Genomic DNA, 57,671 nt, shown 5'->3' with positions numbered 1-57,671 from the left:
AGCTGAGGCGTAATGCCTCAGCTTTCAGACTGTAGACAAACTCGATGAAAATCGAGTTTGTCTATTTTTATGGCTTGTACAATTTGGACGTTGATTTCCACTCCAGGCACTCGCTTTCCGCGGGCGGTCGGGGAGCCTCCTCGGCTTTCGCCTGCGGGGTCTCCCCTAGACGCGCTTTTCCCGCAGGAGTCTCGTACCTTCCGTTCCAATCAACTTTGTCTTACCTTTTAGATAGAACACTTTTGCCTGGAGTCATTTTTGTTTTAAAATAGAAGTATTAAAACTTGAGGTGATTAGGATGCTTTCTAAACATGATTCTATTCAGCGAGATCAACTTGAAATGATTACTTTAGATCAACTGGTGCCACCGAACCATTTGGTTCGTAAAATGGAGGCTGCCATTGACATCACTTTCATTTATGACTTGGTGAAAGATATGTATTCAGAGGTAGGACGCCCAAGTATTGATCCAGTTATTTTAGTTAAACTGACTTTCATTCAATATACCTTCGGTATTCGTTCCATGCGTAAAACGATTGAAGAAGTTGAAACCAATATGGCTTACCGTTGGTTCTTAGGCTATGGTTTCCATGATAAAGTACCTCATTTCTCTACGTTCGGGAAAAATTATGAGCGACGCTTTAAAGATACAGACCTGTTTGAACAGATTTTCTATCGCATTTTAATGACAGCTGCTAATAAAAAGTTAATAAGTGCTGAACACGTTTTCGTGGATTCCACACATGTGAAAGCCAGTGCGAATAAACGGAAATTTGAAAAGAAAATCGTTCGTAAAGAAACACGAGCGTATCAAGGACGTCTTCAAGAAGAAATCAATCAAGATCGTGAAAACCATGGAAAAAAGCCTTTTCCCCAGATAAATTTGATAAAGAAGAGACCAAAGAGATTAAAGAAAGTACAACGGATTCTGAGAGTGGCTACTATGTGAAAGATGAACGAACAAAACAGTTTGCCTATTCATTCCACGCGGCCGCAGACCGCAACGGTTTTGTATTGGGAACGATTGTAACACCTGGAAATACACATGACAGTCAGATCTTAGAGCCACTAGTTGAACAAGTGATTGAGAAAGTTGGAAAACCGGAAGCCGTTGCCGCAGATGCAGCTTATAAAACACCAGCGATTACAAGCTACCTATTTAACAAAGAAATCATACCGGCGGCTTTACCTTATACACGTCCTCGCACCAAAGAAGGATTTTTCCGCAAACAGGACTATGTATACGATGAACATTTTGATTGTTACCTTTGCCCTTCGGGCGAAACTTTAAAGTACTCAACAACAAATAAAGAGGGCTATCGCGAGTACAAATCGCCAAAACAAATTTGTACAACATGCTCATTTTTATCTCGGTGTACAGAAAGCAAAGACTGTCAAAAAGTGGTGACACGGCATATCTGGCAAGCATATGTGGAAGAAGCAGATCATCTGCGTCACCATCAAGATGTAAAACCTATATATGCGAAACGCAAAGAAACGATTGAGCGTGTATTCGCAGATGCAAAAGAAAAGCATGGTATGCGTTGGACTACTTTAAGGGGACTTAAAAAATTGTCGATGCAGGCGATGCTTACTTTCGCTGCCATTAATTTAAAGAAGATGGCCAATTGGACATGGCGAGGTCCAAAAATGGCCTAACATAGTGGGCTCGTAGAGCCCCAATCTCTTAACTTTAGGCGAAAATTCAAAGGGAATTTCAAAAGGGGTTCAGAATTTTTTAATTCCGAACCCCTTTTGTCTACAAACTGAAAGCTGAGGCGTAATGCCTCAGCTTTTTTATATATCAGAAGTTGGATGAAATGGATTTTTGATTGGATAATCCTGATTTTTTAACGATTTCATCACTCTCTTTTTCCCCTTTATCATTATCGGATTTCAATGATTGTGATGGTGTTTCTTTCAGTTGTTTACCGGCAACAACCACTTTTGAACTGATGTCTTTCAATTCACTTGTTGCATCTTTAGCTGTACCAAGGGCATCAGTGGAGATATCCTTTACTTCGGATACTTTACCCACCACGTCTTCATTGACGGTTTCATATAGTGTTTCAACGTCATTGATTGCCTCTTTAATCGTCTCCGTTGCCCCTTTGACTCCTGACACCATCTGTTCCTTCATTTCGCCGGGATTTTCCTTGGCCTGTTCAATCATATTCATGGAGTTGTCTTTTAAAAGGACGGCTGAACGCTTTACTTTATTTCTTGTGTTGGAGTCAAGTAAGGTCAACGCACCACCAACAAGCCCCCCGATTAAAATCCCTTTTAAAAGTTTGCTATTCGTTTGAGTTTCGATAGTTGATTGAGTCATTTATATTGCCTCCTTTAGAATAGTAGATTGTTTGCTTACTTTGGGTTTTCCCTTATTTACCATAAGTTAAACTGGAAATAATAAACTGTCATGGGATTGACATAATAAATAAAACAATAGTAGTATACATATAGTTAAATGACTGAACTACTTTTCGGGAGGTACAACGATGACTAATGAAAAAGTTTCTGGATTGATTGATCGATATATGAGGGTTTCCTTCTATGTCAATAAGATGGGGGAGCTTTTAATAAAAGATCAGATTTGTGATGTGCTGACGAACGAACAATACTATACTTTACGGTTCATTCAACAACAGCGGTTGTGTACATCGACGGAAATCAGTGAAGCCTTTTATATTAATAAGAGTGCAGTCACGTCCAACATCAACAGGCTGGAAGGCAAAGGATTGATAGAACGGGAACAGGACCTGGTTGACCGAAGGGTGTTTCACTTGAAGCTTTCCAAAGAGGGGGAAGCATTGTTACAGGAAACGGAAAATAAGATTCATAAATTGGTAGAGAGCATCATGACGAAATTCGATTATGAAGAGATTGTTAAATTCCTTGATACATATGAGAAGCTTTCACAGATCTTCATTCAAATGAAGAATGAGGAATGGGAGAAAATATAAATGAGGGCGATCATAAAGGGAAGATGGCTGGTCATTATCGCTTGGGTTGCAATTACGGCAGGTTTATTGTTTGCGGCACCGAACATGGTGGACCTTGTCCGGAATAAGGGACAGCTGGATGTACCGGCAGAGTATTCCTCTGGGATGGCCAATAAGCTAATGAAAGAGATCCAGGATGAGGGTGAGTCACAAGTGGCTCTCGTATTTCATGGTGATAAGAAGTTGTCTTCCTCGGAATTGATAGAGATTGAGATAGCGATCCAAAAGCTTGAAAGCATGCTTAAATCGTGGCAAGAGGCTGCATCAAGCCTTTAGTTTCCATAAAGTTACAAAACAAGGAAGGCTTCTGTTATTGATCGTGTCATTGGTAAACGTTTAGATGGGTTTTGTGAAGATGAGAGGATTAATAAGTCTGATGTTGCATTTAGCATTAGTCGACTTTCTAGAAAAGTATGGAAAGTGATCAAAGAAACAAAAAAGGCTGGGCATCTAAATAAACTGTACCCTATGTAAAGGACATTTTTAAAAAAGGTCATGCCACTTGGAGAAGGTGATTTCTGTATTGAACAGGAGTCATCTTCTTTAAGTTCCATTGATATCTGAAATTGTTATAGTACGTCATATAACTTCTTATTTCCTTTTTTAGTTCTTCTATAGTATTACAAGGTTTAATATAGGCTTCATCTTTGAAATGACCAAAGAAGGACTCTAGTGGAGCGTTATCCCAACAGTTCCCTCTTCTTGACATGGATTGCCCAAGTCCTAGTTTTTTTACGTGTTTCTGAAAAGTGGGACTAGTATAGTGTACTCCTTGATCAGAGTGAATAAAGGCCCCTTCGGCAAACTTTACTCGTTTATTCGTTAACTTTACTAATGTATCTGTAGCTAAATCTAATGTCATTCGGCTAGACACATTATAGGCAAGTATTTCATTCGTTGAACTATCTTTAATCGTGGATAAATAAGCCTTTTGTCTATTGTCATAATATAAATATGTAATATCAGTAAGTAATACTTTTCCTGGAATTGCTTGTTTAAACTCTCGGTTTAATAAGTTCGGCAGAATGGTGTGTTCTTGAGTGGCTTTCAACATCTTCTGATAAGGGTTGGTTCTTCTAATAGGACAAACAATCTTGTATTTCCTCATAATCCTTCGGATTCGCTTCAAGTTATATGTAACTCGAAACTGTCCTTCTAACGTCATCTTAATCTGGCGTGCACCTTTTTTGCGGCGTTTAAAATGAAAAGCATTTAAAATATTTTCTTTAAGTATCAAGTCTTTTTCTTCTCTTCGCTCTCTTCTTTCCTGAGCTTGTGAAGAAAAGTAGTTATAAAAACCAGAGCGAGAAACTCCCGCAATTTCGCATAAGAAACTCACCATATTTTTAAGTAGATACTTTTCTATTACTGAACGTATTAAAAGAAACCTCTGTTCAGCAGAGACTTTTACTCGTTTTTCTTCATCCCCCTTTCCATCATGTCTAACTTTTTTAGTAACTCATTCTCAGCTCTCAACAATTGATTTTGTGCTTCTAATCTAGCATTCTTTTCTTCTAGAGAAAGCTCCTTCTGAGTTGGTCTCCCCGAATTATCACTACGCGTATCCCTAAGTCCCAATACTCCTGATTTTTTATAAGCAGTACGCCATCTGGAGGCTGCCCTTTGTACTCTGACAATACCTATGACTTCAATATTAAAACCATTCTCCTCGAAAATCTGCCTTGGCAACTTACCATTTTCATTTTCAGCTATAAAAATCCTCTTAAATTCGTCTGTATATGTAACACCCTTTGAACTAATAGATTTAACATATGGATTATTAGATAGTATTTCTATTTCTTTCTCAGTAAAGAGTTTTTTTGGCATTTAATTGTTCTCCGATTCTCCCATTTTTTTCATTATACATAAAAGTACCCTACAGAGCAGACCTTTTTTTAGTGTCTACTCTATAGGGTACAGTTTAAAAAGATCCCCAACCTTTTTTGTCGTTAATTGCGATTATATTAACTAAAAGTAAATACCGATCGTGTAATATTCTCGGTTATGCCGGCATCGGCTGGGCAGTTCCTTTCTTTGCTTTCGTCATCTTGATTGCTCTTGGCATAACTATAGCATTTTCTTGATAGATCGCTTTAACGAGTGGAAAGATAAACCGGTCAAGGAAGGGATGTTACTGTCCATGAGAAAAATGGGAACGGTAATCATCTCGGCGGAACCTTTGCTGCCATGATGCCAGCAGGAGTTTTATCGCTTTTGAAAATAGCCACTTTAATATTGGTGGGGCTTGCTTTATATGCGGTTGTCATATTGCCATTGTTTATTCCGGTGATGGTTGCGACGTTCGGAAACGCGAATTGATGGCCGTTTTTGAAAAATAAGGAATAAAAGGGAGTACCCTTAAACTAAAGAAGGCATCCGCATGGATGCCTTCTTTGGTATTTCATCGTGACTGCTTTAAGAAGAACATAAAATCTTATGTATTCCTAGTATTCCTTTTTGGCTAAACCGATTCATAATTGGGGGATTCTTGTTTTATATTTCGTGATGATCTTTTGATTGTGTTCATCTGCCCCTTCGATATTACTGCTTAGGAATACGGGAGGGGTCTCCCCTGATTCAATGATCGTTTGGATTACTTGCGTGAAAATCATATTGAGGAGTACGGCCCCGACCACGGTCGATCCAGAACCAAAAGAAATATTATTGGATTTCAGTAATGTGTCACCTTTACCAATATGATTGTCTATGACCAAATCAACGACATCATGGAGATAATGCTTCTGTTTATGCCGTGAATGACAACTTTTTGCATACTCCGGTGATGTCAGTCCAATGACGAAGGCACCTTTTTCTTTTGCGATAGCGGCGACATCTATGGGAACGGGATTTACGCCGGATGATGAAATGACGATACAGACATCACCAGGACGGATATCCTCATCATGCATGAATTTCTCTGATAGGTCATTTTGCCGTTCAAGTTGGGATGATCTTGAAGCTCCCTTAAAAAGCATCAAATCTTCAACGAAAATAGGACGAATTGCGGCTAACCCACCTGCCCGGTAGAATACTTCTTCCGTTAAAATATGAGAGTGTCCGCTTCCAAATAGATGGATGATTCCATCTGACATCACTGCTTTTGAGATATGTTCCACAGATTCCTTAATTGATTGCTTTTCCTGTTCTCCCACAATTGTGAGTAAAGCCTGCACTTCTTCAAAGTATGAGTTCATATATGTGACACCCTCCGATTACCTTTGGCAATTAAAAGACTAAAGTGATAGAAAATATTCAATTTTATCTGCTTATAGTGATAGTGAACTTATACCTGTCCGCACGATAAGCCGATTTAACATATTCAAGGGGAGTTCCATCTATTAGGAACGTATGCCTTTGAATGAATAATATGGGGGAGTGCTTTGGAATCGCTAAATGGGTGACTTCTAATTCAGAAGCAATCGATGATTCCAACGTTTGTGTAGCATAGTCTATTTTAAGTTTAATGTAATTCTCCACATATTGGTAAAGGGAAAGGTTAATGATTTCTTCCGTTAATCCTTTAATTAAATTGGCAGACATGTACACGGTCTCGAGCGCCATTGGAACATCATCAGCCAACCGAATGCGTTTTATTTCATAAACGGGAGCATAAAGGGAAATGTTCAATTCACTGGCAATTTTCTTATCAGCCGGAATGATTTCAAAGCTCAGCAGCTTACTGCTTGGATTTAGTCCCCTGGCTTTCATGTCCTCGGTAAAACTGGTCAATCCATTAAGCTGCTGCTCCAACTTCTTATCGGCAACAAAGGTTCCCCTACCTTTTTGACGGTATAGGTATCCGTCATTCACCAGATTATTTATGGCTTGCCGGACGGTCATCCGGCTAATCCCGAATTGTTCGGCATATTCACGTTCAGATGGAAGGGCATCGTGCGCTTGGAACTCACCGTTTTCTATTTGTCTTTTTATTTGTTCTTCGATTTGAAAATAAATCGGAAGAGGTGAGTTTTTATCAATCATCGACTTTCGCTCCTTTTAGGGTATTATCACTACGGATAACGCTTTTTGGTCTGCGATAATTGTAACATTATTATGTTTTTTTAGGATAGATGCAGGGAATTCCTCGGAAATGTCACCGTGTATCAATTTCTTCAAGGTTTCGGCTTTTTCTTCACCAGATATCAGCAGCAGAATTTCTTTGCTTTTCATGATTGTTGAAATGCCCATCGTAACGGCATGTGTAGGAACTTCGTCCATGGAATCGAAATAACGAGCATTCGCTTGGCGCGTTGAATCTTCAAGTGTCACGACATGTGTACCGGATGTGAAGGAAGTTCCAGGTTCATTAAAACCAATATGGCCATTTTGCCCAATACCAAGTATCTGAAGATCGATCCCTCCCACGGAATCAATCATTTCGTCATACCGTTTACATTCTCCGTTGGTGTCATCGGCTGTGCCATTAGGTAGGTGAGTGCGCTCTTTATTTATATTGATGTGAGTGAATAAGGAGTCTTCCATATAATAATGGTAACTGTTTGGATCATTTGGTTTTAATCCGATATACTCATCAAGATTAAAAGACGTTACATTTTCATAAGAAGTATGGTTAAGCACGTGATCTTCAATCAAAATATCGTACATTCCTTTAGGGGTACCGCCTGTTGCAAGGCCCAATTTGATATTTGGATTTCCTTTGACTTTTCCGATCACTATTTCTGCAGCTGTCCGGCTCATTTCCATGTAGTCCTGCACTTGTATGATATTCATTATACATTCTCCTTTTTAAAAGCTAAATTTCCTCTGCAGAACGTCATTTCAACGTCCAAACGGTCATTCAATATTACAAGATCGGCGTCTTTGCCGACTTGGATGCTTCCTTTTCTGTCAAAAATCCGAAGCTGTTTGGCAGGGTTTTCTGCCGTCATTTTTATAATGTCTGTCATGGAACAATCGGTATATTCCATTGTGTTCTTGATGGCATCATTCATTTTCAATATACTGCCTGCCAGTGTACCGTTTGAAAGCGTTGCTTTCGTTTCGTTAACATACACAGGCTGACCACCTAAATCATAGATTCCCTTATCAAGCCATTTGGCACGAAGCGAGTCCGTTATCAAGATCATGCGTTCACTGGTAATCTGGTTATATGCCAGCTTCACCATTTCCGGCCTGCAGTGAATGCCGTCAGCAATAAGTTCAACATATAGCTCGTCTCGAAGATAAGCAGCTCCCAAAACACCAGGTTCGCGGTGATGGAGTCCCCGCATCCCATTATAAAGATGTGTAACGTGGGTAGTCCCTGCCTGGATAGCTTCATCTATTTGGTCATATGTTGCATCTGAATGTCCAATGGAAGCAACGACGCCAGTTCCCCTTAAGTGAGCGGCAAGGTCTAATCCGTTTGGTTGTTCAGGAGCAAGCGTTACAAGCTTGATTTGATTTTTGGACATTTCCTGCCACTTTTTGAATAGAGTGACATCAGGATCAACGATATACTCCTCAGGCTGTGCTCCTTTACGGGCAGGTGAAATGAAAGGACCTTCTAAATGAATCCCAACTATTTCAGCGTGTTCTTGAGTTTGATTTTCGATATATTTACCAGCATTAAGAAGTGCTGATTCAATGGCATCGGTAGATTGAGTCATTGTAGTGGCCAGAAAGCTGGTGGTTCCTTCTTTGGGAAGAGTCTCCGCCATTGTGGATAATGCTTCCTGTGTGGCATCCATTGCATCGGAATTGGATGCTCCGTGAATATGAATGTCGATGGCACCGGGAAGTGCATGATAATCCGGTGAAAGAGTAATTACCTTGGCATCATCGTCCTGTTTGTATTGGCTGACTGGACCAACTTCGGCAATTTTTCCATCCACGACTTTAATATACCCATTTTTGTATGTTTCCTTTTCGCCATGAACTATTAGATTATTAATAATGAATGTTTTCATACATAATCTCCTTTATGAAAGTAAAACTTAATGAATGAGTCATGATTGTCTTATATATTTTGTCCTCATTTTATCGTTTTTATCAAAAGTTGTCTAGACCAGTTGGGGCGAATAAGGAATAAAAAAGCCATATTTGCTTTGTTTTCAATGAATATAGTATATTTTCAGGTAAATTGGTATAGACATCTATATAATTTCTGTGCTAGTATAAGCCAAAGAAAGTTAATATATTGATAAAATGAAAACGCTTTATACGTCTTTTCGTTCTGCTGAATTAAAAGAAGTTAGGAACAAGGGAGATGAGTTCGATGTTGAATTTTTTACAAAAGATTGGGAAAGCTTTAATGTTACCGATTGCCGTTTTGCCAGCAGCGGCTTTTATTGCTTCGTTTAGGGCAACCGGATTTACTTGATATTGCATTTATGGCTGCCTCGGGAAAAGCGATTTTTGATAATCTTGCCATATTGTTCGCTTTAGGTATAGCGATTGGTTTATCCAAAGATGGAAGCGGTGCTGCGGCATTAGCTGGTCTTGTTGGTTATTTTGTTTTAACGAATGGTACACAAGCAATTAATAAAGATATCGATATGGCAGTATTAGGCGGTATTATATCTGGTATAGTTGCCGCTCTTCTATATAATAGATACTCTGACATAAGACTCCCTGAATGGCTTGGATTCTTTTCAGGTAAACGATTCGTTCCGATCATCACATCACTTGCGATGATTATACTTGCGGGAATATTCGGTTTTGTTTGGCCGCCGATTCAAGATGTTATTAATAACATCGGAGACTGGATTACAGGTGCAGGGGCATTGGGTGCCGGCGTATTTGGCGTATTGAACCGCTTATTGCTTCCAGTAGGATTGCATCATGTCTTGAATAGTATGGTTTGGTTCGTTTTTGGTGAATACAATGGAGCGACAGGTGATATAAATCGTTTCTTCGCAGGGGACCCGACTGCTGGGCCCTTCATGACCGGCTTTTTCCCGATCATGATGTTCGGCCTTCCAGCTGCAGCATTAGCGATGATTGCAGCTGCTAAGAAAGAAAAACGTAAATTGGTGACGGGGATGCTTGTTGGGTTAGCTTTCACTTCTTTCCTTACAGGAATCACTGAACCGATTGAATTTCTGTTCATGTTCATCGCACCGGTGTTATATGTAATACATGCCCTTTTAACCGGGGTCTCTCTGGCACTTGCCGTTATATTGGATATCCATCATGGTTTTGGATTCTCCGCAGGAGCCATAGATTACTTCCTGAACTTTGGTATCGCGCAAAAACCGCTATGGTTAATACCGATTGGATTGGTATACGCGGCAGTTTACTTCGTGATTTTCTATTTTGTCATCAAGATCATGGATTTAAAAACTCCTGGCCGTGAAGACGATGAGGAAGATGCGGAAGAAGAAGCTATTGTGAAAACAGGGGATAAATATACCGATATGGGATCGCTTTTCATTCAAGACCTTGGCGGTAAAGAAAATATAAAGCTTATTGATAACTGTGCAACACGCTTGCGTTTACAAGTGGCCGATTCAGGAAATGTGAATGAAGCCGCCTTAAAACGGCATGGTGCGCGCGGTGTCATGAAGTTGAATAAATCGAGTGTGCAGGTCATTGTTGGAACGAATGTTGAATTCGTTGCAAATGCGATGAAACAACTTGTCAAGAATGGCGTCGACCCAAGCCAAGTGAAAACAAGTCCATCTGCACAAGTGGCAGAGGATAGAATGGAAGAAAACCAAGCTTTGGGTGCTAATGACTTTGTCCTTCCAATTGAAGGAAACGTTTTACCGATAGAACAAGTTCCCGATCAAGTGTTTGCTATGAAAATGATGGGGGATGGCTTTGCTATCGAGCCAGTCGACGGAAAACTAGTATCCCCAATCGATGGGGAAGTTCTAAGTATCTTCCCGACAAATCATGCACTGGGATTGAAAATGGATAATGGTCTGGAAATTCTGATCCATGTTGGCTTAGATACAGTTAAATTAAATGGAGAAGGGTTTACATCTCTTGTGCAAGAAGGACAAAGAATAACAAAAGGAACACCTCTTTTGGAAATTGATTTAGAGTTCATAAAACGGAATGCACCATCAACGGTCACTCCTATTATATTCACTAACTTACCTGAAGGAACGGCAGTGAAATTGCAAAAGTCAGGGATCCAGAAACAAAATACGCCAGATATCATCCAGTTGGAAAAACTATAAATTTGTAAAAAAAAGGGACGTCGACTAGTCGACATCCCTTCAGACTGTAGACAAACTCGAAGAAAAGCGAGTGTGCCTGCAGTTTTTTTCTTTGAAAGAAGTTCCAGTTGATTTTTGAAATCCGCGCCTTTTCCGCGGACTGTCTGCCACATTGTTCAATGTCCAAAACCGGATTGGCTCTGCCATTGGTGTAGCCATCCTAGCCAGCATTCTGGGGACAGTGGGCACTGGCCCGATGGGAACGAATGGGGAGAAGCATGTTAATTTAACATCCTATCAATTTGCTCTCCTCGGTTCTGTGGCTTTGCTCGTCATAGCCCTATTATTTGCGATGCGTTTGAAAAAGGATAATTTTAAGGCGGAGATACCGAAACAGCAAATGGCTAAATCCCTTAATGTAAAACAGGTCAGAAGCGGATAACCGTGATTTGTAAGTGACCTCCTTTTCATTTTCCAGCAGTAAAGGGCCTAAGTAAATTAAAGATTGGCTTTGCGGCTCACTACCATATATAAAAAAGAGCCTGTTCGATTGGAAACAGGCTCTGATATTAGGTCTTATGACTCAGAGAAAAAGAGTGTTATGCATTCGAGCATATGCCGGTTATTTCTGATGCATCGACGATACGCTGAACTTCCGTTCCCTCGAGTGTCTCTTTTTTCAATAACTCTTCAACGAGCTCTTCATACTGTATGCGATTCGAGTCAATCAACATTTCCGTTTCCTGAATCGCTTTCGTGAATAATTCCTGCATCTTTTGCTCCTTTTCACCTTTATTAAAGGTGAGGGTAAATCCATCTTGAAGCATTCCGGTATCGACCATTTGTTCAAGGAGATGTTTCGCCTGTTGTACATCTCCGCCTACACCGATGCTATGTTCTCCTAAATACATTCTTTCCGCCACGCCACCCGCTAAGATCATTTTGACTTGATCAAGCAATTCACTGGCTGTTGCCAGATGGAGTTCTTTTGGTATTGGAGCTACATATCCAAGGGCTTCCCCACGCGGAATGATGGTCGCCTTTCGAACGGAACCGGGCTTTGTCAAAGCTGCAATCAGGGCATGTCCACTTTCATGAATGGCCACACGCCGCTTCGTATCCGCATCATTCAAGGTACGCGATGTCGCTCCAAGTATCGTACGGTCAATGGCGTAATCAAGATCCTGTTTACGAATCATATCCTGTTCATTCCTCAGGGCATGCCGCGAGGCAGTATCGAACAGGGAGCTTAAGTCAGCGCCGGAGAAACCGGATGTACTTTCAGCCAACTCATCCAGGGAAGCCAGGACATCTGTCGCCAGACGCTTTCCCTTCGTATGGATATCGATGATTTCCTTTCTTCCCTGTGTATCTGGAAGTGGAACCTGGAAAGAAAAATCGATCCTGCCCGGACGTAGAAATGCCTCATCGAGCATATCTTTCCGGTTGGTCGCTGCTATGAATAAAATGCCTTCATTTGGATGGCCTCCATCCAATTGCACAAGCAGTTCAGTTAACGTTTTTTCGCCTTCTTCACCGCCATGAGCTTTCCTTTTACCAGCCAACGCGTCCACCTCATCGATGAAAATGACAGCTGGAGATTGCTTACGTGCATTTTGGAAAAGGCTGCGGACACGGGCTGCACCGACCCCAACAAACATTTCGTTGAAGGCTGAACCGCTCGTTGAGAAGAAGTTTGCACCAAGCTCTTTTGCGATTGCCTGTGCAAGCAGCGTTTTCCCCGTTCCAGGGGGGCCGTATAATAAAATGCCTTGAGGCGGCTTAATTCCAATTTTAGCTGAACGTTCAGGTTCCTTTAGTGTAGTGAGTGTCTGTAGGATTTCCTGTTTGATTTCGGATTGCAAACCGCCTACATCATCCAAAGTTATCTCTGGCAGAGGCTTTGGGGTGGAAAGGCTTTGCTTTTTACTGCCGATCCGCAATCCGCCCTTTGATTTTTTCTGTATAATGACACCGGTTGTGACGAGAGCCGCCATCAATCCGCCTAAAATCCATAATGCTGATTTATTAGTTGATGAAAAAGAATATTGAACGTTATAAGTTTCGACAAGTTTATTGATCATTTGACTGTTGGGAGGAATACTGGAAACGTATTCTCCATCTGGTGTGGAGATGTGAAGAGTGCCATTTCTTTTTTCTTCAATAGTGACAAGGGCTCCATTTTGGGCTTTAATCGTCTTTTCCACCGAAGAAAAAGGAATGACCATATCCTTTGACTGAGTAACAACATACCAACTGATTCCAGCAATTATCACAATGAGAACCGTCAGGAACGGCAGCAATTTCGAAACTAGTTTAGAGTTCGAGTTCAATTTTTCATCTCCTTTAACAATATATATTCAGTATAAAATTTTTAAACGTGTAATCATAGCCTAAAATAAAGTAAATAATGTTAAATACAAGAAAATGTCATTTAATTATGAAAATTTTAAGAATGGAGTCCGGATTTTTTAATCTAACCAGCATATTAGACTTTTTAAATGTGAAATGCTAAAGTGAAATGGTCTAAGTCATGAAAAAATAAAATGGTAGAAGAGTGTGAAGTTCTATGAGTAAATTTATAAAAGACTATATGATTACGATGAAGGATATCGTTAGAGAAGGGGATCCCATTCTGCGTCAGGTAACGGATGAAGTCAGCCTGCCGATTTCGGATGAAGATCGTGAAACGTTGGAATGCATGATGCAATACCTTAAAAACAGCCAAGACCCAAAACTCCAAAAGAAGTATAACTTACGCGAAGGAGTGGGGTTGTCTGCAAATCAGATAGGCTTGAATAAACGCATGTTCGTCATGTATTTTCCCGATGAAAAGGGGAAGCTGTTTGAATATGCCCTTGTGAATCCGAAAATCATCAGTCATTCGGCTACAATGATCTATTTACCGCAAAGTGAAGGTTGCCTTTCTGTCGATCGTGATATTAAAGGATATGTACCACGTTATGAACGGGTTAAAATCAAAGCGGTGGATGGTAATGGTGAAGAAATAGAGATGCGCCTGAAGGGCTTTGCCGCAATCGTGTTTCAACATGAGTTAGATCATTTAAACGGGATGATGTTTTATGACCGGATCAACACCGAAAACCCTTTCAAGCTTCCGGAAAACGTGGAAGTGAAAAGTCTGTAAGTCCAGAAAGGCAAAGCGCCATGCTTTGCCTTTCTACTGTTTTATGGCTGAGGAAGCACATCCTCCTCCATATGCTTCCGCAAATCACTGAATATGGCCAGGCTCATTTGCTGGTACCCTTCTGAAGTGAGGTGGATGCCATCATCGCTAATCAAGTGATCCAAGTCACCGGCTGATTTGATATAGGAACGGACATCGATCAATGGCACCTTCAGTTCCTCTGCAAGGTTTTTCAATTGGCGATTATACATCCCATGCCAATGTTCAATACCACCGACATGGGAAACGAAGTGCCCGATTGAATGACCGAACTTTTCAGCGATGGATCTGTAATACCTGGCAGGATCAAGTGGCGGGAGAGTTAAAAGGAAAGGTGTTACATGCTTGTCCTGAACCTGCTTGACAAGTTGTGTGATATTTTCCAGGTAGCGTTCGATTGGAACGATAGGCTCATGGTCACCTTCTGGATTCTTGGCTACTTCGTCCCAATGGAAGTTACAGTCGTTTCCACCGACCTCTATTAATACGATATCGGGGTTTTCCGACATGACGTCTTTCTCGATCCGGCTAACCAACAGGTCGGAGTTGTCATTGAAAACCCCTTTATTCAAAACCTCCACGAATGGCAAAGATTCTGTTAGCTTAGCTAAAGAGTTCGGATAATTTTCTTTAATGATGCGAAGGCGCCCCCTAACATAAGAAATGCCTCTGGTTAAACTGTCTCCAAAACATACGATCTTCAAACTTCTCACCTCCGTATTTGAATGTGTTACTTATATTTTAGTAGTGGAATGGTTTTTCGGCAATCTTCACCTCCTTTATAGAAGGGAGATGAAAATAACAAAAAGCGCTGGAAGTGCAGCGCCGCTTTTTATTTATTGTAATGATTCCTTTTTTGAAGGTGTTTCCACTCTTGTTTTTCCCATGAAGAACACAGTGATTGCTGCAAGACCGATCGGAATGAGAGCCAAGGTGAATATCAATGAAATCGAATCGGACATCGCATGAACGATTTTATCCAGGATAAAGTCCGGAATCTCCGCACGTGCGTCCGATTGGAAGAGCTGACGTGGGTCCTCCATCAATCCGGCTGTATCCGGACTTCCTTGCATTCCTTTAAATGCATCAGTCATTTTATTTGTGAATACATTGGTTTGAATCGCTCCATAAATCGTTACACCGAGTGTCATCCCAAAAGAACGGAGGAATGAGTTTGTTGAGTTGGCCGACCCCCGGAATCTAGGTTCCAAGTTGTGAATGGACGCAATAGGCAAAAGGGAGAAGGAAAAGCCCATGCCAAATCCAGTCAGGATCATGTACAAAGTTAATAAAGTCCTGCTGGTATCAGGGGTGATGGTCCCTAATAGAAGCATTCCTGCAAAATAACAGATGACGGAAATCGTCATTAAGTTGCGAAAGCTTGTCTTAGTATTGAATATCCCGCCAACTGCACTGCCGAATACAGAACCAAGCATCATGGGAGTGAGGATCAATCCGGCATTTGTTGCGGAACCACCGTAAACTGCCTGCACGAAAATCGGGATATAGACGGTTAAAATAATGAATGTACCGCCATAAAGAATGGCTAAGATCTGAGAAGTGGCAAATAATCGCCTTTTAAACAGCCATAATGAAATGATTGGATCTTTTGCTCTTTTTTCGAAAAAGAAAAATGAAACGAAGAAAACCACAAAACTGGCAAACAGACCTATGATAGGAGAGGAACTCCAACCATACTCGCCGCCCAGTTCGAGAGCGAACATTAAGCTGATGACGGCAATGACGAGAGTTGCTGCGCCACCCCAATCAATTTTTTGCTCTTGGGTGTTGGGTGACTCCTTGTAATAATTCCAGATGAAAAATAAAGAAATGATCCCAATCGGAACATTGACGTAGAAAATCCAGTGCCAGCTGGAGTATTCAGTAATATAAGCACCTAAAAGTGGTCCCAATACGCTTGATGCCCCAAATACAGCACCGAAAAGGCCAGTTAATTTTCCGCGTTTTTCAGGTGGGAAAATATCAAAAATGATTGTAAAGGCTATAGGCATCAAAGCGCCTCCGCCTATCCCTTGGATTGCACGGAAGATACTTAACTGCACTATGCTCTGAGCCATGCCACATAATGCTGAACCGATCAAAAAGACTATAAGTCCAAAAATAAAAAACCTCTTTCTTCCATACATATCGGAAAGCTTACCGAATATAGGCATACTTGCCATCGTGGCGACCATATAGGCAGATGTCACCCACACAAACTTATCAAATCCGCCTAAATCAGAAACGATCGTTCCCATTGCAGTCGCAACAATCGTATTATCCATTGCTGACATCAAGATACCCAGTAGTAAACCGGCAACAATGAATTTTTGTTTTTTTTGAACGTTCATTTATTTTCCTCCTTCGTATCAACCAACTCATGAATTTCCTTTACATGGTTGAAGGGTAAACGTTAAGATGAAACAAAACATTTATCTCGAAAATCAAGATAAATTTAAGTGTAAAAGGGGTGGCATTTTATGTCAAGCGATAATAGGGTGAATGCAGCTCTGTTAGAGAGTTTAACACGCAGTTTGCAGCGGTATGGAATGAGATCCGTTTTATTTCAACAAAATATGGCCCAAAAAATAGGGGTATCCCAAACAGACTTAAAGAGTGCTGAAATATTGAATGAAACAGGACCGATAACCGCTGGTGAATTATCCAAAATTACAGGATTGAGCACGGGCTCGGTTACTGCACTGATCAATCGCCTTGAGAAATCCGGTTATGTTAAAAGAGAACGAGATCAATTGGACGGAAGACGGGTAATGATCGCTCCGATACCCAAAAGACAGGAACAGATTAAGTCGCACTATAAATCGCTCTCTATGGCCACAAAAGATTTATGCTCCGCTTATAATGAGCAAGAACTAATATTGATCAATCAATTTGTTGAGGATATTACAAAAATCATGGACAAAGAAAATGACAAGTTAATGAGTGAGCGTGAAAGGTAGCCGATATGAAGGCCGCCTTTTTTATTTTTAGCCAGCTGGCAGCTCCTTATCCTACGAAAGCAAAAGGGATTGAGTCGTTTTTATTTAAAGAGAATGAATAATGTCACATTTCCATTAAAATATATATTGATAATGATTTTCATTATCTGATAATATGAATCTACAAATCATTTCAAAGGGAGAATACATTATGAAGAAAGCAAAGGCGTCGTTAGCGGTCTTACTATCAACCAGTCTATTATTTGGCTGTACGCAGGAAAAGGAAGGAACTAAGCCGGCAGATGATAATGCCAAAGAGGCAAGTGCTAGTAAGCTTGATGATATATCCAGCGAGTACCGGGAATATGCGATTGGTGAAATAGAAGAGTTTGTAGACGCAACGGAAGATTTCACTGCGGCCGTATCTGCCGGTGATATTGAAAAAGCGAAGGAATTATACGCACCAGCCCGCATGCATTATGAGAGAGCGGAACCCATCGCTGAAGTATTTGGAGATCTTGATCCCAAAATCGATGCGCGTGAAGGGGATGTCAAAGATGCAGAATGGGGCGGTTACCACCGGATTGAAATGGGGTTATGGAACGAAAATACAACGAAGGGATACGAAAAGTATGCAGATCAATTAATGAGTGACGTCAATTTGCTTCGAGCCAAAGTTGAAACGGTTGAGGTAACACCCGATTTGTTGATCACGGGTGCGGTGGATTTATTGAATGAAGTTTCCACGAGTAAAGTGACAGGAGAAGAGGACCGATACTCACATACCGATTTATATGATTTCGTGGCAAATGTTGAAGGTGCAGAGAAGATCTATGAACTGCTTACTCCAGCGCTAAAAGAAAAGGATGCGAAGCTTGCTGCGGAAATCCAACAACGTTTTGACGATGTATACGGCTTGCTTGAAAAGCATAAGGAAGGGAATGGCTACATCTCATATACGGATTTAAAGGAATCTGAAGTCAAAGAGTTAAGTCAAGCAATAGATGCTTTAGCTGAACCACTTTCGCAAATAGGGATTGTAACGGAGGAATCTTAATTGAAAGAACATACGCCGAAAGATGAAACTGGGCTTTTTACAAAAAAAGTGAGTCGTCGAAATATGTTGAAAACGGCAGGAGTCGGTGGAATCGGAGTCGTGATAGGAGCATCTGGATTTGGAGGGATGCTGACACTTTCTGAACAAAGGGCAAAGGGACAAACTAAGGATATTGTTCCTTTTTATGGAGAGCATCAAGCCGGTATAACCACTGAAGCGCAAGATAACCTTTACTTCGCATCATTGGAAGTAACCACAGATAAAAGGTCCGATTTAATCCAGTTATTTAAGGATTGGACAGAGGCTGCATCACAGATGACAGCAGGGAAATTGATTGGTGAAGCTTCACTTAATACTAATATGCCCCCTAAGGATACAGGGGAGGCGAAAGAATTATCACCTTCCAATTTAACGATCACTTTTGGAGTGGGTCCGACCCTGTTTTCGAAGGATGGCAAAGATCGATTTGGTTTGAAATCGAAAAGGCCTGCTGAATTAAAGGACCTGCCCAAATTCCCTTTAGATGCGTTAGAAGATGAATGGAGCGGTGGGGATATTTGTATCCAAGCATGTGCAGATGATCTTCAAGTGGCTTTTCATGCCGTCCGGAACTTAGTGAGGATCGGAAGAGGGAAAACGATCATTCATTGGGCACAAACAGGTTTTCAACGGACTAAGCAAGCCGATTCACAAAAAACGACTCCGCGGAACTTATTCGGGTTTAAGGATGGGACGGTCAATCCGGATACGAATGAAAACAAGGAAATGAATGAGCATGTTTGGGTGAAGGCAGAGGACGGCCCTGACTGGCTTGTTGGAGGCAGTTATATGGTGGTGCGCCGAATCCAGATGTACATTGAGGTTTGGGACCGGACAATATTGAAAGAACAAGAAAATACGTTTGGCCGTCATCGTGACAGTGGAGCTCCACTAGGGATGAAGAATGAGTTCGATACCGTGGATCTCAAAGCTAAAGATCCAAATGGAAACCGGATCATTCCAGAAGATTCGCATATGAGTCTCTCCAGGGGGGACGGAAAAGCAAAGATATTGCGGCGTCCCTATTCATATGCAGATGGAATGGATCCTAAAACAGGGAGCTTCAATGCCGGCTTGCTATTCATTTGTTTTCAGCGAAATCCAAGTAAACAATTCGTTCCTATACAAGAGCGACTAGCGAAAAATGATAAGCTCAACGAATATATCGTTCACAGGGGCAGTGCCATGTTCGCTTGTTTACCAGGTGTGAAAAAGGGTGGCTATATTGGGGATTCACTTTTTGGATAAATATAATTTTAAATGAGGACGTGAAAATCGCCAGCATGGATATTATCCGGTTGGCGATTTTAGTTCATGAATAAGGAGGGACCAGTATGACCGTTTCTAAATGGAAGAGTGGGATATTGGTTTTAATAGTCAGCCTTTTATTTCTTTCGACTGCTGTAAGGGTTGTTTCGGCGGGTGAAAACCATGATCAGCTTTTTGTTTATATTGGCGATAGCCTAATGAAGGTAAAATCCGGAGACCTTGAGGATGTGTCGAAAAATATCGATCTATTCGAGAAAGATTGGAAAACGATTAAAACGGACAGCGAAAGTGCGAGGAAAGTCGATGAGAGTCTTACCGCGGTAAAAAGTGCTGTGAGCGGCCAAGCCTCCACTGATGAAATCAAGAAGCGATTATCGGCATTATCAAGTACTCTTGTCATTTATGATACCAAGGAAAACCCAGTTGACAAGACGGACTATAAAGAACGGTTGGAAGCGATACTTCCTTTAATAGATGAGTTGGACGCTTCGATAACTGAAGGTGACTTTGATCAAGCTAAAGTTCAATATACCAACCTCCTGAATCAATGGACCGACGCAGAGGTCATTGTCAGGGAGAAAAGTGTAGCTGCATATGGTGAAATTGAAACGAAAATGGCATTTGTACGGATAGCGGTTACCCAAGACCCGCCTGATCCGGAAAAAGCCAAAAAAAATCTAACTGAATTGAAGGGTCTAATCGAGGATTTCCTTGCTGGTAAAGTTGAAGAAGGAAGCCAGAAGAATACCTTTTCACTTGGGGATGTAACGCAACTTTTACAAGGAAGTGCAACGGACATTGAAAAGGATGACATCGATTCTGCCGTTGATAAGCTAAATGAAATTTTAACAATTTGGCCTAATATCGAAGGAGAGGTTTCCACAAGGGACAGCAAGCTATACAGCGATATGGAAACGAAAGTCCCTACCGCAATCAGCCTATTGCAGTCGAAAAAGGTAAAGGCGGAGGAAGCGAAGGGAATTGTATCCGATTTAAACACTAGGTTACTCCCTTTAATTGATGATACGGGTTATACAACATGGGATGCTGCGCTGATCCTTTTACGGGAAGGGCTGGAGGCACTCTTGATTGTAGCTACTTTATTGTCTTTCCTAAAGAAAATCGGGCAAGCGGACAAACAAAAATGGATTTGGACAGGGGTTGGTGCGGGTTTAGTTGCCAGTTCCATATTGGCGGTCATAATCAATATCGTTTTCTCTCAGATCACGGCTGCGTCAAGCCGGGAATATATTGAGGGAATCACTGGGATAATAGCCGTATTGATGATGTTGACAATTGGTCTTTGGCTTCATAGTAAATCGAATGTCCATGCATGGAACCGGTATATCGGCAAGCAAATGAACCAAGCCATTGCAACGGGAAGCATCATCTCTTTCGCTTTAATCAGTTTTCTATCCATATTCCGTGAAGGTGCCGAGACCATTATCTTTTATGCTGGAATGGCTCCTTATATGGAATTAAAGCAGCTGCTGAGCGGAATTTTCCTTGCCTTCCTCATATTAGTGGTAATCGGTTTCGTCATGCTGCGGTACAGTGTGAAATTACCGATGACCCTATTCTTTAAAGTGGCAACGATACTCATATATGCCTTGGCATTCAAGATTCTTGGAGTCTCCATCCATTCACTTCAGGTTTCGCAGGTGATACAGACAAATACGATCAGCTCTTTCCCGTTTGTAGAAACGATAGGTCTTTATCCGACAATGGAAACGCTGGTGCCGCAAGCTGTATTAATTTTGCTGATTGCATTGGCCACCATTTGGGTCAAAAAGAGTAATTCCTTACGTGCAACCGAATAATAAAAAGGGACTGAGGATGTCAGTCCCTTTTATGTGCAGTTTTAGCGAATAGATCGGCGATAGGAATATTGCTTCCATTGATAAAGGATAAAGCAGCCGATGCAAAATCCAAGAATGGCTATGAGAGAAGCTATTCCGACCATCAAGGTGAATATATAACCAGTAACATTCCAACCCAGCAAAAAAGAAGTGAATCCAAGTCCTAAGCAAACGACTGCTATGGCCTGGTTGAATTGTTGCTGTGAATGATCTTCAGGAATATAATCGGAGGTTTTCTTTTTGAGAAAGAGCTTGGCGAGACGCATCACTGGATTGAAATTAAAGAGGAGACCTAAAAGTCCTGCTGTTAAAGGAATCGCCAATATCCATATTTGTCCCGTTAATAAGGCGGTTGCTACGCTTAACAAAATGACCCATTGATTCGTTCGTACTAAGGGACGGGGAATGGAGCGGATTTCGCTCATCATACTACACCAACCTTCCTGATGTGTTTTGTTTATATTTCATCTTTATTTTAATCGCTTATGAAGTGAAAAGCTAATGAAACAAAATCAAAAAACTCATTATTTATAATAATTTTAATTTAGTATTGATTATCATTATGAAAGTAGTGTAATATGTATAGCAAGCAAATAAAGTGAGGAGGACAGTATAAATGGTAGCAAAAGTTTGTGGAACATGCGGAACACCAATAAAAAAGCTAAAGCATTCTTCCCTATGCCAATGCGGTCCTAAGATATTGAGCAATCAATTCTCAGTTAAAACAAAAAAATAAAATCCCGTGAATTAGATCATAAATTAAACCGATTATTCAATTAATCGGTTTTTGTTTTTCCAATGAAGGGTAAAGATGATAATAAATATTTTTCATTTCAATTAAAATAATGTACGATTATGGAATAGAATAAAACGTCATGGAGGAAAAGACATACTTTCAGTTTGTCAAACCATCACGTGACGGTTGGGAGGGGTTATGTTGGGAACGAGACTTTAAAAATTGGCGAGTTGGCGGAAATGGCGAATGTTACGAAACGAACCGTGGATTATTATACGAACCTAGGCTTGCTTAAAGCAGAACGTTCCGCCTCTAATTACCGTTATTATTCAGTCGGTGAACTTGAAAGGCTTCGCCGTATCGAGGGATACAAAAGAGAAAACCTTTCATTGGAAGATATTAAAGAAATACTTAAAAAGGATAAGGAAGCCGCATCGGCAATTGAGGAAAAAGGTCTTCAACTCAAGAATAAAATGGATGGCCTGAACGATGAACTTCAGGAATTCATCAGTTTGATTGAAAAGGGCGGAAAAAGTGAGCTTCTTCTAAAAAAACAGATATCCCGTGAAAGCATGGCCTTGATCCAATCATTACTAGTGTTGTTGGTATGATTAAAATTTATCTCTATAGTTTTATGCATAAAGGTGCATATTAACGATATAGGCTAAATGGTTTTGGTTCATGTTATAAGGCAAAAATCGCTTTTTGAAACGAAAATAACCATTTATACAGGAGGTGCTTGGGAATAAGCCGTACATGTTAATCCGAAGGGTAGGCACTATATGGCGAACCCGCACATATTGGAGATTTTTATAAAATTATTAGCAGTAGCTGTATTAATAGCATTAACCGCATTTTTCGTTGCATCGGAATTTGCAATCGTGAAAGTCAGAAGTTCCCGGATCAATCAATTGATTGAAGAAGGGCATAGAAATGCCCTCGCGGCCAAGAAAGTGACATCACATATCGATGAGTACTTATCTGCCTGTCAATTGGGGATTACAGTAACCGCCTTAGGTTTAGGGGTGTTGGGTGAACCGACGGTCGAGGCAATCTTAAAACCATTATTCACTAAATGGGGATTAGAGGAATCCGTAAGTCACATCATCTCGTTCATGATCGCTTTCGGTTCTGTAACATTCCTTCATGTTGTAGTCGGCGAACTGGCACCGAAAACGGTTGCGATTCAAAAGGCAGAAGAGGTAACCTTGCTTTTTGCAAAGCCGTTAATTCTCTTTTACCGCATTTTGTACCCCTTCATTTGGTTACTTAATGGTTCTGCGCGTCTCCTGACGGGTATATTCGGATTAAAGCCTGCATCTGAGTCCGAAATGGCCCATTCTGAAGAAGAGCTGCGCATCATTTTATCGGAAAGCTATAAAAGCGGTGAGATCAACCAATCGGAATACAAATATGTAAACCAGATATTTGAATTCGATGAGCGTATTGCCAATGAAATCATGGTTCCCCGTACGGAAATGACCGTTATCGAAAAGGGCATGCCATTATTGGAAGTTGTTGAACTGATTCAAGAAGAGCAATACACAAGGTATCCGGTCATAGACGGTGATAAAGATAATGTCGTGGGAATGGTCAATATCAAGCGACTTTATACAGCGACGATTACAGAAGATAATGTAACAGCTTTGACGGTGGATTCCTTTGTTACACCAATCATCCGTGTTCTTGAAACGATCGCCATTCATGATCTGCTGCTGAAAATGCAGAAAGAACGGATCCATATGGCTGTTTTGACTGATGAATATGGCGGAACTGCCGGTCTTGTTACGGTTGAAGACATCCTTGAAGAAATCGTTGGGGAAATCCGTGATGAATTTGACCAGGATGAACGTCCGCTCATTCAAAAAATTGATGAAGGTCATTATGTATTCGACGCTAAAACATTGGTTGAAGATGTCAATGATACCCTTGCGATCGATTTGCCGGAGGAAGATATCGATACATTGGGAGGATGGTTCCTGACAGGCAGATTTGAGATTGCTGTCGGGGATAAAATTGAATACGCCGGATATGAATTTACTGTAAAGGAAATGGACGGTCACCATGTTTTATATGTTGAAGTGAAGAAGATTAAATAAATAGGATCACAACAAGAGCCGAAGGTGGAAACTTTCGGCTTTTATTAATGTTCTTAAGTTCGAACAAGTCAATTTGGTGTTTATAATGGTTAAGGCAGACTGTTACTTAATTGGAAAAGGAATTCATTTAAAATAACACTGTAGGTAACTATTTTAGCTTGGGAAATGCTAAAATTGGGTTTGAGCAATGAATCTATCTATCTATATATCATTTTAAATTTCAAAGAATATAAGGGGAATTCTGTATTGCAACGCCGTTTATTTCGGGCTGGTATAAATATGTATTGAAGGTGGGCGGGAAAATGGGTTTTAAGAAAAAGCAAATGTTGGGATTTGGCTTGATCTTGCTTTTCTTGGCTATTTTACTTTCTTTCATGATGGTTACGCTTAACAATTTAAAGAGCAGCATGACTGAAATAGTTGAAAATCGCTATGAAAAAGTTCAAGATTCGATGGAAATCCGTCAGCTGTTTTCTAGGTCGGACCGTGAGATCCTGTTTGCAAGTAATGATGCAAACAAAGAAGAAAGAGCAGAGAGCCTCGAAATCATCAATGAGAATCATAGTTTGATTGAATCAAAAATTGCTGGGTTATCAGGTTCGTTAAATAAGGCGAAAGCAAAGCAATTATTGAAAGAGTTCGAGACTCAATATGCTTCTTACTCCATTACAGAGGCTGAAATCATCCAGAATATAAAATCTGGAAACTCCTCGGAAAATCTTTCAAGCCTGATGGACGACCAAAGGGAAAAACGAACGAAAGTCATCAGTACGATGGATGACTTTAAGGATTACCAAGAAGGTGTCATGAAAGATACTTTAAGTAATTCGAAACAAACCTATGAAGATATGATCGGTTTTGTGATTTTCGCTGTTATTCTAAGCATTTTGGTTATTTCCGTAACGGTTGTTTGGATGATTCGCAGTACATCGAAAGATCTGCAATCGATTACGAAGGTCATCAAAAATATCGATTTTAAAGATTTATCGGTCATACCAAGAATTCCGGTTCGGACCACTGATGAAATTGGTGATATAGCGAAATCTTTCAATGATATGGCGGAATCGCTTGAAGTGTATAATCAAAAAGAGAAAGATTTCACCGAAAAGATCAGTGAACAGAACTGGATCCAGACCCGTGTTGCTGATATAGCTACCATGTATCAGCGCATTGTTGATGTGGAAGTTCTAGCTGATCGGTTCATTACAAGACTTGCACCGATGATGGGAGCTTCAATTGGAGCTTTTTACGTCAAACGGGGTGAGGGTGTGGATATGCGTTTTGTGAAGCTTGCCAGCTTTGCCGGAGATGGCAAAGATTCGGGCAGACGTGAATTCCGTCTTGGCGAAGGTTTGATCGGTCAATGCGCCCTTGAAAAGAAATCGAAGGTCATTGACGATATCCCTGAGGACTTTCAATTGGTTACGACAGGGTTGGGGGAAGTCAACCCGAAAAGCATTGTCATTGCGCCAGTCGTTTTTGAGGATGAAGTGGTCGCAATGGTTGAACTGGCGAGTTTGGAGGCCTTTACGAAGCTGCAAAAACATTTCTTGAACCAGGTTCTTGATACTCTGGGCATCACGATTAATAATGTAGAGGGCCGGATGGAAATAGAGCGTTTATTGAAAGAATCACAGGCACAGACCGAAGAGTTACAGGCTCAATCGGAAGAATTGCAATCACAGTCAGAGGAAATGCAAGCCCAATCAGAGGAACTGCAAACACAGGCTGAAGAGTTGCGAATGATCAATGAACAATTAGAAGAGAGAAATCGTGAAACTGAGGAAAAATCGAAAGAGCTTCAAGTCGCTAAACTAAATCTTGAAAAACAAGCGGAAGAATTAAAGTTAAGTTCAAAATATAAATCCGAGTTCATGGCGAATATGTCCCATGAATTACGGACACCGCTCAATAGTATTCTGATTTTATCAGAAATGCTTTCAGATCCGAATGATAGTAAATTAAATGAAGAGCAACAGGAATTCGCTCGTGTCATTAATTCATCAGGCCAAGACTTATTAACGTTGATCAATGACATTTTGGATTTATCAAAAGTTGAAGTCGGAAAGCTTGAAGTGGTCTTTGGCGAAATGAACTTGAGTGAACTTCCTGAGTTATTGCACCGTAACTTCGATCATGTAGCGAAGAAAAAGAACATTGACTTTATAATAGAAAAGAGTAAAAACGTTCCGGACATTTTCTTTACGGATGAACAGCGCTTCCAGCAAATTTTGAAAAACCTATTATCCAATGCATTTAAATTCACGGAAAAAGGTTCTGTGTCTGTCCAAATCCAAAAGGCTGATGAAGAAAATGTAGCACAATGGATACAGACAAAAGGAGCTAGCAATTGGGTTGAAATTAAGGTGACGGATACGGGCATCGGAATTTCGAAAGAGAAGCAAAAACTTATCTTTGAAGCGTTCCAGCAAGGTGACGGAGCTACAATGAGAAAATACGGCGGTACAGGACTAGGGCTATCGATTTGCCGGGAGTTTGCCAAACTTCTGGGAGGCTGGGTCATTGTAGATAGTGAAGAAGGGCAAGGGAGTACCTTTACTTTCTTTATTCCAAGCATGCCAGAGGGCTTCAAAAATGTCGGCGAAGCAATAGCTGCTTCGCCGGAAGTGGCAGCAGCTAACCACGATGATTCTGCCGCGCCTTTTGGCGGTCAAGGAGAACCGGATGTAGTTATAATCGATGAAGAAGATCGGGATAAGGCCAAACCATTCTGCAATAAAACAGTACTTGTCGTCGATGATGATCACCGTAATATATTTGCTCTGAAAAATGCGCTGAAGCATGAGGGCATGGAAATCCTTACAGCTGAAAACGGCTACGAATGTTTGGAACTTCTTGAAAAAGGAAACGATATAGATGTTATTTTGATGGATATCATGATGCCGGGCATGGACGGTTACGAAACGATGACCAGAATTCGCGAGCAAAGTAAGTTCGAGAATCTTCCAATCATCGCGCTAACTGCGAAAGCGATGAAAGGCGACAGGGAAAAATGCCTGAAGGCCGGCGCTTCCGATTATGTCAGCAAACCATTAAAATTGGATCAGCTACTTTCTGTCCTAAGAGTATGGCTTACTGATTGATTGATAGTATGGGTAAGGAAGGTTTTGCATGAAGGATACTTTAACGATTGAAGAAAGAGAAGATTTAGAACTCGAATTATTGTTAGAGGCCATTTATTCCGTATCTGGCTTTGACTTTCGCAAATATATGCGTTCTTCAATAAAAAGAAGAGTTGAAAATAGAATGAGACTGGACCATATTCGCAGGATTAGCGGAATGATAGAAATGGTTTTATATGAAAAAGGGTATGTCGAGAAGCTTTTGAAAGATTTTTCAATAAATGTCACTGAAATGTTTCGCGATCCGGAGTTCTTTAAAGCCTTTCGTTTAAATATTGTACCGCTCCTGAAAAAACTTCCTGAAATCAGGATTTGGCATGCGGGTTGTTCGACTGGTGAAGAAGCCTTTTCCATGGCGATCATCCTCAAGGAAGAAGGACTTTATGATAAGGCGAGGATTTATGCCACTGACATGAATGATGAAGTCCTCCGTCATGCGGAAAAAGGGATATTACCTTTAAATAGAATGCAGTCTTATACGAAAAACTATTTGCAAGCTGGAGGTAACCAGGAATTTTCGGAGTATTATACAACCGATTATCAAAATGCTTATCTTGATTCGAATCTCCTTAACAACATTGTGTTTTTCCAGCATAATTTAGTTACTGATGGTTCGTTCAATGAGTTTCATATCATCATGTGCCGGAATGTGATGATTTACTTTACCGGTGAATTGCAGACCTATGTTAATCAGTTGTTTTATGACAGTCTTTGTAAAGGCGGCTTCCTTGCGGTTGGCAGCAAGGAAACACTTCGTACATCATCCTTTTCGGTAGATTATGAGGACTTTGACTCAAAGGAACGAATTTACCGGAAATTGTAAAAAGAAAGAGTTCGCATATAAGCGGACTCTTTCTTTTTAATTTAGTGCATCATTTTTCTTTTTTTTTGCATTTCAATGTTTAAGGTATCGGAAGAAAGGGTATAAATAATGAGTTGGTCTCCATCTAGAATTACTACCGTGGTTTATTATTATTAAAAGAGATTGAACTTCGTTATAATATAATGGAAAAATCCTTATTAAGGGAGCCTATTAAAGTATTGATTCATATAAAAAAGATAAATGTTGCCGCTCGATATAAGCCAAAAGGGGAATGAAAGAATGACGATTTTAATCGTAGATGATAACCAGGTTAACCTTTTCGTTATAGAGAAAATTCTAAAACGAGCTGGCTATACGGATTTTCTATCATTAACTTCAGCTGTTGAGATGTTTGAGTATTTACAGGTGGATAGTCCGCAACCTAATGAGACTTCAGTTGATATCATTCTGCTTGATATCATGATGCCGGAGATCGATGGGATAGAAGCGTGCAGGAGACTTCAAAGTATCCCTCACCTTAGAGATATACCCGTCATTTTTGTGACCGCCCTTGAAGATTCAAACAAAGTGGCCGAGGCACTTGATGTTGGCGGAATTGATTATATAATGAAGCCTATCAATAAAATAGATTTACTTGCGAGGATTCGCGTGGGGTTAAGACTTAAATATGAAAAAGATTGGCATAAAATGCAGGATGAAAAAATCCGCAATGAATTGGATCTTTCCATGCAGGTTCAAAGCAGTTTATTAAGTGAACCCATTATAAATGACCACTTAACTATCAGGGCATCATACTTACCTGCGAATAAATTAGCAGGGGATATGTACTATTGGCACCGCATCGATGAAAATCGTTATGGTATCATCCTGTTGGATATGATGGGACATGGCATATCCGCCTCACTTGTGTGCATGTTCATTTCCTCCGTATTGAGGGATGCCATCAGGACACATACGGATCCAGTGGCAGTAATAAACGAAATGAATCACTGGATGAGTACCCTTAATAAAGAAGATAATCAAGTGCATTATTATTTTACCGCGATTTATATGATCATTGATACAGAGCAAAAGACAGTGGAATATGTGAATGCCGGACATCCTCCGGGCTTTGCTTTAATGGACGATGGAAAAGTGGCCTCACTTTCAAAAGGGACATGCCCTGTTGGGTTCTTCACCGAGATGAAAATAGAGAAGTCCGTCATTCATTATGAAGAGAAGATTCAGCTTATGCTATTTACGGATGGAGTCATGGAAGCAATAGATCGAGAAGGGACGGAAGGACTTGACCAAATAAAAGAAGCGGTCTCGACGAGATGGTTTGATTGTAAAGAATCTCCCCCTATCGATTTTTTGATGTCCCCGGAAATGCAGAAGGATCAGCCTGATGATATGTGCGTTGTTGTTATTCAAGCAAATTGAAGAAAAAAAGAGGCGGCAGATTATCTGCCGCCTCTTTTCTATAAAAGGGGGGTCACTTTTATATGAAATGAGAATGTTCGTTAAGAGAGTGAATCATGTATTCGGTTATTTGCAATTAACGGTCATTTTTCAATTTACTTATGCCATCTTGGAGATTGCCTTTTAATTTATCGACTTTACCTTCTGCTTGTAAGTGAGGATCATTTTTCGCGTTTCCGACTTGGTCTTTCGTTTCACCTTTAACTTTATTTACAGTACTTTTTACTTTGTCTGATAAACCGCTCATTATGTTACCTCCTTTTTCTTCATATACTATATATACCCATGAAGTGTATGGGTAAACCTGATTTATATGGAGAAAGGAGTTTAAGAAGCGATTATTGCCCTTTTACTTAACCTTTGAATGAACTGATATGACCGTTCAATGATATGATCTTTGTCATGATCCAACGAGGCCACATGATATGAATTTTCAAGGGGGGCCATCTCCTTATCACCGGACATGACAGTATCGTAAATATGATAGGAACACGAGTCTGGTACAACGTGATCTTCTGGAGAATGGAAGAGAAGTATCGGGCACGAAACGTCTATTAGTTTTTGACTGGTATGTTCCATTATATCAAGCAATTGATTAATCGCTTTTGACGGAACTTGATCATATGTGATTTCTTTAGTTGTATCGTCTTTTATGTCAGGCTTGCCTTCAGGAACAAAGCGTGGATCCGATTGGTTACGATATATTTCATATTCAGGAACTTGGAGAGCGGCATTGATGGTGAGAATTCCATCGCAAGCCACTTTTGTCGCTAAATCGAGAACAAGGGCGCCCCCCATAGATTGTCCGATGGCGAATACATGGGTGCAGGTTCGCTTTAATTTTGAATAAGCCATTTCAACATCTTGTATCCACTCCTGATAATGACTCGTTTCCATTTCATATTCATCCGTTCCGTGGCCCGCCAGTCGAGGTGCGAATACAGTAAAGCCTTTGGCAGCGAATTTTTCACCTAAATACCTTACGCTTTGTGGCGTTCCGTTAAAACCATGGCAAATTAGAATGCCGATAGAATTGCCGGGTAAGAAAAAAGATTCCGCACCTGGTATTACCCTTGCTGTTGTCATATTCCCATCTCCTTTAATTTAGCTAAGGCTTGTTGAAAGAAAGTTTATGAATAAAATTAACTATTCCGATTATTTTACTTGGTTATATAATAGCATAATGAAAAATGTGAAGTCAACTTGGTTATATTCCAAACTTCATTATTAAGAAGCATTTTAAAAATGGATATAAAGATATTTATTAGGTCTATTCCATGTATGGTTGCTATTCATTCTATTAAATAAAGTACTGTCTTGGAATTGTTGATAAACTGAAGAAGCTAATAACCTGTGCAAGATATAAATATAAATATAAGAAATGGAGAAAAAGCGTTGACTTTAAAGTGAAATGGGATTAATATAAATAAGCACCACTAAGACGAACGAAAAACTTCATCACTTTTGGCTGATAGCTGAAAGAAAAAATAACTATTGACTTCTTACTATGAAAATGATAAGATGAAATGGTCGCTGAAAAACACAGCGATTTAAAATAAGTTAAAAACTTCGCAGAAGTTGACAACTAATCAATAAGATGTTATGATGAACCAGCCGTTCGAAAGAACGATTGTGAAAATTGCTCTTTGAAAACTGAACAAAACAAAGCGCCAACGTTAAATTTTAAGTGAGCACACACTATAAAAAAAGCAAATGAGCAAGTCAAACATTTCTTCGGAGAGTTTGATCCTGGCTCAGGACGAACGCTGGCGGCGTGCCTAATACATGCAAGTCGAGCGAATCGATGGGAGCTTGCTCCCTGAGATTAGCGGCGGACGGGTGAGTAACACGTGGGCAACCTGCCTATAAGACTGGGATAACTTCGGGAAACCGGAGCTAATACCGGATACGTTCTTTTCTCGCATGAGAGAAGATGGAAAGACGGTTTACGCTGTCACTTATAGATGGGCCCGCGGCGCATTAGCTAGTTGGTGAGGTAATGGCTCACCAAGGCGACGATGCGTAGCCGACCTGAGAGGGTGATCGGCCACACTGGGACTGAGACACGGCCCAGACTCCTACGGGAGGCAGCAGTAGGGAATCTTCCGCAATGGACGAAAGTCTGACGGAGCAACGCCGCGTGAACGAAGAAGGCCTTCGGGTCGTAAAGTTCTGTTGTTAGGGAAGAACAAGTACCAGAGTAACTGCTGGTACCTTGACGGTACCTAACCAGAAAGCCACGGCTAACTACGTGCCAGCAGCCGCGGTAATACGTAGGTGGCAAGCGTTGTCCGGAATTATTGGGCGTAAAGCGCGCGCAGGTGGTTCCTTAAGTCTGATGTGAAAGCCCACGGCTCAACCGTGGAGGGTCATTGGAAACTGGGGAACTTGAGTGCAGAAGAGGAAAGTGGAATTCCAAGTGTAGCGGTGAAATGCGTAGAGATTTGGAGGAACACCAGTGGCGAAGGCGACTTTCTGGTCTGTAACTGACACTGAGGCGCGAAAGCGTGGGGAGCAAACAGGATTAGATACCCTGGTAGTCCACGCCGTAAACGATGAGTGCTAAGTGTTAGAGGGTTTCCGCCCTTTAGTGCTGCAGCTAACGCATTAAGCACTCCGCCTGGGGAGTACGGCCGCAAGGCTGAAACTCAAAGGAATTGACGGGGGCCCGCACAAGCGGTGGAGCATGTGGTTTAATTCGAAGCAACGCGAAGAACCTTACCAGGTCTTGACATCCTCTGACAACCCTAGAGATAGGGCTTTCCCCTTCGGGGGACAGAGTGACAGGTGGTGCATGGTTGTCGTCAGCTCGTGTCGTGAGATGTTGGGTTAAGTCCCGCAACGAGCGCAACCCTTGATCTTAGTTGCCAGCATTCAGTTGGGCACTCTAAGGTGACTGCCGGTGACAAACCGGAGGAAGGTGGGGATGACGTCAAATCATCATGCCCCTTATGACCTGGGCTACACACGTGCTACAATGGATGGTACAAAGGGCTGCAAACCTGCGAAGGTAAGCGAATCCCATAAAGCCATTCTCAGTTCGGATTGTAGGCTGCAACTCGCCTACATGAAGCCGGAATCGCTAGTAATCGCGGATCAGCATGCCGCGGTGAATACGTTCCCGGGCCTTGTACACACCGCCCGTCACACCACGAGAGTTTGTAACACCCGAAGTCGGTGAGGTAACCTTCATGGAGCCAGCCGCCTAAGGTGGGACAGATGATTGGGGTGAAGTCGTAACAAGGTAGCCGTATCGGAAGGTGCGGCTGGATCACCTCCTTTCTAAGGATAATTACGAGAGCGCTTTTGTTTTGTTCAGTTTTGAATGAGTGATTCATTCAAATAGGAAAGACAAACATCACGATGTGATGGATTCTTTCTGCTTTGTTCCTTGAAAACTAGATAATAGATAGAAGGCAATTAATTTTTTTCAAAGCATCTGTAAGATCTTTTTTAACGGTTAAGTTAGAAAGGGCGCACGGTGGATGCCTTGGCACTAGGAGCCGATGAAGGACGGGACTAACACCGATATGCTTCGGGGAGCTGTAAGTAAGCTTTGATCCGGAGATTTCCGAATGGGGAAACCCACTGTTCGTAATGGAACAGTATCTTTACCTGAATACATAGGGTACTGAAGGCAGACCCGGGGAACTGAAACATCTAAGTACCCGGAGGAAGAGAAAGCAAATGCGATTTCCTGAGTAGCGGCGAGCGAAACGGAATTAGCCCAAACCAAGAGGCTTGCCTCTTGGGGTTGTAGGACACTCAACATGGAGTTACAAAGGAACGGGGTAAATGAAGCGATCTGGAAAGATCCGTCGAAGAAGGTAAAAACCCTGTAGTTGAAACTTCGTTCCCTCCTGAGTGGATCCTGAGTACGGCGGGACACGAGAAATCCCGTCGGAAGCAGGGAGGACCATCTCCCAAGGCTAAATACTCCCTAGTGACCGATAGTGAACCAGTACCGTGAGGGAAAGGTGAAAAGCACCCCGGAAGGGGAGTGAAATAGATCCTGAAACCGTGTGCCTACAAGTAGTCAAAGCCCGTTAATGGGTAATGGCGTGCCTTTTGTAGAATGAACCGGCGAGTTACGATTTCATGCGAGGTTAAGTTGATGAGACGGAGCCGCAGCGAAAGCGAGTCTGAATAGGGCGAATGAGTATGAGGTCGTAGACCCGAAACCAGGTGATCTACCCATGTCCAGGGTGAAGTTCAGGTAACACTGAATGGAGGCCCGAACCCACGCACGTTGAAAAGTGCGGGGATGAGGTGTGGGTAGCGGAGAAATTCCAATCGAACCTGGAGATAGCTGGTTCTCTCCGAAATAGCTTTAGGGCTAGCCTCAAGATGAGAGTATTGGAGGTAGAGCACTGATTGGACTAGGGGCCCCCAACGGGTTACCGAATTCAGTCAAACTCCGAATGCCAAATACTTATTCTTGGGAGTCAGACTGCGAGTGATAAGATCCGTAGTCGAAAGGGAAACAGCCCAGACCACCAGCTAAGGTCCCAAAGTATACGTTAAGTGGAAAAGGATGTGGAGTTGCTTAGACAACCAGGATGTTGGCTTAGAAGCAGCCACCATTTAAAGAGTGCGTAATAGCTCACTGGTCGAGTGACTCCGCGCCGAAAATGTACCGGGGCTAAACGTATCACCGAAGCTGTGGATTGACACCATTAGGTGTCGATGGTAGGAGAGCGTTCTAAGGGCGTTGAAGTCAGACCGGAAGGACTGGTGGAGCGCTTAGAAGTGAGAATGCCGGTATGAGTAGCGAAAGAAGGGTGAGAATCCCTTCCACCGAATGCCTAAGGTTTCCTGAGGAAGGCTCGTCCGCTCAGGGTTAGTCGGGACCTAAGCCGAGGCCGAAAGGCGTAGGCGATGGACAACAGGTTGATATTCCTGTACCACCTATACATCGTTTGAACGATGGGGGGACGCAGAAGGATAGGGTAAGCGCGCTGTTGGATATGCGCGTCCAAGCAGTTAGGCCGGAAACGAGGCAAATCCCGTTTCCATTAAGGCGGAGCTGTGATGGCGAGGGAAATATAGTACCGAAGTTCCTGATTCCACGCTGCCAAGAAAAGCCTCTAGTGAGATGTAAGGTGCCCGTACCGCAAACCGACACAGGTAGGCGAGGAGAGAATCCTAAGGTGTGCGAGAGAACTCTCGTTAAGGAACTCGGCAAAATGACCCCGTAACTTCGGGAGAAGGGGTGCTTTTTAGGGTGAATAGCCCAGAAAAGCCGCAGTGAATAGGCCCAGGCGACTGTTTAGCAAAAACACAGGTCTCTGCGAAGCCGCAAGGCGAAGTATAGGGGCTGACACCTGCCCGGTGCTGGAAGGTTAAGGGGAGAGGTTAGCGCAAGCGAAGCTTTGAACCGAAGCCCCAGTAAACGGCGGCCGTAACTATAACGGTCCTAAGGTAGCGAAATTCCTTGTCGGGTAAGTTCCGACCCGCACGAAAGGTGTAACGATCTGGGCACTGTCTCAACGAGAGACTCGGTGAAATTATAGTACCTGTGAAGATGCAGGTTACCCGCGACAGGACGGAAAGACCCCGTGGAGCTTTACTGCAGCCTGATATTGAATTTTGGTACAGCTTGTACAGGATAGGTAGGAGCCTGAGAAGCCGGAGCGCTAGCTTCGGTGGAGGCGTTGGTGGGATACTACCCTGGCTGTATTGAAATTCTAACCCGCGCCCCTTATCGGGGTGGGAGACAGTGTCAGGTGGGCAGTTTGACTGGGGCGGTCGCCTCCTAAAGAGTAACGGAGGCGCCCAAAGGTTCCCTCAGAATGGTTGGAAATCATTCGTAGAGTGTAAAGGCACAAGGGAGCTTGACTGCGAGACCTACAAGTCGAGCAGGGACGAAAGTCGGGCTTAGTGATCCGGTGGTTCCGCATGGAAGGGCCATCGCTCAACGGATAAAAGCTACCCCGGGGATAACAGGCTTATCTCCCCCAAGAGTCCACATCGACGGGGAGGTTTGGCACCTCGATGTCGGCTCATCGCATCCTGGGGCTGTAGTCGGTCCCAAGGGTTGGGCTGTTCGCCCATTAAAGCGGTACGCGAGCTGGGTTCAGAACGTCGTGAGACAGTTCGGTCCCTATCCGTCGCGGGCGCAGGAAATTTGAGAGGAGCTGTCCTTAGTACGAGAGGACCGGGATGGACGCACCGCTGGTGTACCAGTTGTCTTGCCAAAGGCATAGCTGGGTAGCTACGTGCGGACGGGATAAGTGCTGAAAGCATCTAAGCATGAAGCCCCCCTCAAGATGAGATTTCCCATGGCGCAAGCTAGTAAGATCCCTGAAAGATGATCAGGTTGATAGGTCAGAGGTGGAAGCGTGGCGACATGTGGAGCTGACTGATACTAATAGATCGAGGACTTAACCAACGCTTTAAAAAAATGAAATACCTTCTTATTATCTAGTTTTGAAGGAACAACGTTCCTTTCATGTTTGGTGGCGATAGCGAAGAGGTCACACCCGTTCCCATTCCGAACACGGCAGTTAAGCTCTTCAGCGCCGATGGTAGTTGGGGGTTTCCCCCTGTGAGAGTAGGACGCCGCCAAGCCATTTAAAAGATCAGCCATCCGGCTGGTCTTTTTTGTGTTCATAAGGTCATGAAAAAAGATCGCTGTTTTCGCATACAATGTTGCTTTCTTGACCACATAATAAAAGACTGTTTTACACGGTCTTGCCCGTTATTTGATTTCTCTTCATAATGAATGTGATGCTTGGTATCCTGTATTGGATCATCTTGTTGTATATCGTCACCTTTAATCCCCATTGTGACGTCATCATAAGGTGTGTATCTATTTGAAGGCGTCGATTTCTTTTTAATCAGCCGATAACAAACAAAGGCTATTGATACCTTCAGATCTGTACAACTAATGTGTGTATTTTCCTTTAGCAAAACGGACCTTTGAGACCATTCTTGATCTAACTTTGAGAAAAAGAATTATTTATTGTGAAATGTGTTGACTTTATGGTAGGAAAGGATTAATATAAATAAGCACCAACTAAGACAAACGAAAAACTTCATCACTTTTGGCTGATAGTTGAAAGAAAAAATAACTATTGACTTCTTACTATGAAAATGATAAGATGAAATGGTCGCTGAAAAACACAGCGATTTAAAATAAGTTAAAAACTTCGCAGAAGTTGACAACTAATCAATAAGATGTTATGATGAATAAACAGCCGTTCGAAAGAACGATTGTGAAAATTGCTCTTTGAAAACTGAACAAAACAAAGCGCCAACGTTAAATTTTAAGTGAGCACACACTATAAAAAAAGCAAATGAGCAAGTCAAACATTTCTTCGGAGAGTTTGATCCTGGCTCAGGACGAACGCTGGCGGCGTGCCTAATACATGCAAGTCGAGCGAATCGATGGGAGCTTGCTCCCTGAGATTAGCGGCGGACGGGTGAGTAACACGTGGGCAACCTGCCTATAAGACTGGGATAACTTCGGGAAACCGGAGCTAATACCGGATACGTTCTTTTCTCGCATGAGAGAAGATGGAAAGACGGTTTACGCTGTCACTTATAGATGGGCCCGCGGCGCATTAGCTAGTTGGTGAGGTAATGGCTCACCAAGGCGACGATGCGTAGCCGACCTGAGAGGGTGATCGGCCACACTGGGACTGAGACACGGCCCAGACTCCTACGGGAGGCAGCAGTAGGGAATCTTCCGCAATGGACGAAAGTCTGACGGAGCAACGCCGCGTGAACGAAGAAGGCCTTCGGGTCGTAAAGTTCTGTTGTTAGGGAAGAACAAGTACCAGAGTAACTGCTGGTACCTTGACGGTACCTAACCAGAAAGCCACGGCTAACTACGTGCCAGCAGCCGCGGTAATACGTAGGTGGCAAGCGTTGTCCGGAATTATTGGGCGTAAAGCGCGCGCAGGTGGTTCCTTAAGTCTGATGTGAAAGCCCACGGCTCAACCGTGGAGGGTCATTGGAAACTGGGGAACTTGAGTGCAGAAGAGGAAAGTGGAATTCCAAGTGTAGCGGTGAAATGCGTAGAGATTTGGAGGAACACCAGTGGCGAAGGCGACTTTCTGGTCTGTAACTGACACTGAGGCGCGAAAGCGTGGGGAGCAAACAGGATTAGATACCCTGGTAGTCCACGCCGTAAACGATGAGTGCTAAGTGTTAGAGGGTTTCCGCCCTTTAGTGCTGCAGCTAACGCATTAAGCACTCCGCCTGGGGAGTACGGCCGCAAGGCTGAAACTCAAAGGAATTGACGGGGGCCCGCACAAGCGGTGGAGCATGTGGTTTAATTCGAAGCAACGCGAAGAACCTTACCAGGTCTTGACATCCTCTGACAACCCTAGAGATAGGGCTTTCCCCTTCGGGGGACAGAGTGACAGGTGGTGCATGGTTGTCGTCAGCTCGTGTCGTGAGATGTTGGGTTAAGTCCCGCAACGAGCGCAACCCTTGATCTTAGTTGCCAGCATTCAGTTGGGCACTCTAAGGTGACTGCCGGTGACAAACCGGAGGAAGGTGGGGATGACGTCAAATCATCATGCCCCTTATGACCTGGGCTACACACGTGCTACAATGGATGGTACAAAGGGCTGCAAACCTGCGAAGGTAAGCGAATCCCATAAAGCCATTCTCAGTTCGGATTGTAGGCTGCAACTCGCCTACATGAAGCCGGAATCGCTAGTAATCGCGGATCAGCATGCCGCGGTGAATACGTTCCCGGGCCTTGTACACACCGCCCGTCACACCACGAGAGTTTGTAACACCCGAAGTCGGTGAGGTAACCTTCATGGAGCCAGCCGCCTAAGGTGGGACAGATGATTGGGGTGAAGTCGTAACAAGGTAGCCGTATCGGAAGGTGCGGCTGGATCACCTCCTTTCTAAGGATAATTACGAGAGCGCTTTTGTTTTGTTCAGTTTTGAATGAGTGATTCATTCAAATAGGAAAGACAAACATCACGATGTGATGGATTCTTTCTGCTTTGTTCCTTGAAAACTAGATAATAGATAGAAGGCAATTAATTTTTTTCAAAGCATCTGTAAGATCTTTTTTAACGGTTAAGTTAGAAAGGGCGCACGGTGGATGCCTTGGCACTAGGAGCCGATGAAGGACGGGACTAACACCGATATGCTTCGGGGAGCTGTAAGTAAGCTTTGATCCGGAGATTTCCGAATGGGGAAACCCACTGTTCGTAATGGAACAGTATCTTTACCTGAATACATAGGGTACTGAAGGCAGACCCGGGGAACTGAAACATCTAAGTACCCGGAGGAAGAGAAAGCAAATGCGATTTCCTGAGTAGCGGCGAGCGAAACGGAATTAGCCCAAACCAAGAGGCTTGCCTCTTGGGGTTGTAGGACACTCAACATGGAGTTACAAAGGAACGGGGTAAATGAAGCGATCTGGAAAGATCCGTCGAAGAAGGTAAAAACCCTGTAGTTGAAACTTCGTTCCCTCCTGAGTGGATCCTGAGTACGGCGGGACACGAGAAATCCCGTCGGAAGCAGGGAGGACCATCTCCCAAGGCTAAATACTCCCTAGTGACCGATAGTGAACCAGTACCGTGAGGGAAAGGTGAAAAGCACCCCGGAAGGGGAGTGAAATAGATCCTGAAACCGTGTGCCTACAAGTAGTCAAAGCCCGTTAATGGGTAATGGCGTGCCTTTTGTAGAATGAACCGGCGAGTTACGATTTCATGCGAGGTTAAGTTGATGAGACGGAGCCGCAGCGAAAGCGAGTCTGAATAGGGCGAATGAGTATGAGGTCGTAGACCCGAAACCAGGTGATCTACCCATGTCCAGGGTGAAGTTCAGGTAACACTGAATGGAGGCCCGAACCCACGCACGTTGAAAAGTGCGGGGATGAGGTGTGGGTAGCGGAGAAATTCCAATCGAACCTGGAGATAGCTGGTTCTCTCCGAAATAGCTTTAGGGCTAGCCTCAAGATGAGAGTATTGGAGGTAGAGCACTGATTGGACTAGGGGCCCCCAACGGGTTACCGAATTCAGTCAAACTCCGAATGCCAAATACTTATTCTTGGGAGTCAGACTGCGAGTGATAAGATCCGTAGTCGAAAGGGAAACAGCCCAGACCACCAGCTAAGGTCCCAAAGTATACGTTAAGTGGAAAAGGATGTGGAGTTGCTTAGACAACCAGGATGTTGGCTTAGAAGCAGCCACCATTTAAAGAGTGCGTAATAGCTCACTGGTCGAGTGACTCCGCGCCGAAAATGTACCGGGGCTAAACGTATCACCGAAGCTGTGGATTGACACCATTAGGTGTCGATGGTAGGAGAGCGTTCTAAGGGCGTTGAAGTCAGACCGGAAGGACTGGTGGAGCGCTTAGAAGTGAGAATGCCGGTATGAGTAGCGAAAGAAGGGTGAGAATCCCTTCCACCGAATGCCTAAGGTTTCCTGAGGAAGGCTCGTCCGCTCAGGGTTAGTCGGGACCTAAGCCGAGGCCGAAAGGCGTAGGCGATGGACAACAGGTTGATATTCCTGTACCACCTATACATCGTTTGAACGATGGGGGGACGCAGAAGGATAGGGTAAGCGCGCTGTTGGATATGCGCGTCCAAGCAGTTAGGCCGGAAACGAGGCAAATCCCGTTTCCATTAAGGCGGAGCTGTGATGGCGAGGGAAATATAGTACCGAAGTTCCTGATTCCACGCTGCCAAGAAAAGCCTCTAGTGAGATGTAAGGTGCCCGTACCGCAAACCGACACAGGTAGGCGAGGAGAGAATCCTAAGGTGTGCGAGAGAACTCTCGTTAAGGAACTCGGCAAAATGACCCCGTAACTTCGGGAGAAGGGGTGCTTTTTAGGGTGAATAGCCCAGAAAAGCCGCAGTGAATAGGCCCAGGCGACTGTTTAGCAAAAACACAGGTCTCTGCGAAGCCGCAAGGCGAAGTATAGGGGCTGACACCTGCCCGGTGCTGGAAGGTTAAGGGGAGAGGTTAGCGCAAGCGAAGCTTTGAACCGAAGCCCCAGTAAACGGCGGCCGTAACTATAACGGTCCTAAGGTAGCGAAATTCCTTGTCGGGTAAGTTCCGACCCGCACGAAAGGTGTAACGATCTGGGCACTGTCTCAACGAGAGACTCGGTGAAATTATAGTACCTGTGAAGATGCAGGTTACCCGCGACAGGACGGAAAGACCCCGTGGAGCTTTACTGCAGCCTGATATTGAATTTTGGTACAGCTTGTACAGGATAGGTAGGAGCCTGAGAAGCCGGAGCGCTAGCTTCGGTGGAGGCGTTGGTGGGATACTACCCTGGCTGTATTGAAATTCTAACCCGCGCCCCTTATCGGGGTGGGAGACAGTGTCAGGTGGGCAGTTTGACTGGGGCGGTCGCCTCCTAAAGAGTAACGGAGGCGCCCAAAGGTTCCCTCAGAATGGTTGGAAATCATTCGTAGAGTGTAAAGGCACAAGGGAGCTTGACTGCGAGACCTACAAGTCGAGCAGGGACGAAAGTCGGGCTTAGTGATCCGGTGGTTCCGCATGGAAGGGCCATCGCTCAACGGATAAAAGCTACCCCGGGGATAACAGGCTTATCTCCCCCAAGAGTCCACATCGACGGGGAGGTTTGGCACCTCGATGTCGGCTCATCGCATCCTGGGGCTGTAGTCGGTCCCAAGGGTTGGGCTGTTCGCCCATTAAAGCGGTACGCGAGCTGGGTTCAGAACGTCGTGAGACAGTTCGGTCCCTATCCGTCGCGGGCGCAGGAAATTTGAGAGGAGCTGTCCTTAGTACGAGAGGACCGGGATGGACGCACCGCTGGTGTACCAGTTGTCTTGCCAAAGGCATAGCTGGGTAGCTACGTGCGGACGGGATAAGTGCTGAAAGCATCTAAGCATGAAGCCCCCCTCAAGATGAGATTTCCCATGGCGCAAGCTAGTAAGATCCCTGAAAGATGATCAGGTTGATAGGTCAGAGGTGGAAGCGTGGCGACATGTGGAGCTGACTGATACTAATAGATCGAGGACTTAACCAACGCTTTTAAAAAAATGAAATACCTTCTTATTATCTAGTTTTGAAGGAACAACGTTCCTTTCATGTTTGGTGGCGATAGCGAAGAGGTCACACCCGTTCCCATTCCGAACACGGCAGTTAAGCTCTTCAGCGCCGATGGTAGTTGGGGGTTTCCCCCTGTGAGAGTAGGACGCCGCCAAGCCATTTCAAAGATCAGCCATCCGGCTGGTCTTTTTTTGAGGTTGTTATTCCTACAATATCTTTTTATTTAAAACTGTTAAAAAAAGTTGGGACTCAAAAGGACCATAAAGAAAGTTATATGCAGTATAAATGGTAAGATATACTATAAATGCATCTGAATTTCTACAGCTATCGGTATTTTCCATATCTGTTTAAGACAAAGGGATAGAATTCTTCGTTTCTGTAGGGATATATGTTAAACTTAACGTAGTTCTGAAACTGTCATTGGGGGAATAGCCGATGGATACCTCTGCTAAAGATGAAATGATTTTTTCGTTTGCTGAATGGTTGAGAGACCAAGGCAAATCAGCTAATACGATCAAAACGTATACTGGTGTCCTTTCACAGTTTTGTGACCAGACACAAAAGATATTGATGGAGATTCATTCTGAAGATGTTCAGGGTTATCTTGATTATTTAGAAAATTGCAAGAAAAGCCCAGGAACAATCGAAAAACACTATATCGCCCTAAATGTTTTCTTTAAATTTTTAGGCAAACCGCAAGTAATGCTTCCTGTTGAACGTAAGGTTAAGGAGCACAAGCTTGAGGTACCTGAAACTTTAAGCATAAATGAGCAGCAGATCCTGTTAAGGGATATAGAAGCAGAAGGAAATCTAAGGAACATTGCCATCGTCTACCTTTTGTTACATACTGGAATTCGTGTTTCTGAATTATGTGACTTAAATGGTCGTGACGTCATTATGGAAACAGAGCGAAATTATATACTTGTCAGGAATGCAAAAGGTGAAATCGATAGATCCGTGCCCCTTACACTATTGGCTATACAACATGTAAAAAATTATCTTTATTCTTTAAAGGAAAAAGCAGATCCGTTATTCATCTCAAGCTATAATCAAAGGATCACTCCGAGGTCAGTTCAATATATATTAAAAAAATATAATGTGCATCCACATAAACTGCGACATACTTTTTGCCAAAGGTTAGTGGATAATGGAATAGATATACAAACGATATCCAAGCTTGCCGGTCATAAAGATTTAAACGTAACGAAGCGTTATCTAAAAGAAAAATCGCTGGATCTGGCGAATGCGATAGACCAAACTTTCACTAAACACTAATCTATAGATATTAAAAGGGAAAGCGAGTCCTTTCCCTTTTTTGTATAAATAAGGTTTTAAAAACAAACAAATTTCCTTGGGAATGACGAATAGGACGTATTGTCTTATAAGGCAGGGCATGTTAAAAGAAGATGGAATATAGTTCCATTAAAAGGGGTCCTGAAGTATGAAAGGGCTAATATATTAAGAGCGTATTGATCAATTGTTGAATCAAAAAAGAGGGGATACCTAATATAAGGAATCCCCTCTTTCTTTTTCTTCTTTACTTAACTGTTTTTTTCTTCTTTTTACCTATTTTCATTATAACTTCATATACTACCGGTACTATTACAAGTGTTAGCAATGTAGAACTAACCAGCCCGCCGATAACGGTAATTCCCAAACCTTGTGATATTAATCCACTGCCTTCTGCACCGATTGCAAGAGGTATTAAAGCGCCGATTGTGGCAAGGGCAGTCATCAGGATTGGACGAAGACGGGTGGATCCTGCCTCGAGTAAAGCCTCCCTAGTAGATAGCCCGGATTCTTCATTTTTGATAACACGGTCCACTAATACGATGGCATTGGTTACGACGATGCCTATAAGCATTAGGACACCCATCATTGCTGAAACACTGATGGTCTCACCTGCAACGAATAGCCCTGCCAATGCCCCGATTACCGTAAATGGTAAGGAGAAGAGAATGGCTATTGGTGCTAAACCACCATGGAAAGTAACGACTAGGACGAAGTATACGATAGCAACGGCCGCTAACATAGCGATACCAAGTTGAGTGAATGACTCTTGGATATCTTCCGTCACTCCGCCATAGTCTATAGAGACGCTTGCGGGAAGGTCTAATTTATCAACTTCCTTTTGTATCTCAGCTGTTACTGCTGCTACATCATCCGATTTGATTGTTGCAGACACGTCGGCGTAAATCTTTCCATCGCGGCGGCTGATTGTATCGGAAGCTTTGCCTTCTTCGATTTTCACAAGCTCTTTCAATGGGATTTCCATTCCCATTGGAGAAGGAATTTTCGTATTCTCAAGGTCTTTTTTGTCTTCGAATGTCGTTTCTTCTGTCTCGACATATACTTTGACTTCTTCTCCATCTTTCTTAATCGTAGTTAAAGCATCATCTTTATTCGTATTGGCAATGGACATTCCAATTTGTGCAGCTGTCAGTCCAAGATCGCTTAGCTTTTCCTGGTCTGCAACTAGAGTATATTGCTCATAAGCATCGGAAAGACTAGTATCAACATCTTTTAAATCTTTATTTTTCTTCATGATATTTTGAATATCGTCAATTACCGGTTCAATGTCTTTTTGTGTATTTCCGTATACAAATAGAGTGGTTTCGTTGCTTGCTGTTGACGTGAATTCTTGTTGTTTCCATGTTCCAGGTGAATCAAGTCCAGTTAAATCCTTTATGACCGCTTCTTTTTTGTCCCCGAAATTTTCGGTGTCTTCATCATAGAGTACATAGAAGAGAGCCGAGTTATTCGAGCCGCCCATCATGCCGCTCATCATGCTTTCACCAAGTGTGTATTGAACGGTCTTCACATCGTCTTTATCCATGAAGTATTTTTCTGCTTTTTCTGTTTGCTTTTCAATATCCTCTTTTAACTCTCCAGGTGCGGGAGTGTAAGTGACGATAATCGTTTTCTCTTCATCTGCAGGCATGAAGCTGACACCGATGCTTGGGATTAGGAATAAGCTGCCGACCAATAATACAATGGCTGTACCGAAAGTGATTAACTTATGGTTTAACGACCAATCCAGTGTTTTTCGGTAGAACGCAGATAGTTTGCTTGGTTTTTCTTCATGTGATTGTAATTCTTTTTTAGATAGTCCCTTTTTAAATAAAGAGTCTGCCATTGCCGGTACAAGTGTGATGGCGATTATTAATGAAGCGACTAATGCAAACACCATTGTCAAGGCGAATGGCATGAATAGTTCCCCGACAGGTCCTGTAACGCTTGCTAAAGGCAGGTATACGGCTACAGTAACGATTGTCGATGAAAGGATAGGGATGAACATTTCCTTAGTGGCTGATCGTATTAATTCGCCGCCTTTTAATTGTTCGCCTTTTAAAGCCATTCTCCTATAAATATTTTCAATGACGACAATGGAGTCATCGACGACTCGGCCAATGGCAACGGTCATGGCCCCCAGTGTCATGACATTCAATGAAATATCCATTTGTTTGAGCACCAAAAGGGCGGCTAACAAGGATAATGGAATCGAAATGACGGAAATGAGAGTCGTTTTAAAGTTCCTAAGGAACAGCGTGATAACAATGACGGCAAACAGACAGCCGAAGAGCGCCTTGCTGATCATGGTTTCAACAGAATCTTTAATCGGTTGAGCTTGATCAAGCGTAGTGTGTACACTTACGCCTTTAAATTCTTCTTTGAAATTCGATACTTCTTCTTTTACTTCGTCTACGATTGCAACTGTATCGGCATCAGGCGATCTTGTAACTTGAATCCCAATCGATTCGCTACCGTTTGTTCTTGAAATCGATTCAGCTTTACCGGTGATTTTAACATCGGCTATGTCTGATAATTTGACATTTTGCAATTGGGCAGCACCCGTTTCCATTCCAGGAGATAATTGATTGGTTTCGGGTACGGTTTGTGCTGGCGTTCCTGTTTGAGAGCCGCCGGATAAAGGTATCTTTATATTTTTCAGGTCTTTTAATGTGGAGATGTTTCCATCCACAACGATCGTTTTTTCTTTATCATCAAAGTTATATATGCCAAGCGGCATGTTGACGTTTGCGGCCTGGATAACCTTCTTTACGGTATCTTCATCGAGCCCGTATTGAGCCATCCTTTCTTGGTCGAATACAAGGCTGCCTTCATTTACTTGTTGTCCGGAAATTGATACGGATGTCACGCCGTCAATTCCTTCAAGTTTAGGTACTAACACATCTTCAACATTTTTTGTTAGAGCTGGTAAATCCGAACCCTTATCTGTTACACTGAGTGCGACGACAGGAAAAGCGTTTAATTCTAATTTAGATACGCTTGGGTCATCCACTCCCTCAGGCAGTTCTAATTTCTCTAAAGCTTCTTTCACTTCTTTTACTGCATCGTCCATATCCGTATCATAATCATATTGTAATTGGATGGAAGAGACATTAGCCATGGACGAAGAACTGACTAATTCGACTCCTGGCAAATTTGTTACTTTCTGCTCTATCTGGTCTGTGAGTTTATCTGCTACTTCTTCAGGTGCAGCTCCAGGATATACAGTGGAGATGCTTATTAAAGGAGTCGAGATGCTTGGAATGGTTTCTTGTTTCATGTTTATACCGGAGTATAAACCAGCTGCTACGATGATGATCGTAAGCAACCAGATTGCCAATTTATTCTTTAATGAAAATTTAATTATTGAATTCAAGCTTGTGCCCTCCATACATAAAATTATGACCAGTCGGTCATAGACTCAAATATATAGTATATGGATTATGAATGCAACAGATAATATTCGTTAGTATTTACGTTGTGATTTCAAGGGTTTTGGGATACAATCTGGAAGATGTGACCCACTGGTCATAGACGGACAATTTTAAGAGATAGGATGAATTGGATGAAAGAAAAAAATAAGATGATCATAGATAAGTCTGTAGAGCTTTTCGCGGAAAAAGGATATCATGCTACTTCCGTTCAGGAAATTGCTGAAAAATGTGGGATAGCAAAGGGGTCTTTTTATAATTATTTTAAATCGAAGGAAGAATTACTAGTCTCCATTTTCAAATTTTATTATGAAGCGTTGACGGACTCATTACTTGATCTTGAACTGGATGCTTCATTGTCCAGTAAAGACAAATTCATGAGGCAAATCACTGTTCATATTGAGCATATGACGGGAAATACCAACTTGATTCAAATGATGATGCAGGAACAAATGGTTCATATCAGCAAAGAACTAGATGGATTTTTACATTATATCCATGAAGAGGGCTTGATTTGGTTCAAGCGTAAAATCATTGAGTTGTACCCGGGACTTTCGGCTGATCTTCTGCCGGATTGCACCATAATTTTAGATTCCCTTTTCAAAGGATATATCGGAATATTGATCAGGAAACAAAATGCTTTCGATGTGGAATTGTTACCTAGCTTCATATTGAACCGGATGGATTCCATTATCGCAAGCCTGCAGAACATGGAAGATCCATTATTGAAACAATTTCCCCTACCAGGATGTTCGATCCGGGATATGAGCCCAAAAGAAGAAATCCATTCGATTATCGTCAGGATGCTGGAAGTGGAAACACGTAAAGAAGAGGGAATGGAAACAAGTAAAAATACGGAAGCTTTAAAGGCGATCCAGGAAGAGTTTTCAAAAGTTAGGCCAAGCCCCATCATCTTGGAAAGCCTTTTGCTGTTTTTGGAGAAAAATGAAAAAAGAAGTCCCTTGTGTTCAAAGCTTATCTTAATGATGAAGGATTACTTGACGAATATATGAAGGCTTTACCGAAAGGGGCGTATAGCCTCTTTTTTTCATTTAAATCTTAATGAGTTTCAAAAGCGTGGGCTTAGGAAAAAGTATAAGTGATGGGAAGAAGATAATTCTTTCAATAATATGGGGGTTAAATCATACGATGGAAAAAGGGAATGCTGATTTATAATGAAAATGCCGGGAATGGTAAACTCGAAAGGAACCTTGAGGGGTGTCTACCGGTAATAGCTCCACATATTGACGAGTTCCTCATTCTACAAACAAAGGAAAAAGGCGATGCATGCCGTTTTTGTTTGGAATTTGGTGAAGACATGGATGTAGTTTTCGTATTAGGAGGAGATGGAACGGTACATGAGTGTATAAATGGCCTTTCACCACTTCGGAGGCGGCCGTTGTTTGGAATTTTACCTGGAGGGACTTGCAATGACTTCTCCAGAACCTTAAAGATTCCTCAAAATGTTCGTCAAGCTGCGGAAGCATTAATGGCAAGGTTCGTTCAATTGATATTGGACAGGCCAATAACGACTATTTTTCCAATTTTTGGGGAGTGGGGCTTATTTCAGATGCATCAAGCAATATTGATGAGCAGGAAAAAAGCAGGTTCGGAAAGATAGGATATTTATTAAGTGCTGTAAGGACGATTGGTGAGAATGCTCCCTTTTCCTATAAACTGAAATATGATGGGATGGGAATTTCATTGAAGGGGAAGCAATTATGATTTTGGTATTGAATGGTTGTTTTATCGGCACTAATTTATTGCCCTTTCCCATGGATAGTCCAGACGATGGGCTCTTTGGCGTTGCCATTTTGGAAAATGCAAGCCTTGGTGCATTATTAGAAATAATAGCGCTGAAACGTTCATGGGCTGAAAACTTGAGCTCTGACTCTGGGGTGACTTATTTACATGCCGGTACCCTGACCATTGAAACCAAGATGCCGCTTGATGTGGATATGGATGGAGAGAACTATAGACAAACGCCTGCGCACATTAAAGTCCTTACCCATCATTTGTCAGTATTAACTCCAAATTAGTTTGGGGGATTAAATCTGAAGGGTAAGGATTATGTGTTTTTTTTGTTTATTCATTCCTTATTTCTGCAATTGTTTCCAAAATAAGATAAAATATATGATGATATATCATTTTTTGCAGGAGGACCACATATGGTGTACCAGGTCAGATTGTTAAAAGGCATTTTAGAACCTTATCGGAGTCGTTATCAGCTGCAAAATGCAGAGGCAGTCACAAAGCTTGGATTGAAATTACTATTTTTATATTTTCTTAGTCTTATAGTATTCGCCATTGGGGGATATTTTGGCATTGGTTCAGAATCATTCTCCAAAGAAATCACGAAGATGAGTGTCAATGAATTCGAAGCAGCAAAGTTGCTGATTTTGAGCGGCAATATAATAACAGGCATAATCAACCCTGTCATATACATATTTTTAGCAGCTCTATTCTTTTGGATCGTTACCGATATCCCATATGTAAAATTAGTTATCGTTCAAATGATTCTTTTTGGTTTGCAATTAGTGGAAAAAACATTACTGATTCCTCTATTCGTTTTAATGGATATAGGCAGCGATGCCAATCCTTTTTCATTGGGGATCATCAGTCAATATTTTCTCAGAAGTGATTATTTCATTCACTTTTTCAGCGAAATCACCATTTTTCAATTTCTTATTATTGCTCTGCAATATTTTTATTTAAAGGAATTTTCAGAACGAAATAATTATTTGGTCCTTTTAATGATTGTTCTATACTATCTGGCCACATGGTTTGTTAAAGCCTTTTTAGCATACATCCAAGTAGGCGTATTTGTATAAGGCGGGTGAAAAGAATGAGCGGGAAATGGAAAATAGCAGCTGTCTCGATTGCGTCGATAGTGTTAATAACCGTTAACATATACCTTATTGAAAAAAAAGAAAGCAAAGTGGAGCGAACTGTTTTCGTTGAAAATTGGACAAAGGTAAAAAAAGATACAATTACGGATACTATTCAAACAAATGGGGTAATTAAACCTGTAGAAGAGTATGACATCTATTTCGATACCAAGAAAAATGATTTTAAGAAATTCCTTGTAAAAGAAGGCGATGCGATTACGGCTGGCTCCTCGTTGTTTGAGTATACGACGACCGAACTTGATGCTCTTAAAGCGAATTTGGAAGCGGAGAAAACGGCAGCTGAGGGGGAAATTGCAGGAATTGAGGAATACATAGGGAAGTTGAGGTCTTATCAAGGGAGCCTGGCCAGTGATCCTGGAAAAGCGGCCATTGATGAATCGGTGGAGAAAAACTTGAATATTGATATAACGACAAGCTCTTCAGATCTTATTAAAAGTAGCATTGAGCAAGAAATGTACAAGCAGGAACTAGAAAAAAACAATTTGAATGAAAAAGTGAAAATGCTTGACGCTAAATTAAGTTCAATTGAGGAGCAGTCCAGTGCGATCGTGACGACGAGCGAGGCTGATGGTGTAGTTAAAAATATCAATAAAAACCTGAATAATCCCATAATATCCATTGTTTCTATAAATATGGCAATTGAAGGTAATTTCTCAGAAGAAGAAATGAAAAAGGCTGAAGTGGGCATGACTATAAAAGCAAGTTCCTCTGATTCAAAAAAGGCATTGAATGGAACGATAGGCCGTATCCATTCCTATCCAGCTGAAGAGCCGTCGTTAAAAAAAGATAACAGATTTCCATTTCAGGCTTTAATCGAACCGGAAAGCGAAGAAACGGAACCTTTGTTGGTGGGATCCAAAGTGAATCTTACAGTAATAACCAATGAGAAAGCCGGTGTACCCTCCGTTCCTATAGAGGCGGTTCATTACCAAAAACAGCCACATGTTTACAAATTGACTAAAAAAGGCTATGTGGATAAACATTACATCACAAAAGGGCTTAAGGCTGAAGGAAAGCAAGAAATCATAAAGGGACCGTCGGTAGGTGACGTCATCCTCATGGAGCCGAATGTGGCAGTGAAGAACCATTCTTATTTCATTACTCCAATTCAATTTGAAAAAGTGAAAGCTGCAACTTATAAAAAATTCACCACTAGGGAAAAAGTAAGATATCTGTTACTTGGCATTTTGGAAAAATAACCGCTTCTTTCATCAAGAGAGGTGATGTCAAATTAGTTATTAATTATATATCAATATAACTTATAATGATTAAAAATTGGGAAGAGTAATTATAGATACAATAGTCTTTAATACAGAATATTCAGACATATTTAAATATTTTTTCTAGAACGGATGCGAATAAATATTTACAGATTATCATTTTTAGTATAATATTTTATTATAAGTTAACTCGCTTAATCTTATTCAAGAACGGGGGACCCATTTTTGTGGATTTTTCCGCTAGGGGTGAATTCAGAAATGAAAGGGCTTTGTGTTTCCAATTCCTAACCCGACAGCTAACCTCGTCAGCGTCTTTAAGGGAACATGTGTGAATATTCACGCCAATAAGAAATCGACACATGAAGTGTCTTTTTTTTCGGCGTAAAGACAGAGTTTTTCAAAAAAAGAAAAATTACTTTCTTTTTATTAGTATCTTGTTTCCCTTACCGAGACAAAAATGTTTTTGCATCAAAGACTTTATGGAAGGTGAGGAAAGTAAATGAAGAAATTCAAATTTAGTTTAGCTAGCCAAATTTTCATTGGTTTAATTTTAGGGATTATCGTTGGTGCCATTTTTTATGGTAATGAGACGGCCCAAAACTTTTTACAGCCATTCGGAGACATTTTCCTACGAATGATTAAAATGATTGTAGTGCCTATCATTGTTTCAAGCCTTATCGTTGCAGTTGCGGGTGTAGGTGATTTGAAAGCGGTAGGTAAACTTGGTGCTAAATCATTATCATACTTTGTTGCGGTAACACTTACTGCGATTGCTGTTGGTTTAATTTCCGCGAATATCATCCAGCCTGGTGCTGGTGTGAATATGAATAATCTGGAACAAACAGATATTTCCACATATGTTGATACTGCAGAAACTAAGCAGCATGAATCGTTCGTAGATACACTCGTTCACATTGTACCATCCAATCCAGTTCAGGCCATGGTAGAAGGCGATATGCTAGCGATCATTTTCTTCTCCGTGTTATTTGGACTTAGTATTGCGGCCATCGGTGAAAAGGGTAAACCAGTATTCCGTTTCTTCCAAGGTACAGCTGAAGGAATGTTCTACCTAACTAATATGGTCATGAAATTCGCTCCTATCGGTGTATTTGCACTAATCGGTGTGACTATCTCCAAATTTGGTTTGGAATCTTTAATTCCGTTAGGAAAGTTAGCGCTTTCTGTTTACGGAACAATGATTTTCTTTGTAATTGTCATTCTGGGTCTTATTGCAAAATTTGTAGGATTCAATATCTTTACGTTGATTAAACTTCTAAAAGAAGAATTGATTCTTGCTTTCTCTACAGCAAGTTCAGAAGCGGTTCTTCCTAAGATCATGGAAAAAATGGAAAAAGCGGGATGTCCGAAACATATTGCTACATTTGTTATTCCGACTGGATATTCTTTTAACCTTGATGGTTCTACATTATATCAAGCGTTAGCAGCTATCTTCATCGCCCAAATGTATGGAATCGATTTAAGCATGTATGAGCAAATTACGCTAATGCTAGTGTTAATGATCACGTCCAAGGGGATTGCGGGTGTACCGGGTGTATCTTTCGTCGTTCTTTTAGCGACATTGGGAACTGTAGGTATTCCTATTGAAGGTCTAGCATTTATTGCCGGTATCGACCGTATTCTTGATATGGGACGTACAGTAGTGAACGTTATCGGTAATTCACTTGCAGCAATCGTCATCTCTAAATGGGAAGGTCAATTCAACCCTCCTTCCAAAAAAGAACTAGAACAAGTTTCTTAATACAAAAAATCCAGAGTGAAATATCACTCTGGATTTTTTTGAATTAAAATGCACTTCCTGATTTTTGAGCGATCCAGGAAGCGGCAATCGGAAGAGAAAGCGTTGACATCTTCGTTTTCATCGAATAATTCACTGCGGTAAAAGCTCTCGATGACTGTAAGCCCTGCTTCCTCCAGACAATTAAGCACTTCAAGTTGTGTTGGGATATGGAGGTAGAAGCGTTCCGGGTGTGAGAATATCCCCCAAACTCATAAAGCCTCTCATCTTGTTTACCTCCACACCAAATAATTTCCTCCTGCTCCCAGAAGTTCAGGTGATTTTCGTTTTTATTACGGTCATGTGTTGTGAAAATAAAGATTCCTTCAGGTTTTAAAATACGGTTGATTTCTTTTAAAGCCAATGTGCGGTTTTGTCGCTGGGGAATTTGCATTAAACCATTAAAAGCGAAGATTGCTTTATCGAATGAGGCGTCCTTGAAAGGGAGGTTCGTGGCATCGCCAAGGATAAAGGGGATGTCCAGGTTATGTTCATGCGCTATTTTTTCCGCTTCATTAAGCATGGCAGGCGTTAGATCGATTCCTGTTATATTTTGAAATCCTGTTTTATATAGTGCGAAGGTGGTTCTTCCTGTACCGCATCCGATATCAAGGATTGCATCATCCTGATATAAATATTTTTCGAATGCATATTTCTCTGATTGCCAAAGACCTAATTTTTTAGTTGCATCAGCATAAAGGGAAGCGGCCTCATGAAAAGAATTAATGATAAAACCTTTTTCAATTTTACCCATGATCAATTGCTCTAATTTTTTTCTACTATTATATGGATATTTAAGGTTGTCGAGTGTGTTCCTTGACCTTAGGTTAATATGGAGTTCATGTTTCACATTATTTACATTAATGAGGGGTTATATAACTTACGTGAAAACCCAAAAGTTTGATAAAATAACATTATTGATTGAGGGCTCGGAGGGGATCAGGTTATGAAGAATGGTAGTAATGATATCTTATATATGTATATGCAGGCTTCCGAACGGTTTGTCCTTTTTAATGGACTCAATTTTCGTGAATTCGTCTATTCGCTGCCATGTACCTTGGATTCCATCTTATTATTGAAACATCAATTCGATGGTGGGGAATATAATTTGAATGTCCTGCTAGAAAGTGCTTCATCTGAAGATATTGCGAAGCTCGTTAAAGAAAATGTCCGGGCATATGGAGATTTCTGTTGGATCGATTTTGAAGAAGCGGAAGGTCTGGATGAATTGGATGGAAGGGAAATAGCGGAACTTTTATATTTAGGGCACGCAAAAACCCATCTGGATCCCCCTTTTTTCCGTAAATTGAATAATCAATTTGTGTACCTTGCCCAGGATGATGGCTGGTTCAATAAAATTTATTTTCGTTCTCTTTCGACATATTATATGATGTTAGGAAGCCTGATTCCGCTAAAGCTGGAGCGTTTAAAAGTAGAGAGGACGTGGCTTGGAATCAGAAGGAAAAAAGAGCTGACGGCGATTCCGCCAGAAATCATTTCTTCCTTGGCTCATATTCTGGCAGAGGGGCTCGTTTTTTCCTTTCGGCATGTTAAGTATACAAGAACGAAAATTGAGATACCGGCATGGGTCGTAGGGGATTATTTTAACATGGATGAAATGCATGATGACTTTTCGGATAGGGATATTAAGGATCCAGATGCCTTTATTACCTTCAATCGAAAAGAAAAGGTATGGGAAAGCGTTATTAAAAATACATCATTCTCCTAATTATCCCAACTTCCGAGGTTCGTGGATTGGATTATTTGAAATCCTTGAATTTTCTAGGTGTAAGACTTACCATCTCATGCATAAAAGATAAGAGAGGGCGACACACTGGATGTGCTAGCTCAGGTGTTGCCACAGGACGTGGCGAATTTAACCTGTGTTCCGCTGGTGTAAGTTTCGCTTTACCCCGCATTAACAGGCTGTAGGGCAGGCGGGTGTAAGTTGTAATAAAAAAGAAATATGGAGTTTGCTTTATCCGTTTTAGTGTAAAGTGATACAATGAACATGGTTAAAAGAATATTGGAGGGTAATAACTCATGAAAACTAAACTTGGTTTGCTTTATGGTGGAAAATCTGCGGAGCATGAGGTTTCTATGCAGACGGCTTTAGCGGTCATTAAAGCTCTCGATTTAGCAAAGTTTGATATATATCCGATTTACATAACAAAAGAGGGTTCATGGATTAATGGACCGAAGTTAACGGGACCTGCTGAGAATGTGGAGGCTTTGACATTTTCACCGGAAAAATCGAGCTCGCCTCTTGCCTTGCAGGCACATTCAACTGATGAAAATAGTGAATCAACAGGATATGACGTAATTTTCCCATTGCTTCACGGACCAAATGGAGAAGATGGGACCGTACAAGGGATGCTGGAACTATTGAACCTTCCTTATGTAGGCAATGGCGTTTTAGCTTCCTCAGCAGGAATGGATAAGGTCATCATGAAAAACATTTTTGCCCAGGCGGGACTTCCTCAAGTCAAATACACTTGGTTCATTCGTTCTGAATGGGAGAAGAATACTGAAAGTGCCATTAAAAAGGTAGCGGATGAATTGGGGTACCCTTGTTTTGTCAAACCTGCCAATTTAGGCTCGAGTGTGGGTATCAGCAAATGTAATGATGCTGATGAATTGGAAAAAGCTGTAGCGGAAGCTTTTCAATTCGATCGGAAGATCATCATTGAAGAAGGGGTCGTTGCTCGTGAACTCGAGTTTGGTATTCTTGGTAATGATGAACCGTCTTGTTCCGTGGCAGGCGAAATCATCCCTAAGAAAGATTTTGCCTTCTATGATTATTCAGCAAAATATGTAGACGGTAATTCAGCGATGGTCATTCCAGCGGAGATAACGGAAAGCGAGTATGCAGCTTTATCCGAAATGGCCATTACTGCCTTTAAGTCATTGGATTGCTCTGGATTGGTTCGCGCTGATTTCTTCTTAACGAATGAAGGGCAAATCTATATTAATGAAGTGAATACAATGCCTGGGTTTACTCCTTTTAGCATGTTTCCGTTATTGTGGAAGCACACAGGTGTCGACTATCCAGCGTTAATTGAAAAACTCGTGAAACTTGCCTTGGATCGTCATCAGGAAAAACAACAAATCAAATATACAGTTTGATCATGCAGGTAATGTATCAGTAAACTTCACAATCCATCAAACGTTGATATGATGGATTCCAATCAGCAGGAGCCGGTGCGATTCAAACTGGTTTCTGCTTCGTTTGGTTAACGGAAGAAGATAGCGATTAACGGTTCAATGAATGTAGGAGGAACAAAATGATAAAGAGAACGTTAAAACAAGTACATGAAATGGCAGAGGGATTGAATGATATCAGTCCATTCCAGTCCAAAGGGATTAATGGGGTTTCCATCGATTCAAGAACGGTTAAGGAAGGATGTTTGTTCATTCCGCTTAAGGGTGGGCAGGTTGACGGCCATCAGTATGTCAAGCAAGCTTTAGCGCAAGGAGCGGCGGCTTCTTTTTGGCAAAGGGATGTTCCGAATCCTCCTAATGATTTACCGATAATCATTGTCGAAAATACCGAAAAGGCACTTCAGCAATTGGCGCGTTCTTACCGTCAGCAGTTGAATATAAAAGTCATTGGGATAACGGGCAGCAATGGTAAGACGACTACGAAAGATATGACGGCTGCACTGCTGGCAACTACCTATAAAGTTCATAAAACCAATGGAAACTTCAATAATCATTTAGGTTTGCCACTAACGGTGCTTTCTATGGAAGAGGATACTGAAGCGGCTGTTTTGGAAATGGGAATGAGCAGCCGTGGTGAAATTGAGTTCTTATCCAAAATGGCAAAGCCTGATGTAGCGATCATTACCAATATCGGTGAATCACACTTATTGGATTTAGGATCACGTGAGGAAATCGCGAATGCAAAGTTGGAAATTGTCGAAGGTTTGGCGAAAGATGGAACGCTGATATATCATGGTGATGAACCATTGCTTCGCAATCGGATCAAAAAGGATTTTCCTGATTTAAACGTAAAATCTTTTGGACGTACGGAACAAAATGATTTATATCCACAGACCATAAGCCAAGGAGCAGACAGTACCAAGTTTATAATCGCAAGTGATGAAAAGGAAATCGATTATGAGATACCCGTTTTAGGCCATCACAATGTTCTTAATGCATTGGCAGCAATTTTGGTTGCTAAAGAATTCAATGTGGATGATTCAGCGATCCGTAAAGGTCTGTCAACCATTCAGTTAACTAATATGAGGATGGAATTGGTCGAGGGCGCAAAAGGGCAGAAAATCATCAATGATGCATACAATGCCAGTCCAACTTCAGTTAAGGCAGCAGTTGAGTTGGTTGAGGGATTATCTGGATTCGAGAAAAAGATACTTGTATTGGGAGACATGTTGGAGTTAGGGCCACAGGAAAAAGACTTTCATTTAAAAATTGGTGAATTGATTTCCAGTGAGCGGATTGATATGATCTTCACATATGGTCCTTTAGCCGAGTTTATTGCCAAGGGAGCGAGCAAGGCTTTTTCATTGGAGAAGGTTCGTCCTTTTCAAGATAAGCAGGAGCTTATAGAGGAACTTAAGTCGTCTACACAGGAAAATGACATCATTCTTGTCAAAGCTTCCAGGGGTATGAAGCTGGAGGAAGTCGTTCAAGCCTTACAAAAATAAAAAAGCGTAGAAAGGGCCGTTTCTGACGCGGCTTCAGTTTGTAGACAAAAGGGGTTCGGAATTAAAAATTCCGAACCCCTTTTGAAATTCACTTTGAAATTCTGGCCCAAGGTTAAGAGATTTGGGCTCTACGCCCACTATGTTAGGCCATTTTTGGACCTTGTCATGTCCAACTGGCCATCTTCTTTAAAACGGTTCGCTGGCACCATTTGGTCAAAAGTGATCATTTCAAGCTGATCTCGCTGGAATAAAATCATGTTTAAAAAAGCATCCAAAAGACTGTAGGCAAAAGGAGTTCTGTCTTAATGTTAAAACAAAGTTGATTCCGAACGGAAGGTACGAGACTCCTGCGGGAAAAGCGTGTCCAGGGAGGTCCCATAGGCGCAATGGCGCCGAGGGCGGACCGCCCGCGGAAAGCGAGTGCCTGGAGCGGAAATCAACGGTCAAATTTTTTTAAAACCAAAAAAGGACTGCAGACAAACTCAATTATTATCGAGTTAGTGTACAGTCTGAAGCCGTTTCTTTTTTTTGAAACGGCCTTTTTTATCGTGCTTAAAAAAGTGTCCCGGCAATAATGCAGATGTCATCGTTAATCACTGAATGCCTCATCCTAGAGACCAATAGCTCCTGAAGAAGGT

General features: G+C 41.9%; 38 protein-coding genes, 6 rRNA genes, 3 pseudogenes and 1 riboswitch (1 of these 48 cut by a window edge). Of the genes and pseudogenes, 32 read left to right on the top strand and 15 right to left on the bottom strand.

What is annotated here, in order from left to right:
* The first annotated feature begins 298 nt into the window (after positions 1-298).
* Positions 299-1,659 (top strand): annotated as a pseudogene (locus tag QFZ73_RS10075) (IS1182 family transposase).
* A gap of 145 nt (positions 1,660-1,804) precedes the next feature.
* On the opposite strand, the gene QFZ73_RS10070 reads toward QFZ73_RS10075, so the two are convergent.
* Complete coding sequence (locus QFZ73_RS10070) at positions 1,805-2,329, bottom strand: YtxH domain-containing protein (protein WP_251435946.1); 525 nt, start codon at positions 2,327-2,329, stop codon at positions 1,805-1,807.
* A gap of 169 nt (positions 2,330-2,498) precedes the next feature.
* On the opposite strand from QFZ73_RS10070, the gene QFZ73_RS10065 reads away from it, so the two are divergent.
* Both QFZ73_RS10065 and QFZ73_RS10060 read left to right on the top strand, forming a co-directional pair.
* Entirely contained in the window at positions 2,499-2,963 is a 465-nt protein-coding gene (locus QFZ73_RS10065) for a MarR family winged helix-turn-helix transcriptional regulator (RefSeq protein ID WP_307265808.1), read from the top strand.
* Complete coding sequence (locus QFZ73_RS10060; RefSeq protein ID WP_307265804.1) at positions 2,964-3,278, top strand: hypothetical protein; 315 nt, start codon at positions 2,964-2,966, stop codon at positions 3,276-3,278.
* Positions 3,279-3,495: 217 nt separating this feature from the next.
* Here QFZ73_RS10060 and QFZ73_RS10055 read toward each other — a convergent pair.
* A protein-coding gene (locus QFZ73_RS10055; protein ID WP_373458926.1) for an IS3 family transposase occupies positions 3,496-4,829 on the bottom strand; the annotation gives its coding sequence in 2 pieces (ribosomal slippage) (positions 3,496-4,445 and positions 4,445-4,829; 1,335 coding nt in all).
* 170 nt (positions 4,830-4,999) lie between these two features.
* On the opposite strand from QFZ73_RS10055, the pseudogene QFZ73_RS10050 reads away from it, so the two are divergent.
* Positions 5,000-5,321: pseudogene (locus QFZ73_RS10050) on the top strand (MMPL family transporter); the annotation flags it as partial.
* 152 nt (positions 5,322-5,473) lie between these two features.
* Here the strand turns inward: QFZ73_RS10050 and QFZ73_RS10045 are convergent.
* The 4 genes from QFZ73_RS10045 to nagA all read right to left on the bottom strand — a co-directional run bounded on the left by QFZ73_RS10045 (position 5,474) and on the right by nagA (position 8,911).
* Positions 5,474-6,196: an SIS domain-containing protein gene (locus QFZ73_RS10045; protein ID WP_307265802.1), complete on the bottom strand. Its 723-nt coding sequence runs from the start codon at positions 6,194-6,196 to the stop codon at positions 5,474-5,476.
* Positions 6,197-6,260: 64 nt separating this feature from the next.
* Positions 6,261-6,983, bottom strand: coding sequence for a GntR family transcriptional regulator (locus QFZ73_RS10040; protein ID WP_307265800.1), 723 nt, complete (start codon positions 6,981-6,983; stop codon positions 6,261-6,263).
* A 15-nt stretch (positions 6,984-6,998) separates the two neighbouring features.
* Complete coding sequence (gene nagB / locus QFZ73_RS10035; protein ID WP_251435957.1) at positions 6,999-7,733, bottom strand: glucosamine-6-phosphate deaminase; 735 nt, start codon at positions 7,731-7,733, stop codon at positions 6,999-7,001.
* Positions 7,733-8,911, bottom strand: coding sequence for an N-acetylglucosamine-6-phosphate deacetylase (gene nagA, locus QFZ73_RS10030; protein WP_307265797.1), 1,179 nt, complete (start codon positions 8,909-8,911; stop codon positions 7,733-7,735). Before nagA ends, nagB begins: the two co-directional genes overlap by 1 nt.
* A gap of 308 nt (positions 8,912-9,219) precedes the next feature.
* Between nagA and nagE the strand changes: the two are divergent.
* Together nagE and QFZ73_RS10020 are read left to right on the top strand one after the other, a co-directional pair.
* A pseudogene (gene nagE, locus QFZ73_RS10025) lies at positions 9,220-11,131 on the top strand (N-acetylglucosamine-specific PTS transporter subunit IIBC).
* Positions 11,132-11,282: 151 nt separating this feature from the next.
* Complete coding sequence (locus QFZ73_RS10020; protein ID WP_307265796.1) at positions 11,283-11,552, top strand: hypothetical protein; 270 nt, start codon at positions 11,283-11,285, stop codon at positions 11,550-11,552.
* A 157-nt stretch (positions 11,553-11,709) separates the two neighbouring features.
* Here QFZ73_RS10020 and QFZ73_RS10015 read toward each other — a convergent pair whose 3' ends face one another.
* The gene (locus QFZ73_RS10015; RefSeq protein ID WP_307265794.1) at positions 11,710-13,443 is read right to left on the bottom strand and encodes an AAA family ATPase; all 1,734 of its coding nucleotides are present in this window, start codon (positions 13,441-13,443) and stop codon (positions 11,710-11,712) included.
* A gap of 236 nt (positions 13,444-13,679) precedes the next feature.
* Between QFZ73_RS10015 and def the strand changes: the two genes are divergently transcribed.
* Complete coding sequence (gene def, locus QFZ73_RS10010; protein WP_061461156.1) at positions 13,680-14,258, top strand: peptide deformylase; 579 nt, start codon at positions 13,680-13,682, stop codon at positions 14,256-14,258.
* 41 nt (positions 14,259-14,299) lie between these two features.
* Here the strand turns inward: def and QFZ73_RS10005 are convergent, their stop codons facing one another.
* Together QFZ73_RS10005 and QFZ73_RS10000 are read right to left on the bottom strand one after the other, a co-directional pair.
* Positions 14,300-15,001, bottom strand: a complete 702-nt coding sequence (locus QFZ73_RS10005) for an SGNH/GDSL hydrolase family protein (protein ID WP_307265792.1) — start codon at positions 14,999-15,001, stop codon at positions 14,300-14,302.
* Between the two features lie 132 nt (positions 15,002-15,133).
* Positions 15,134-16,648: an MDR family MFS transporter gene (locus tag QFZ73_RS10000; protein WP_251435971.1), complete on the bottom strand. Its 1,515-nt coding sequence runs from the start codon at positions 16,646-16,648 to the stop codon at positions 15,134-15,136.
* Between the two features lie 129 nt (positions 16,649-16,777).
* Between QFZ73_RS10000 and QFZ73_RS09995 the strand changes: the two genes are divergently transcribed.
* From QFZ73_RS09995 to QFZ73_RS09980, 4 genes are all read left to right on the top strand, one after another.
* Positions 16,778-17,257: a MarR family winged helix-turn-helix transcriptional regulator gene (locus QFZ73_RS09995; RefSeq protein ID WP_307265789.1), complete on the top strand. Its 480-nt coding sequence runs from the start codon at positions 16,778-16,780 to the stop codon at positions 17,255-17,257.
* Positions 17,258-17,447: 190 nt separating this feature from the next.
* Positions 17,448-18,293, top strand: coding sequence for an iron uptake system protein EfeO (efeO, locus tag QFZ73_RS09990; RefSeq protein ID WP_251435976.1), 846 nt, complete (start codon positions 17,448-17,450; stop codon positions 18,291-18,293).
* Positions 18,294-19,580, top strand: coding sequence for an iron uptake transporter deferrochelatase/peroxidase subunit (efeB, locus tag QFZ73_RS09985; protein ID WP_307265785.1), 1,287 nt, complete (start codon positions 18,294-18,296; stop codon positions 19,578-19,580).
* A gap of 86 nt (positions 19,581-19,666) precedes the next feature.
* Positions 19,667-21,421, top strand: coding sequence for an FTR1 family iron permease (locus QFZ73_RS09980; RefSeq protein ID WP_307265783.1), 1,755 nt, complete (start codon positions 19,667-19,669; stop codon positions 21,419-21,421).
* 41 nt (positions 21,422-21,462) lie between these two features.
* Here the strand turns inward: QFZ73_RS09980 and QFZ73_RS09975 are convergent, their stop codons facing one another.
* Positions 21,463-21,888, bottom strand: a complete 426-nt coding sequence (locus QFZ73_RS09975; RefSeq protein WP_307265781.1) for a DUF4395 domain-containing protein — start codon at positions 21,886-21,888, stop codon at positions 21,463-21,465.
* Positions 21,889-22,375: 487 nt separating this feature from the next.
* Between QFZ73_RS09975 and QFZ73_RS09970 the strand changes: the two genes are divergently transcribed.
* The 5 genes from QFZ73_RS09970 (at position 22,376) to QFZ73_RS09950 (ending at position 29,683) form a co-directional block, all read left to right on the top strand.
* Positions 22,376-22,807: a MerR family transcriptional regulator gene (locus QFZ73_RS09970; RefSeq protein WP_307272725.1), complete on the top strand. Its 432-nt coding sequence runs from the start codon at positions 22,376-22,378 to the stop codon at positions 22,805-22,807.
* 189 nt (positions 22,808-22,996) lie between these two features.
* Entirely contained in the window at positions 22,997-24,295 is a 1,299-nt protein-coding gene (locus QFZ73_RS09965; RefSeq protein WP_251438246.1) for a hemolysin family protein, read from the top strand.
* Between the two features lie 302 nt (positions 24,296-24,597).
* A complete protein-coding gene (locus QFZ73_RS09960) occupies positions 24,598-27,399 on the top strand; it encodes a response regulator (protein WP_307265779.1) in 2,802 nt (933 codons plus the stop codon).
* A gap of 28 nt (positions 27,400-27,427) precedes the next feature.
* Positions 27,428-28,261: a CheR family methyltransferase gene (locus QFZ73_RS09955; protein WP_307265777.1), complete on the top strand. Its 834-nt coding sequence runs from the start codon at positions 27,428-27,430 to the stop codon at positions 28,259-28,261.
* A gap of 279 nt (positions 28,262-28,540) precedes the next feature.
* Positions 28,541-29,683, top strand: a complete 1,143-nt coding sequence (locus tag QFZ73_RS09950) for a PP2C family protein-serine/threonine phosphatase (protein ID WP_307265774.1) — start codon at positions 28,541-28,543, stop codon at positions 29,681-29,683.
* Between the two features lie 115 nt (positions 29,684-29,798).
* Here the strand turns inward: QFZ73_RS09950 and QFZ73_RS09945 are convergent, their stop codons facing one another.
* A complete protein-coding gene (locus QFZ73_RS09945; RefSeq protein WP_069981788.1) occupies positions 29,799-29,969 on the bottom strand; it encodes a CsbD family protein in 171 nt (56 codons plus the stop codon).
* Between the two features lie 80 nt (positions 29,970-30,049).
* A complete protein-coding gene (locus QFZ73_RS09940) occupies positions 30,050-30,808 on the bottom strand; it encodes an alpha/beta hydrolase (protein WP_307265771.1) in 759 nt (252 codons plus the stop codon).
* 645 nt (positions 30,809-31,453) lie between these two features.
* On the opposite strand from QFZ73_RS09940, the gene QFZ73_RS09935 reads away from it, so the two are divergent.
* The 7 genes from QFZ73_RS09935 (at position 31,454) to QFZ73_RS09905 (ending at position 42,996) form a co-directional block, all read left to right on the top strand.
* Positions 31,454-33,004 (top strand): 16S ribosomal RNA (locus tag QFZ73_RS09935).
* Between the two features lie 176 nt (positions 33,005-33,180).
* Positions 33,181-36,113: ribosomal RNA gene (locus QFZ73_RS09930) — 23S ribosomal RNA — on the top strand.
* Positions 36,114-36,176: 63 nt separating this feature from the next.
* Positions 36,177-36,292 (top strand): 5S ribosomal RNA (gene rrf / locus QFZ73_RS09925).
* A 746-nt stretch (positions 36,293-37,038) separates the two neighbouring features.
* A 16S ribosomal RNA gene (locus QFZ73_RS09920) occupies positions 37,039-38,589 on the top strand.
* A 176-nt stretch (positions 38,590-38,765) separates the two neighbouring features.
* Positions 38,766-41,698: ribosomal RNA gene (locus QFZ73_RS09915) — 23S ribosomal RNA — on the top strand.
* Positions 41,699-41,762: 64 nt separating this feature from the next.
* Positions 41,763-41,878 (top strand): 5S ribosomal RNA (gene rrf, locus QFZ73_RS09910).
* Together the 16S, 23S and 5S rRNA genes form the textbook arrangement of a ribosomal RNA operon.
* Positions 41,879-42,156: 278 nt before the next feature.
* Positions 42,157-42,996: a tyrosine-type recombinase/integrase gene (locus tag QFZ73_RS09905; RefSeq protein WP_251437427.1), complete on the top strand. Its 840-nt coding sequence runs from the start codon at positions 42,157-42,159 to the stop codon at positions 42,994-42,996.
* Positions 42,997-43,258: 262 nt separating this feature from the next.
* On the opposite strand, the gene QFZ73_RS09900 is transcribed toward QFZ73_RS09905, so the two are convergent.
* Positions 43,259-46,387, bottom strand: a complete 3,129-nt coding sequence (locus QFZ73_RS09900; protein ID WP_307265768.1) for an efflux RND transporter permease subunit — start codon at positions 46,385-46,387, stop codon at positions 43,259-43,261.
* A gap of 189 nt (positions 46,388-46,576) precedes the next feature.
* Here QFZ73_RS09900 and QFZ73_RS09895 point away from each other — a divergent pair, with 189 nt between their 5' ends.
* From QFZ73_RS09895 to QFZ73_RS09870, 6 genes are all read left to right on the top strand, one after another.
* On the top strand, positions 46,577-47,455 hold the full coding sequence (locus QFZ73_RS09895; RefSeq protein ID WP_251437424.1) for a TetR/AcrR family transcriptional regulator: 879 nt from the start codon (positions 46,577-46,579) through the stop codon (positions 47,453-47,455).
* 149 nt (positions 47,456-47,604) lie between these two features.
* On the top strand, positions 47,605-48,063 hold the full coding sequence (locus QFZ73_RS09890) for a diacylglycerol kinase family protein (RefSeq protein WP_307265765.1): 459 nt from the start codon (positions 47,605-47,607) through the stop codon (positions 48,061-48,063).
* Positions 48,064-48,145: 82 nt separating this feature from the next.
* Complete coding sequence (locus tag QFZ73_RS09885; RefSeq protein ID WP_307272720.1) at positions 48,146-48,481, top strand: diacylglycerol/lipid kinase family protein; 336 nt, start codon at positions 48,146-48,148, stop codon at positions 48,479-48,481.
* A gap of 129 nt (positions 48,482-48,610) precedes the next feature.
* Positions 48,611-49,273, top strand: a complete 663-nt coding sequence (locus tag QFZ73_RS09880; protein ID WP_307265762.1) for a hypothetical protein — start codon at positions 48,611-48,613, stop codon at positions 49,271-49,273.
* Between the two features lie 14 nt (positions 49,274-49,287).
* Positions 49,288-50,550, top strand: coding sequence for an efflux RND transporter periplasmic adaptor subunit (locus QFZ73_RS09875; protein ID WP_307265759.1), 1,263 nt, complete (start codon positions 49,288-49,290; stop codon positions 50,548-50,550).
* Between the two features lie 202 nt (positions 50,551-50,752).
* A riboswitch (cyclic di-AMP (ydaO/yuaA leader) is annotated at positions 50,753-50,897 on the top strand.
* A gap of 173 nt (positions 50,898-51,070) precedes the next feature.
* A complete protein-coding gene (locus QFZ73_RS09870; protein ID WP_307265757.1) occupies positions 51,071-52,330 on the top strand; it encodes a cation:dicarboxylate symporter family transporter in 1,260 nt (419 codons plus the stop codon).
* 43 nt (positions 52,331-52,373) lie between these two features.
* Here the strand turns inward: QFZ73_RS09870 and QFZ73_RS09865 are convergent, their stop codons facing one another.
* Entirely contained in the window at positions 52,374-53,120 is a 747-nt protein-coding gene (locus QFZ73_RS09865) for a class I SAM-dependent methyltransferase (RefSeq protein WP_307265755.1), read from the bottom strand.
* A 192-nt stretch (positions 53,121-53,312) separates the two neighbouring features.
* Here QFZ73_RS09865 and QFZ73_RS09860 point away from each other — a divergent pair, with 192 nt between their 5' ends.
* The 3 genes from QFZ73_RS09860 to QFZ73_RS09850 all read left to right on the top strand — a co-directional run bounded on the left by QFZ73_RS09860 (position 53,313) and on the right by QFZ73_RS09850 (position 57,033).
* Entirely contained in the window at positions 53,313-54,095 is a 783-nt protein-coding gene (locus QFZ73_RS09860) for a hypothetical protein (RefSeq protein ID WP_307265753.1), read from the top strand.
* Between the two features lie 314 nt (positions 54,096-54,409).
* Complete coding sequence (locus QFZ73_RS09855) at positions 54,410-55,492, top strand: D-alanine--D-alanine ligase (RefSeq protein ID WP_307265751.1); 1,083 nt, start codon at positions 54,410-54,412, stop codon at positions 55,490-55,492.
* Positions 55,493-55,650: 158 nt separating this feature from the next.
* Complete coding sequence (locus QFZ73_RS09850; protein ID WP_307265748.1) at positions 55,651-57,033, top strand: UDP-N-acetylmuramoyl-tripeptide--D-alanyl-D-alanine ligase; 1,383 nt, start codon at positions 55,651-55,653, stop codon at positions 57,031-57,033.
* 552 nt (positions 57,034-57,585) lie between these two features.
* Here the strand turns inward: QFZ73_RS09850 and QFZ73_RS09845 are convergent.
* Positions 57,586-57,671, bottom strand: partial view of a PP2C family protein-serine/threonine phosphatase gene (locus QFZ73_RS09845; protein WP_307265746.1) — the final stretch only. Its footprint extends 1,066 nt past the window's final position; the window shows 86 of its 1,152 coding nt (coding positions 1,067-1,152); its start codon lies off the right edge, out of view; it ends in the stop codon at positions 57,586-57,588.

Source organism: Peribacillus sp. V2I11, from assembly GCF_030817135.1.
In the GTDB taxonomy this organism is placed as follows: Bacteria; Bacillota; Bacilli; order Bacillales; family DSM-1321; genus Peribacillus; species Peribacillus simplex.
The sequence above is the reverse complement of the archived record's forward strand: the minus strand, read 5'-3'. Positions and strand labels throughout refer to the sequence as shown.

Coding starts and splice junctions, on each gene's coding strand:
- QFZ73_RS09975 (WP_307265781.1), bottom strand. CDS start 21,888: ATGATGAGCGAAATCCGCTCCATTCCCCGTCCCTTAGTACGAACGAAT.
- QFZ73_RS09880 (WP_307265762.1), top strand. CDS start 48,611: ATGGTGTACCAGGTCAGATTGTTAAAAGGCATTTTAGAACCTTATCGG.
- QFZ73_RS10070 (WP_251435946.1), bottom strand. CDS start 2,329: ATGACTCAATCAACTATCGAAACTCAAACGAATAGCAAACTTTTAAAA.
- QFZ73_RS09955 (WP_307265777.1), top strand. CDS start 27,428: ATGAAGGATACTTTAACGATTGAAGAAAGAGAAGATTTAGAACTCGAA.
- QFZ73_RS10000 (WP_251435971.1), bottom strand. CDS start 16,648: ATGAACGTTCAAAAAAAACAAAAATTCATTGTTGCCGGTTTACTACTG.
- def (WP_061461156.1), top strand. CDS start 13,680: ATGAGTAAATTTATAAAAGACTATATGATTACGATGAAGGATATCGTT.
- QFZ73_RS09865 (WP_307265755.1), bottom strand. CDS start 53,120: ATGGGTAAAATTGAAAAAGGTTTTATCATTAATTCTTTTCATGAGGCC.
- QFZ73_RS09980 (WP_307265783.1), top strand. CDS start 19,667: ATGACCGTTTCTAAATGGAAGAGTGGGATATTGGTTTTAATAGTCAGC.
- nagA (WP_307265797.1), bottom strand. CDS start 8,911: ATGAAAACATTCATTATTAATAATCTAATAGTTCATGGCGAAAAGGAA.
- QFZ73_RS09940 (WP_307265771.1), bottom strand. CDS start 30,808: ATGACAACAGCAAGGGTAATACCAGGTGCGGAATCTTTTTTCTTACCC.
- QFZ73_RS09855 (WP_307265751.1), top strand. CDS start 54,410: ATGAAAACTAAACTTGGTTTGCTTTATGGTGGAAAATCTGCGGAGCAT.
- QFZ73_RS09895 (WP_251437424.1), top strand. CDS start 46,577: ATGAAAGAAAAAAATAAGATGATCATAGATAAGTCTGTAGAGCTTTTC.
- QFZ73_RS09950 (WP_307265774.1), top strand. CDS start 28,541: ATGACGATTTTAATCGTAGATGATAACCAGGTTAACCTTTTCGTTATA.
- QFZ73_RS10040 (WP_307265800.1), bottom strand. CDS start 6,983: ATGATTGATAAAAACTCACCTCTTCCGATTTATTTTCAAATCGAAGAA.
- QFZ73_RS09995 (WP_307265789.1), top strand. CDS start 16,778: ATGTCAAGCGATAATAGGGTGAATGCAGCTCTGTTAGAGAGTTTAACA.
- QFZ73_RS09870 (WP_307265757.1), top strand. CDS start 51,071: ATGAAGAAATTCAAATTTAGTTTAGCTAGCCAAATTTTCATTGGTTTA.
- QFZ73_RS10065 (WP_307265808.1), top strand. CDS start 2,499: ATGACTAATGAAAAAGTTTCTGGATTGATTGATCGATATATGAGGGTT.
- efeO (WP_251435976.1), top strand. CDS start 17,448: ATGAAGAAAGCAAAGGCGTCGTTAGCGGTCTTACTATCAACCAGTCTA.
- nagB (WP_251435957.1), bottom strand. CDS start 7,733: ATGAATATCATACAAGTGCAGGACTACATGGAAATGAGCCGGACAGCT.
- QFZ73_RS09875 (WP_307265759.1), top strand. CDS start 49,288: ATGAGCGGGAAATGGAAAATAGCAGCTGTCTCGATTGCGTCGATAGTG.
- QFZ73_RS09905 (WP_251437427.1), top strand. CDS start 42,157: ATGGATACCTCTGCTAAAGATGAAATGATTTTTTCGTTTGCTGAATGG.
- QFZ73_RS09890 (WP_307265765.1), top strand. CDS start 47,605: ATGCTGATTTATAATGAAAATGCCGGGAATGGTAAACTCGAAAGGAAC.
- QFZ73_RS09945 (WP_069981788.1), bottom strand. CDS start 29,969: ATGAGCGGTTTATCAGACAAAGTAAAAAGTACTGTAAATAAAGTTAAA.
- QFZ73_RS10060 (WP_307265804.1), top strand. CDS start 2,964: ATGAGGGCGATCATAAAGGGAAGATGGCTGGTCATTATCGCTTGGGTT.
- QFZ73_RS09850 (WP_307265748.1), top strand. CDS start 55,651: ATGATAAAGAGAACGTTAAAACAAGTACATGAAATGGCAGAGGGATTG.
- QFZ73_RS10045 (WP_307265802.1), bottom strand. CDS start 6,196: ATGAACTCATACTTTGAAGAAGTGCAGGCTTTACTCACAATTGTGGGA.
- QFZ73_RS09860 (WP_307265753.1), top strand. CDS start 53,313: ATGAAGAATGGTAGTAATGATATCTTATATATGTATATGCAGGCTTCC.
- QFZ73_RS09960 (WP_307265779.1), top strand. CDS start 24,598: ATGGGTTTTAAGAAAAAGCAAATGTTGGGATTTGGCTTGATCTTGCTT.